Genomic DNA, 57,416 nt, shown 5'->3' on the forward strand with positions numbered 1-57,416 from the left:
CGATATCGCCGCCTCGGCGTCGGTACTCTATGTGCTGCTGCCGCAGACGGCCATCGGCTGGCCGGTCTTCCTCGCCGTCTATGCGATCGCCGTCGGTCTCGGCGTGCTCAGCCATGTTCCCGCCGGGCTCGGCGTGTTCGAGACCGTGATCATCGCCTCGCTCGGCAGCGCAGTGAACATCGATGCCGTGCTCGGATCACTGGTGCTCTACCGGCTGGTCTACCATGTGCTGCCGCTGCTGATCGCGGTGCTCGCGGTCTCGGCGGCGGAGCTGCGTCGTTTCGTCGACCATCCGGCCGCCTCCAGCATGCGGCGCATCGGCGGAAGGCTGATGCCGCAGCTGCTGTCGGCTCTCGCACTGCTGCTCGGCGTCATGCTGGTGTTTTCGAGCGTCACGCCGACGCCGGACCAGAACCTCGAATTCCTCTCCAACTATCTGCCGCTGCCGATGGTCGAAGGGGCGCATTTCCTCTCCAGCCTGCTGGGGCTGGCACTCGTCGTCGCCGCCCGCGGCCTCGGCCAGCGGCTCGACGGCGCCTGGTGGGTGGCCGTGTTCTCGGCGCTTGCCGCCTTGACTTTATCACTGTTGAAGGCGATCGCGCTCGTCGAAGCCGCGTTTCTTGCCTTCCTCATCTTCGGGCTCTTCGTCAGTCGTCGGCTCTTTACCCGCCAGGCCTCGCTGCTTAACCAGGCGCTGACGGCATCCTGGCTGATGGCGATCGCCGTGATCGTCGTCGGTGCCGTCGTCATCCTGCTCTTCGTCTATCGCGACGTTGAATATAGCAACCAGCTCTGGTGGCAGTTCGAATTCACGGCCGAGGCGCCGCGGGGCTTACGCGCCGTTCTCGGCATCACCATCATCTCCTCGGCGATCGCCGTCTTCAGCCTGCTCCGGCCGGCAAGCTTCCGGCCTGAGCAGGCGACGGACGAGGCGCTGGCGCGTGCCGTCGAGATCGTCATGAAGCAGGGCAATGCCGACGCCAATCTGGTGCGCATGGGCGACAAGAGCATCATGTTCTCGGAAAACGGCGACGCTTTCATCATGTATGGCCGGCAGGGCCGCTCCTGGATCGCGCTGTTTGATCCGGTCGGCGACCATCGCGCCGTGCAGGAACTCGTCTGGCGTTTCGTCGAAGCGGCGCGCGCCGCCGGCTGCCGGGCCGTGTTCTACCAGATATCGCCGGCGCTGCTGTCGCATTGCGCCGATGCTGGCCTGCGCGCCTTCAAGCTCGGCGAACTGGCGGTGGCCGATCTCAGGACCTTCGAGATGAAGGGCGGCAAATGGGCGAACCTTCGCCAGACGGCAAGCCGCGCCCAGCGCGACGGGTTGGAATTTTCCGTCGTCGAACCGCAGGACGTGTCTTCGGTCATTGATGACCTTGCCGCCGTTTCGACGGCTTGGCTCGAGCATCACAATGCCAAGGAAAAGGGCTTCTCGCTCGGCGCCTTCGATTCCGATTATGTCTCCTCGCAGCCTGTCGGCATCCTGAAAAAGGACGGCAGGATCGTCGCCTTCGCCAATATCCTCGTGACCGAATCCAGACAGGAGGGCACGATCGATCTCATGCGCTTCTCGCCGGATGCGCCGAAAGGCTCGATGGACTTTCTCTTCGTGCAGATCATGGAATATCTGCGCGGCCAGGGTTTCACCCACTTCAATCTCGGCATGGCTCCCCTCTCCGGCATGTCGAAACGCGAGGCGGCGCCCGTCTGGGACCGCATCGGCAGCACCGTCTTCGAACACGGCGAGCGCTTCTATAACTTCAAAGGCCTTCGGGCATTCAAATCCAAGTTTCATCCGCACTGGCAACCGCGCTATCTTGCGGTCTCCGGAGGGGGCAATCCGATGATCGCGTTGATGGACGCGACATTTCTGATCGGGGGCGGGTTGAAAGGGGTAGTGAGAAAATGATCAGGACAATCCTTCTTGCCACGGCATGCGCCTGCATGCTCGCGGCCGCACCGGCTGATGCCGCCGAAGAGACCACACAGAGCTTCGAAGCCGGGCTCATCCCGTCGCCGCACATCTTCCTGCCGGAAGGGGAGGTGAAGGGTACGGTGATGCTGATATCCGATGCCGCTGGCTGGGGCGACTATGAGAAGGCCGAAGCCGACAGGCTGGTTGCCGAAGGCGCCGTCGTCATCGGAGTCGACTTCCCCTCCTATATCCAGGCGCTCAGCCGATACGACGTCAGCCTCAACGACGGTTGCGTCTACATGGTCTCGGACATCGAGTCGCTGAGCCAGCAGGTGCAGCGCGCGACCGGCAACAGCGCCTATCATCTGCCGATCGTCGCCGGCATCGGCGAGGGCGGGGCCTTAGCGCTGGCGATCGCCGCGCAGACGCCGGATGCGACGATTGGCCAGACGCTTGCTGTCGATCCGAAGGCCGGCATTCCGCTTGCCAAGGAGCTTTGCACGCCGGCGTCCAAGCAGGTGGTTGGCGAACGCACCGTCTATGGCCTCAGCGACGGCGTCCTGCCGGACCCGATCATTACTGTCTTCACGCCTGATGCCAACAAGGATGGCCGGGCGCATGCCGAGGCGCTGAAGAAGGCCCATGACGAGATCGAGATCCGCGATTCCACCGACGATGCGCAGACGGCGTTTGCCGATACGCTCGACGATCTCGTCACCGCCTCCGGCGCCTTCGGCAACCCGCTTGGCCTGCCGCTGGCGGTGCTCGAGGCGACGCCCGCCCTCGACACGATGGCGGTAATCTATTCCGGCGACGGCGGCTGGCGCGACATCGACAAGGAGGTCGGCGGCACGCTGCAGAAGGAAGGTATTCCGGTCGTCGGCGTCGATTCGCTCCACTATTTCTGGTCGGAGCGCAAGCCGGAGGAGACTGCCGCCGATCTTTCGAAGATCATCGATTTCTACCGCAAACAGTGGAAGGTGAAGCACGTGCTGCTCGTCGGTTATTCCTTCGGCGCCGATGTCGTGCCCGCCACCTACCAGCTCCTCAAGCCAGCCGAAAAGTCGGCGGTGGCGCAATTGTCGCTGCTGTCGCTTTCGCACCAAGTCGACTACGTCATCTCTGTTCTCGGCTGGCTCGGCCAGAAGACGGAAGGGGCGGGAGGCGATCCTGTCGGCGATCTGAAGAACATCGATCCGAAGCTCGTGCAATGCATCTACGGCAAGGACGACGATGACGATGTCGCCTGTCCGGCGCTGAAGGATAGCGGCGCCGAGGTCATCGAACTGCCCGGCGACCATCATTTCGACGAGAATTACGACCTTCTGACCAAGACGATCATCGACGGGCTGAAGAGACGGCTGCAGAATTAATGCATTAGCGTTTCTTCACTCCAGCCGAGCGCGGTGAGTTCTGTACCACGAAACCGCGCATCGTCGGCAACGATGAATTCGTCGAGTTGCGGCGGAGCGACGCTGGTGCTGGAGAGCATCGCATGCACCTGTCCGCGATGATGGGTCTGATGCTGGAAGAGGTGGCCGAGCACGTCCTCCATCCGCTCCTCTTGTATGCGGTCGCCGCGATGGAGGCTGATGGTCGAGGTGAGCCTCTCCGGCGTCAGGGCGTCGCAAAGTGCCACCAAGCGCTGGTCGACCTTCGCCTGCGCTTCTGCCAGCGAGGAAACGTCATCGAATGGTTCGTCGACCTCGAAGGCCTTGAGCCCGAGCGTGCCGCTTTCCAGGCCGTCGACATAGAACCAGTCGACCGTGATGATGTGGTTCAAGGTTTCCTTGATCGAGGGGAAGAAGCTCGTGCGCGGCGCTTCGAATTCGCCGGGCTCCAATGTCGCGCAGGCCTGAAGCAGGCGGCGGTTGGCAAGGGCGTTGTTATAGGCAAGTTTGCGGAATGGCCTGATAGGATCGAAGGTCGGCATCGGCGCATCTCCTCTTTAAGCGCTTTTGGCGACAGCACCGGGCGCCTTTTGAGGCGCGCAAGGGGCGCTGTAACACCTTGAATTGCTTGCGTCAGTCTTTCCCGTCGAGATCGCCGTCCCGCCAGACGAGATGACGTGGCGCAACGGGCAGGCTCTCGATTTCATCGGCGATGAAATAGGGCGGGATGTCGAGTGCGGTCAGGGCACTACGCGTTGCCGGCACCCATTTGAATTCGAGATGGTTGTCGCCGTCCTCGACCCGATGGATGATCTCGCCCGGCCGGAAGGGGAATTCCGGCGGGATCTCCATCAGATAATAGAGGCCGAGTTCATGCCAGTCGCGCTGTTCGTAGCGGAAAAAGTTCTCGACGATCCACAGCAGGCGATGGACGGTCACCTCAACGCCCAGTTCCTCCACCATCTCCCGTTTCAGCGTTTCCTCCGACGTCTCGCCGATTTCCGCCCTGCCGCCTGGAAAGGTCCAGAAGGGCTCATGCACGGCGCGATGGACGAGCACGTGGCCGTCGCGAAAGCCGAGGCCGGCGATGCGATAGTTGAAACGCTCAGCGCCCGCATTCAGGCGGATAAGAGTGCGCTTGGCCATGCCATTCTTATCCAAGATCGATGACGACAATTTCCGGCGGCACGCCGAAGCGCACCGGTGCGATGGAGCAGCCGAGGCCACCGGAAACGATGATATTACGCCCCTCCTCGATCATATGGCCATAGGCGTAGCGGTTGCCGTAGCGCGAGGGAACGATCGGCGAACGGCCGAGGAGGCGGATCTGTCCGCCATGCGTGTGGCCCGATAGCGTCAGCGAGACACGCTCGGGCACGCGCGGAAAGACATCGGGCTCATGGGGAAGCAGGATGACCGGCGCATCGTCCGTAACCTGAGCCATCGTTCCCTCGAGATCGTCGAGGCCGAGCATCTGCGTGCGGCCCCATTTCCTGCCGGGCAGCAGCGCCAGCTGATCTTCGAGGCCTGCGAGCCAAAAGCCGCGGCCATCCTTTTCGAGCCGAACAGCGCGGTTGCCATAGACCGGGATGCCGACGTCGGCGAGGGCTCGGTGTCCGAATGTTTCCATCCCGCCGTTCTTCTGGGCGGTCCTGTCCTCCCACCAATCATGGTTGCCCATGACCGCATGGACGCCGAGAGGGGCCTGCAAGGTAGAGAGCGCCTTCGACCATTGGCTCGAATGCACGTACTGCGTCACCATGTTCATGCCGGCGGCGTAATCGCCGAGCAGGACGGTGACGTCGCCTTCGAGTTCATTCGCTCTGTGGCAGATCGCGGCAATGCGGCTTGTCGACATCCAAGGTTCGCAGGCATGGAGATCGGCGAGCGCAATGACGCGGAGCTTGAGCCCCGGGGTCCATCCCGGCGGCGTCAGCCGATAGCGGGTGATGGCGAGCCGCGCGAGCGGTTCATAGGCGAAGGCGTAACCACCGAGCGACATGACGCCTGCGACACTGCCGCCGAGAACCTTGAAAAATCCGCGGCGGGTGATCACTCAGTTGTCCTCCTGGAACAGCCGGAACTGCGCAGCCTCCATATCCTTGGGCGGTTGCATTCCCAGATGTTTCCACGCGATTGCGGTCAGAACACGGCCGCGTGGCGTGCGCTGAATGAAACCCTGCTGGATCATATAGGGCTCGATGATGTCCTCGATCGCGTCGCGCGGCTCGGAAAGTCCGGCGGCGATGGTTTCGATCCCGACCGGGCCGCCGCCGAAATTGACCGCGATCATGTTGAGGTAACGTTTGTCGAGCTGGTCGAAGCCGACATTATCGACCAGCAGGCGGGTCAGCGCCTCGTCGGCGATCTCGCGAGTGACGGATTCCGCCCTTGCCACCTCGGCAAAGTCGCGCACGCGCCGCAGCAGCCGGCCGGCGATGCGCGGGGTGCCGCGGGCGCGTCTTGCGATCTCGCGGGCGCCCTCTTCGGTGATCGGCAGGTTCATCAGCCGCGCGCCGCGGCGCACGATCAGTTCCAGCTCCTCGACGGTGTAGAAGCTCAGGCGCACCGGAATGCCAAAGCGGTCGCGCAGCGGCGTCGTCAACAGGCCGAGGCGGGTGGTGGCCGCCACCAGCGTGAATTTTGACAGGTCGATCTTCACCGAGCGAGCGGCAGGGCCTTCCCCGATGATGAGGTCGAGCTGGAAATCTTCCATGGCCGGATAGAGGATTTCCTCGACGGCGGGGTTAAGGCGATGGATTTCGTCGATGAAGAGCACGTCGCGCTCCTCGAGATTGGTGAGCAGGGCAGCGAGATCGCCGGCCTTGGCGATCACCGGGCCCGACGTCGAGCGAAAGTTGACGCCGAGCTCTTTGGCCATGATCTGTGCCAGCGTCGTCTTGCCGAGGCCGGGCGGACCGACGAAGAGCACATGGTCCAGCGCTTCGCCGCGGTTTTTCGCCGCCTCGATGAAGACCTTGAGATTGGCGCGCGCTTCCGCCTGGCCGGTGAACTCGTCCAGCGATTGCGGGCGCAACGTGATATCAAGGTCTTCGCCCCGCTTTTCCGGCGATATCAGGCGGGCGGATTCGCTCATGTCAAAAGTTCCATTCCAGGTATGGTTTTTGCGGCTTGGGCATCGAATGTCCTGGTTGTCACGCAGCCCGCATCACGATTACGAAGGGCGATGAAGACATCTGCAAATTCTGCATTGGTCCGCACCATGATTGCGAGCGTTTCCTCGACTACTCTTTCATCTTCAAGGATCAGGTCGGCCGAGTCCAACAAGTCCGAAATCGCCTCCATGATCTGTTCTCTCTTCAGCTTGATCCGTTGTCTCAAGAACCACGCGCATTCCATCAGCGTGATGCAACTGATATAGCCGGGCGCCGTATCGGACAGGCTCGAGAAGAGCGTTGTGACCTTCTCCGTCTGGACGACATCGTCCTTCAGGAGGAAGCGCAGCATAATATTGGTGTCGAGGCCAATCATCTTGCACTAGTCACGTGATCGGCGATGGCTTCCCCAATCACCTCGTCCATTTCCGTCAAAGTGATCGTCGGTCGGTTCGGATCGTGAAACTTGCCTGCAAGGTCGATGGCGCGTTTGTTCTTGGCTTTCATGATGATTTCGCCATCGCGGTTGATGTAGCGGATCCTGTCGCCGGACTTCAGATTCAGCAATTCACGAACTTCCGCCGGAATTGTTGTCTGGCCCTTCGATGTCATCGTACCGTAGTAGATATTCATGCGGATCTCCTTACCAATCAAGTTTAGTAAGGAATTGCGATATATTCAAGGAGGTCACCGCGCCCCCAGTTCCTTCAATCCCAGCCTGATCAGTTTGGCGCTGTCGGCGCCATCGCCCGCCGTCTTCATTGCCGCGGCGATTGCGTTCGCCGCCTGGTCGCGGGAATAGCCGAGGTTGGTCAGCGCGGATACCGCATCGGCGACGGGTGCTGCCGCAACACCTTCGCCGAGTTCCTGCTTGAGGGCGATATTGATCGCTTCGCCGGCAAAGGCCGGCGCCCGGTTCTTGAGTTCGGTGACGAGGCGCATGGCCACCTTGGGACCGACGCCCGGCGCACGGGAGACGGCGGTGCGATCCTGCAGGGCGATCGCATTGGCAAGTTCGCCTGGGGTCAGCGTCGAGAGCACGGCGAGCGCCACCTTGGCGCCGACGCCCTGAACGCTCTGGAGCAGGTTGAACCATTCCCGCTCCAGAGCGGTCATGAAACCGAAGAGCTTCAGCTGATCCTCGCGCACATAGGTTTCGATAAACAGCACGCAGGCCTCACCAGTCGAGCCAAGCTTCGACAGGGTACGGGCCGAGCAATGGGCGACGTAGCAGACGCCGTGTACATCGACGAGCACATAGTCTTCGCCGATCTCGTCTATGGTGCCTTTCAGCTTGCCGATCATGGGTCGTGGTCTCTCAGCAGATGGAAACAAGTCAAGTATGGATTAACCGGCCAGCGCCTGTCGCATCCGGTTGCTGCCGCGATTATGCGCATGGCAGATGGCGATCGCTAAGGCGTCGGCGGCGTCGTTGCCCTTGAATTCGACCTTCGGCATCAGGATCTTCAACATCATGTGGATCTGCTGCTTTTCGCCATGGCCGACGCCGATGACGGCCTTCTTCACGGCGTTCGGGGCATATTCGGAGACCGGCAGGCCGGCGCGCGCCGGCACCAGCATGGCAATGCCGCGGGCCTGGCCAAGCTTCAGGGTCGCCACCGCATCCCTGTTGACGAAGGTCTGTTCGACGGCGGCTTCATTCGGCTTATAGCTGTGGACGATCTCCGCCAGGCCGTCGTGCAATTGGCAAAGGCGGGAGGCAAGGTCCATGTCGCCATCGGAAGTCACTGTTCCAGAGGCGACAAACCGCAAGGAATTGCCTGATGTCTCGATGATTCCCCAGCCGGTGCGGCGAAGTCCGGGATCAATACCGACGATGCGAATCGTATTTTGCATGGTTCAACCTATAGCGATCGCGAAATAAGTGCCATCGATATGTGAACAAAACAAAAACACTCCCGGATTTAGGCCCCGCCATTTACCGCGAATTAAAACAGATGCCTGAATTCTAGTCGTCAATACGAGAGGGGCTTCTTTTCGCGAAGATTAAGCCTCCGATGTTCTGTTTACAGGTCGGTCGATCAGGCATGCGCTGCATGCCCGGCTGGCAAGCGCGTTCAGAAGGGGTTCGTCGTACATGGCACAGAGATTTCAATCCCTGTCCTTCAAGGTCATCGTCACATTCATTCTGCTGACCGTGCTGTCGATCGCGGTCATCGACGTGCTGGCCTATTTCACCAGCAGCCGCATCTCCGACGAGCAGGCGCTGAAGGCCAAGGAAAGCGTGCTGATCTTCCGCGGCGACATGCTGCAGGACCAGCTGACGCAGCTTGAAAACCAGGCCAACTCGATTGCGCGCATCGAGGCGCTGCAAATGTCGATCACCAGCCTGAAGAGCGGCTGGAAAACCATCGAGAAAACCTCGGGCGACGCTCGTGCCGAGCTGAAGAAGGTTTTCATATCGAACAATCCCAACCCGGCCGACCAGCGCGAGAAGCTTATGAAGCCGGAAGGGCCGAGCGGCTTTTATTATTCGAACCATGAGAAGACGCAGGGCGAAGTCGCCCGCGACCTCGAGGATACCGCCTTCAGCGACCTGCTGATCGTCGATCTCGAGGGTACCGCGCTCTACTCCTATAAGAAGGAAGATGATTTCGCCGAAAATCTGAAGTCGGACGCCTGGAAGACAACCGGCGCCGGCATCGCTTTCGCCAAGGCGATCGAGAATACCGCCAAGGCGACCGATGACGCCGCGCCGACTGGCTTCTCCGGCCTTCGCGTCGATGCCGGCACCGGCAAATCGGCGATCTTCTATGCCGTGCCGATTATCAAGCTTGGAGCGGCCAAGGGCATCATCCTCTTCAAGGTGCGTGACGACATCGTCACCGGCATCCTCTCCAAGGGAATCGTTCAGGGCAGCACGGCGCGGGCGGCGATCGTCTCCGGCGATGGCTCCGCCGTCGGCCTCGACGGAAGCGGCAAGCTTGCGACGCTCGATGCGACGCCCTTCACCTTTATCCAGAGCGCGCTTGCCAGTTCGGCGATGACGGTTGCCGATTTCGACCGGGCGGACGGTACGGCTCGTGCCTATGTCCGCGGCATCGACTATCGCGGCGACCGCTTCCTCGTTGTCGAGAGTGTGCTCTTGAGCGAGCTCAATGCCGGCTCGATCGAGATCGCCACCTTGCTGACGATGATCGGCATCGGCGTGCTCGTCGTCATGGCGGTCGCGACCGGGCTCGTCACCAATTTGCTGTTTTCGCCGCTTGCGCGGCTTGCCGGCGTCACCCGCGATGTCGCCGATGGCAAGCTCGACAGCGAGATCGGCAGCCTGAACCGCAAGGACGAGATCGGCACGATGGCCAATGCGCTCGACCGCTTCCGCCACTCGCTGATCGAGAGCCGCGAGCTCGAAGCCGCCAGCGAGGAGACGCGCCTGCGGGCCGAGCAGGACCGCCAGCAGAATCTGGCCGAGCGTGAGGCCGAGGCGAAAACGCTGCAGCAGGTGGTCGAGGCGATTGACGAGGGCCTGCATCATCTGGCGAGCGGCGATCTCGCCTATCAGATCGATACCCGTTTCCCGAACGAACTCGAAAGCCTGCGCGTCAATTTCAACGAGGCGCTGGCGACGCTCAGCGAAACCATGACGGCCATCGGCGGCAACTCGATGGCGGTGCGCGCCGGCTCCGAAGAGATGCGCACCGGCGCCGACGAACTTGCCGGGCGCACCGAGCGCCAGGCCGGCTCGATCACCGAGACGGCGAATGCGATCAGCGCCATCACACAGTCGGTCCGCCGGCAGATCGAGCGAGCCGAGCAGGCCGAGCGCATCGCCCGCGACGCCAAGAAGGAGACGACCGGCTCAGGCCAGATCATGCGCGAGACGATCGCGGCGATGGAGGCAATCCAGGTCTCCTCGCGCCAGATCAACACGATCATCTCCGTCATCGACGACATCGCCTTCCAAACCAACCTCCTGGCGCTCAATGCCGGTGTTGAGGCAGCGCGTGCGGGTGAATCCGGCAAGGGCTTTGCCGTCGTCGCCATGGAAGTGCGCGAGCTTGCCCAGCGCTCATCGAGTGCGGCCAAGGAGATTTCCAGCCTGTTGCAGAAATCGACGCATGAGGTGGAAAGCGGCGTTACGCTTGTGGAAAAAGCGGGCGTTGCACTGACGGGCATCGGCGCCCATGTCGAGGCGATCAACGGGCAGATCAACGAGATCATGAGTGCGACCCGCGAGGAGGCCAATACGCTGCGCGAGATCAATAGCGCCGTTGCCGAACTCGACGCGATGACGCAGCAGAACGCCTCGATGGTCGAGGAGACGACGGCGGCTATCCACCGGCTGGCGACGGAAGCCCTGGAAATGGACCGCCAGCTCGGCAATTTCACGCTGCCGCATGGCCATCACCAGCCGAGCGCCGAGGTGCATGTGCTGCGCCGTCAGCGGTAAGCTACACCTTTCCACATTGCATAAGGGCCGCGCTGGCGCGGCCTTTTTTGTTTGCGCGCATGGTTTGGAATGGCGCGGGTGCGAACCTACATAGACGGCATCGTTCAACTGCCCGGCAGGTTTCCCATGGTTCCCTTCTCCATACTCGACCTTTCCCCCGTTGCCGAAGGCAGCACCGTGCGCCAGTCCCTCGAGGCCTCGGCGCGGATGGCTGTGAAGGCCGAGGAATTCGGTTACAAGCGCTTCTGGCTTGCCGAACATCACGGCATGCCGGGGATTGCCAGTGCTGCCACCGCCATCGTCATCGGCCATGTCGGGGCTGCGACAAAGCGCATCCGCATCGGCTCCGGCGGCATCATGCTGCCCAATCATTCGCCGCTCGTCATCGCCGAGCAGTTCGGCACGCTGGAGGCGCTCTTCCCCGGCCGCATCGATCTCGGCCTCGGGCGTGCACCGGGAACGGATATGCGCACGGCACAGGCGCTGCGGCGCAACCTCGAGGCCGGCGCAAACAGCTTCCCCAACGACGTGGTGGAACTGCAGCAACTTCTCGATACGCCGGTCGAGAACCAGGCGATCCTCGCGGTTCCCGGCAATGGTTCACATATCCCGATCTGGCTGCTCGGCTCCAGCCTCTACAGCGCCCAGCTCGCAGGCATGTTGGGCCTTCCCTATGCCTTCGCCTCGCATTTCGCGCCCGACATGCTGCTCGATGCGATCGCGATCTATCGCGACCGCTTCCAGCCCTCGGCGACGCTCGACAAGCCGCATGTGATGGTCGGCGTGATGGGCGCGGTGGCGGCGACGGATGAGGAGGCTCGCTATCATTTCACTTCCGCAGAGCAGCAGTTCGTCAATCTGCGCCGCAATGTCCGCGGCCCGTTCCCGCGTCCGGTGGCCGATATGGCGGACTTCTGGTCGCCGATGGAAAAGATGAATGTCGAACACACGCTGCGTTATGCCGTGGTCGGCTCGCCGAAGACGGCCGAGGCGAAACTGACGGAGTTTCTACAGGAAACGCAGGCCGACGAGGTGATCATCTCGATGCCGATCCACGACATCGAGGCGCGGCTGACATCGGTGGAACTTTTCGCGGGGCTGGGAAATTTCATGCGAGCCGCCGCGTAGGGCAGGGCGCGCGCGAGGCGGCACTCTGACCGCGCCCCCTTTTCGGCAAGAAAAAACCCGGCGTTGCAGCCGGGTTTTTATATTTGACATCTGCCGGAGGAGATCAGGCCGAGAGCTTCGCCAGCACTTCTTCCGAGACTTCGAAATTGGAATAGACGTTCTGAACGTCGTCATCGTCTTCCAGGCTGTCGATGAGCTTCAGCAGCGACTGGGCTTTTTCCTCGTCCACCGGCACGTTGTTCTGGGCGCGCCAGACGGCCTTGACGGTTTCGGCTTCGCCGAGGCTCGATTCCAGCGCTTTTGCCACTTCGCCGAGGGCTTCGAAGGCGCAGGTGATGTAGTGGCCGTCTTCGTCGGACTCGACGTCGTCGGCGCCGGCTTCGATCGCGGCTTCCATCACCTTGTCGCCATCGCCGACGGAAAGCTTGTAGGTGATTTCGCCGACATGGTCGAAGGAGAAGGAAACGGAACCGGTTTCACCGAGAGCGCCGCCGGCCTTGGTGAAGCTCGAGCGGACGTTGGAGGCGGTGCGGTTGCGGTTGTCGGTCAGCGCCTCGACGATGATCGCCGTGCCGCCGGGGCCATAACCTTCATAGCGGACTTCGTCATAATTTTCGCCGTCCGCACCGGCTGCCTTCTTGATGGCGCGGTCGATATTGTCCTTCGGCATGGACTGAGCCTTGGCGTTCTGGATCGCCAGGCGAAGGCGGGCGTTCATCGTCGGGTCGGGCAGGCCGGCCTTGGCGGCAACGGTGATTTCGCGCGCAAGCTTGGAGAACATTTTCGACCGCACGGCATCCTGACGGCCTTTGCGGTGCATGATGTTTTTAAACTGTGAATGGCCAGCCATGGCACCCCTGTTCACGTCTCATTGTTCGGAATGGGCCGCCTTATAAGAGCGAAACGGCACCCGTTCAAGGAAAAAGCAGTTCGGAACAAAGGCGAGGGGATGACGTTTCAACCGAACTCCATCCAACGGAAAGGAACGGTCATGGCAAGTCTCAGTGAGGCGCAGGAACATCCAGCACGTCAGCTCTGGGATCAGGTCAACGGCGTTCATGCCGGCATGCTCGGAATTTCCGGACTGGACATGCACATGCAGCCGATGGCGCCGCATGCCGATCCCACCACCAACACCATCTGGTTCTACACCAAGACCGACGCCGACATCGTGCGCGCCATCAAGCCCGGCAGCCGCGCGCATTTCTGCGTCATCGGCAAGGATCACGACTATCACGCCTGCCTTGCCGGTGTGATCGAGGTGCATCCTGACCCTTCCAAGATCGAGGAATATTGGAGCTCGATCGTCGCGGCCTGGTATGACGGCGGCAAGAAGGACCCCAAGCTCACCATGCTGTCCCTCCATGTCGACGATGCCGAGATCTGGGTTTCCACAGGCAACAAGCTGAAATTCGGCTGGGAGATCGCCAAGGCCAATCTCGACGACGACAAAATGCCGGATGTCGGCATCAAGCGCCATCTGCAGTTCGCCTGATGCAGCAATTCAAAGTGCTACAGCGTCCTTTGCGCGTCTGAAAAGACGCGCGGCGCTGTAGAAGGAAAACCGCCGGGCCTTTTACTGCACGCCCTTCAACACATAGATCAGCGGCTTTTTCGGCAGCGTGCGCATCGAGACGGTAATGCTGTCATCGGGTGCATTGGCGACGTCGAAATCCTTGCCGAACATCGAGACGAAGGCTTCGACCGGCGGGCCGCGCCGGTGCATCGGCAGGATCAACGACGAGCGTAGCCGCTTGATGACGCGGCTCATGCTGTCGGCGCCCATGGTCAGGCCGCCATCGACGGGGACCATGACGATGTCGAGCCGGCCGATCTCGGTATAATGGGCATCCGTCAGCTCGTAATGCAGGTGGCCGAGATGGCCGATGCAGAGGCCGGCGATCTCGAAGATGAAGATGGAATTGCCGTTCTCATGCGCGCCGCCGAGGCCGTAGCTGAAGCGGATATCCGTGGGGACGTTGCGGATATAAGCATCGCCGACGACGAGATTGACGTTGGCCTTCTCGCCCGGAATGTCGCTCCACCCATGCAGCACATGTTTGATGCCGGGATCGGGGGTCAGGGTATAGTGGGTCGTGTGCGCCTTGTTCATGGTCACGACATCGGGCGGCGTTGCCGGCCTGTACCAGCCATTATAGTCGGTTGCGATAACGATACCGCCGGGCGTATCGATCTCGAAGGTCGAATGGCCGAGGAAGGTCAGTTTGACGTCCTCGCCCTCGGAGACGGCAGGCACCAGCGGCGGGGCGCCGGAAAAGCTTGCGAAGGTCACCTTGGGGATGGTTTGCGCGATCGCCTGGCACTGGCTGACCGGCGGCCGCTGCTCTTGTGCCCCGGCAAGATTCGGCACGGCGAAGGCCGCAAGGCATGCGATAGCGAGGACAAGATATCGCGGCTTCATGCCACCCCTCCGGCGCTCTATCACCCTTCGATCGGCGCATAATCCGTTCCGAAAATCGATTCCGATTTTCGGGGTTATGCGCGAATGGCGGGGAGGATGCGGCATGAGGCCGCAGGGGTCCAGACGGCAGGTTCTCACAATTGCGTGTTGAACGGCGCCTGTCGCCTGTTACCGCCAGAACTCCGGCACCGTCTCGGCCAGCCGCGGCCCGAGCCGGAGTGGCGCGATCTTTTCGGCAAGTCCTGTCGTATCCGAGATTTCCACGCCGACGCCGCAGATCGTCGCGGGGCCGTTCGCGGCTTCCATGCGGCCCTTTGGCATCTTGGAGATGAAGCGGTTGAGCGGCTCCTCCTTGTCCATGCCGAGGGAGGAGTCGTAGTCGCCGCACATGCCGGCATCCGACATATAGGCGGTGCCGCCGTTCAGGATCTGTGCGTCGGCGGTCGGTACATGCGTGTGGGTGCCGACGACGAAGCTGGCGCGGCCGTCGACGAAATGGCCGAAGCACTGCTTCTCGCTGGTCGCCTCGGCATGGAAATCGAAGATGATCGCGTCGGCCTGTTCCTTCAGCGGGCAGGCGTCGAGGATGACCTCCGCCGATTTGAAGGGGTCGTCGAGCTCGGGATGCATGAAGACCCGGCCCATGACGTTGGCGACGAGCACGCGCGCGCCGTTCCTGGCATAGAAAAGGCCGGAGCCGCGGCCGGGCGTGCCTTGCGGATAGTTGGCCGGCCGCAGGAATTGATCGTGGCGGCCGGCAAAAGCGACGGCTTCCTTCTGGTCCCAGACGTGATTGCCCGTCGTCACCACGTCGGCGCCGGCATTGATCGTTTCCAGAAAGATGTCCTCGGTGATGCCGAAGCCGCCGGCGGCATTCTCGCCGTTGACGACGACGAAATCGAGCTTGAGGTCGGAAACCAGGCCGGGGAGGCGGTCCCACACCGCCGTGCGTCCCGTCTTGCCGACCATGTCACCCAGAAAAAGCAGCCGCATTCCCTATCCAATCCAAGAGGCAAAAAAGCGAAGGCCGCTTTCTGTCAGGATGGCATCCAGGCTTATGTCGTGCGGCTCGTCGGGCACATGTGCCACTTCCTGGCAGTCGAATGCAATGCCGATCAGCTTCGGATGCAGGCCTTTTTGCCTTAGCCGGCTGATGGCGCGGTCGTAGTGGCCGGCGCCGTAGCCGATGCGGTGGCCGCGGGCATCGAAGGCCGAAAGCGGCACCAGCATGATCTCGGGATCAAGAATGGCGGCATCCGCACTGGGGCCGACCGTGCCGAAACCAGTATCGATGAGGGGCGCACCTTCCGCCAGCTCGCGAAAGACGATCGTCTGCCGATCGAGGATCGCCGGCACGCAAAGCCGCGCCCCGCGCACGGCAAAGCGCGCCATCAGCGGCCTGAGATCGGCTTCCGAACGGATCGGCAGGAAGCCGGAGACGATCGTATCCAGCGCAAAACCGACGGCCTCGCCGGCATGGTCGGCCATTGCGAGGCTTTTGGAGGCGCGTTTCTCGGCGGGGATAGCGTCGCGGGCCGACAGCCGTTCGTTGCGCAGCTGCGCTTTCAATTCTTTCGCGGTCATTGGATCTGCCGGTTCTGAGAGATTTACCCGAGCATAGACGGCGGGATGTCCGATGCAAATGCCGGATGCGACGATATCACGCTCGTTTCACGCCTCGGCCGCCGGCAGCAGCGGTCGTCAGGCGACGATGCTTGTCGGTATTGTCGCCGTGGCGATGGAGAAGCCTGCTATATTGGCCCCAGCCTGCCGGTCCTGCTGCCGCAACTCGCGCATCGCCTTTTCGAGCACTTGCTTGAGTTCGCGCACAACCGCCTTGAACTCTTCCATCGTTTCGCGATCATCGGCCGAAATGCCTGAAAATTTCGGGGCATCCTCGGCGACGCTCGCATAGGCGTTGCGGGCGTTGGCGGCGGCGTCCGGTTCCTGCGAGCCGGTCTCGCCGGCCGCAGTTTCTCTTGAAGTATCCGTCAGCGCAGCAGCGGCCGCGCTCGTTGCAACTGCTGTCGCACCCGTGGTTGCATCCACCGGAACAGCCGTTGCGGGGCTGCCGGTCGCGACTGATGATGCGAATTCGGAGGCGGCGGTGCCGACCTTGCGCGCCAGTTCGGCGGCCAGCCGGGCGACCACCTCAGGAGCCATGTTGGAGCTGCGCAGCATCTCCAACTCCTGTTTTGCCTCTTCGAGCTTGCGTTGCGCCTTCGCCTTGGCCTCGTCTCCCGAGTTCGCCAAGGTCTGGCGCATCTGCTGCAGCGCCTGGGTGGCGCGCTGCAGCTTCAGCACGCCTTGATCGGTCTCGCTTCCGGCGGCCGTAATGGCTGCCGTCGAAGACGCGCCGCGCAAGATGATGGAGGCAGACGTGGTTGCAACCTGCATGAACAATTCCCCGATTTTAAATTCGGGCCCCGATTGCGATTCGGGCGCATTCTGCAACGTCAGACTTGCGTGGACCTGTGTCTCTGGGATTCGGGAAGCGCAGCGGCCAGCCGCTGCATCGTCTCGTCGAACAGAGGGGCTCCGCCGGGTGCCCAGCCGAGTGCTCGGATTTTCGCAGTGTTCATGGGATTGAGCGCGACGCTATCGACAGGGGCCGGCAGCGCGTGCCGACAGCCCGTCTCGCGGCGGATGGCTGAAAGGATATCGCGCGTGTCGACTGGCATGTCCGAGACGTTGAAGACTTCGCCGGAGATGCGGGTGCTTTCCGTTTCCAGCATCAGTCTCACCGCCCGACCGAGGTCGCGGCCGTGAACTTCCGTTCCCAGACGGGCGGCAACCGGCTGGCCGGCGAGGTAATCGGCGATAATGCCGTCCCATTTGTTCGGCGAGAGATCGCCATAGACGCCGGTCGCCCTCAGGCTTACGCCGGCAAAGCCCGGTGTGGAGAGATGGGCAAGCGCGCGTTCGGTATCGAGCTTGACCTGGCCGTAGAGTGTTTCGGGCTTGGCCAGCATCGTCTCCGTCAGTTCGGTTGCCTCGGGATGTTCGCCGTAGGCGGCGCGGCTGGACAGGAAGACGCAGCGGCGCGTGCCGGCGCGTTTGGCGGCTTCGAAAAGCCGGACAGTGCCGTCGAGGTTCAACCTGTGGAAGGTCTTCGGATCGTCGCCCTCGCCGCCGCGATATTTGCCCGGAGCATGGCTGAAGGCGGCGTGGACGAAGAAATAGGCGTCGTCGAAGACGTCGATCTGATCCTTGTCGGGTTCGAGCGAAAGCGCTGCGAACTCGACCGGGCGGGAGAACAGGCGGGGCAACGGCGCGTGGCGCCCGCCGACGATCACCTGATATCCGGCGGCCAGCAGTTCCTCGACGACATACCGGCCGACGAGACCCGTTCCACCCGATACAAGTACCTTCATGCTGCCCCTTCCGGATTGTCCAGCGCCGTGATCTCAGGCACGTCGCCGCCATCATGGAAACGGTGCCACAGATCGATCAAAGGTTGTAGTCGCGCTGCCTTGGGATGATCCTTTTCCCACGGTTTTTCATACTGGTAATGCAGGATCGAAATGCTCTTCCAGTCCCAAAGGTCCGGCATGGTGAACCATACATATTGCAGCATGTTGAAATAAACCGGCAGGCCGTGCCAATCCGGGAAGAATGTCTCGAGAAAGGTCTGATCGGTGCGCCGCCAGAAGGCGTCCGGCCTGTCGAGCCTTTCGAGCATGTGCCGGAACGTGTCATGCGAGGGCGTCGCGACGAAGACGCCGGAATTCATGCGGCGGAAGTCGGCGAGGTTTTCGTAGACATTCGGGGCGGCGGAAAATTCCGGATAGAGGAAGAGCCTGTCGACGTTTTTCAGCACGAGGGCGTCGGCGTCGATGAAGACGCAGCGCTGGTATTCGACGAGCTGCCAGAGCCTGAGCTTGCAGAAATTGTCGAGCGGCGAATGGAAATCCGGCTTGCGGCCCTTGGTGAAAGGGGCTGTCGAATGGAGCTCCCCACGCGCATGGCGTTCGTTGAAGGCCGCAGACAGCGGCAGGTGCTCGACCTCGATCAGGCGGCAGTCGAGCGCTTCGAGTGGTGAGAGGGCGGCTTTGTCGACGCCACCGGTGTGGAGGACGACGATGTCGGCGTCGGTTCCGGTTCGGCGCAGGGAATGGGCGAGAGCGGTCGCTCCCATGGCGTAGTCGGCATTGGTGACGAGGGTGACATAAGCGAAGCGATGAGATGGTCGCGTGGTCACGTGCGCCATTGCCGCATTTCCTCGTTCCTGTCCTTGGTCAGGCCCAAGAACAGGGTGTGCCGTGGCCACCCCCCTCTGCCCTGCCGGGCATCTCCCCCACAAGTGGGGAGATTAGCTAGGCGCGACGGCTTCCCCAGGCAACCGGCGTCCAGCACAGCAAAACGGTAAATGGGTAGGAAGCGCGAGCCGCTTGTGATCTCCCCACCTGTGGGGGAGATGCCCGGCAGGGCAGAGGGGGGCTCACACGGTATGCCCTCTCCTTCCCACATAAACTGACTTGGTAAGGGAGTCTCCATGGGGCCTTCCAATATGAACACGCCCTCGCTCACGACACCGACTTCAGCCGCTTGCCTTCCGGATCGTGATTGATCGTCGCGGCGATATCCTTGGTCCAGGCGGAGACGGCCGGCACGCGCGAGCGGTCGACGCGATAGGCGAACTTCTTCGCGACATCGACGATCTCGCCGAGCAGGCCCGCTTCCAGCGTGATCGGTTCGAGGCCGAGATCGCGGAATTTTTCGTTCCGGACGATCAGCTCGTTCTCGGCGGCTTCCTTGCGCGGGTTGGGCAGCCAGGCAATCTTGGCGCCGCTCATCCTGGCGATCATCTCGGCAAGGTCGCGCACCCGGTGGGTTTCTGTCATCTGGTTGAAGATCTCGACGCGGGCGCCGCGAGCCGGCGGGTTTTTCAGCGCCAGCTCGATGCAGCGGACCGAATCCTGGATATGGATGAAGGCGCGGGTCTGGCCGCCGGTGCCGTGCACCGTCAGCGGATAGCCGATCGCCGCCTGGATGAGGAAGCGGTTCAGCACCGTGCCATAATCGCCGTCATAGTCGAAACGGTTGATCAGCTGCGCGTGGCGGCGCGTCTGCTCGGTATGCGTGCCCCAGACGATGCCCTGGTGCAGATCGGTGATCCTCAGACCATCATTCCTGGCGTAGAACTGGAAGAGAAGCTGATCCAGGCACTTGGTCATGTGATAGATCGAGCCGGGATTGGAGGGATAGAGGATCTCCTGGCTGACCGTCTCGCCGCCTGCGGTTTCGATGCCGACCGGCAGGTAACCCTCGGGGATCGCCGCCCCGACCGTCGAATAGCCGTAGACCCCCATGGTGCCGAGATGGATGAGATGGGCATCGAGATTGAGTTCCGTCAGCCCGTTCAGCAGATTGTGCGTGGCGCTGACATTGTTGTTGACGGTGTAGTTCTTGTGGCGGTCGCTCTTCATCGAATAGGGCGCGGCCCGCTGCTCGGCGAAATGGATGACGGCATCCGGGCGGTGTTCGGAAAGCCAGTTCTTCAGGAGTTCGTAATCCTTGGCGAGATCGATCAGATTGAAGTGGATGCGCCGTCCGGTTTCGGCATGCCAGATGCGGGTGCGCTCCTGGATCGAATCCATCGGGGTCAGCGACTGAACGCCAAGTTCGGTGTCGATCCAGCGGCGCGAGAGATTGTCGAGAATATGGATGTCGTGCCCGGCATCGGAGAGATGCAGCGACGTTGGCCAACCAATGAAACCGTCTCCGCCCATAACCGCAATCTTCATCGCATCGTCTCCTGATTGGTCGTTCATTATCGGGAATAGTTAGGAATTGTGACAATCATTCAATGCCTGCCGGCCGGGCATTCAATGCTTGCCTGCCGGGAAGCGTTGCGCCAAACAGGGCACCTGAGTTTGGAGAAAATTATGACGGAACGCCCTTTTTCCATTTCGGGAGAGCTGACGGAGGCCGGACACCGCCTCGTCCAGCGGGTCTATTATGAAGATACGGACTTCTCCGGCCTGGTCTATCACGCCCGCTACCTGCATTTCCTGGAGCGCGGCCGCACCGATTATCTGCGCTGCCTCGGCGTCGAGCAACGCGAACTCGTCAGTGCCGACGAGGAGGGGTTGGTTTTCGTCGTCCATCGCATGGAGATCGACTTCAAGAGCCCGGCGCGCATGGACGATGTGCTGACGATCCTGACGCATACGGAAAAAGCCGGCGGCGCCAAGATGGTGCTCAATCAGCAGATCCGTTCGGGCGAGACGCTGCTGATCGCCGCCAAGGTGATCATCGCCGTCATCAACGCCCGGGGGCGGCCGAGGCGGCTGCCGGAAACACTGGCGATGAAATTCCTGGAGGGCAGCACGCCATTGTAGTCAGAATCGCTTGAAATTCAGCTCTTGTCAGAACTTGAGTTTTATGTGAAGGAATTCCCGCGCCGCAGGATGAGCGCTCTTTCGGCAGCCGGACCTTGCCCCGGTCAAGTAATCCATGGAACGAAATCTTCCAAACACAGGCTTACTGTCACAGTCCGGCACTAACGATCTATTAACCATAATAGTGTCTTACTGGGAAAGTCGGAGTTTGTGCGGTGCACGCCTTCCTTTGACCAAATTTGACGGCAAGAAGGCGGAAGATGAGCTTGGAAGTTTGACCAGGGCTTTGGGCGGCGGCCGCCGGACACTTCTTGCGAGATCAGTTTGTGCCGCCCGGTCTAGCGCCGGGCGTTTGGATTCGGGGATTTTGGACCAATGGAACAAGTAGGATTGGCAGCAGCAACGACGGACGTCAGCCTCTGGTCGCTTTTCATGCAGGCCGGCATCGTCGTCAAGCTCGTCATGCTCGGGCTCATCGCAGCCTCGGTGTGGACGTGGGCGATCGTCATCGACAAATATCTGGCCTATGGCCGCGCACGGCGCCAGTTCGACAAGTTCGAGCAGGTGTTCTGGTCGGGCCAGTCGCTGGAAGAACTCTACCGCTCGCTGTCGGAACGCAGCAATACGGGGCTGGCGGCGATCTTCGTGGCCGCCATGCGCGAGTGGAAGAAATCTTTCGAACGCGGCGCCCGTTCGCCGATCGGCCTGCAGATGCGTATCGACCGCGCGATGGACGTGACGCTCGCCCGTGAGACTGAATTTCTCGGCGCTCGCCTTGGATCGCTCGCGACCATCGGCTCGGCCGGCCCGTTCATCGGTCTGTTCGGCACGGTCGTCGGCATCATGACCTCGTTCCAGGCAATCGCCGGTTCGAAGTCGACCAACCTTGCGGTCGTCGCGCCCGGTATCGCCGAAGCGCTGCTTGCCACCGCGATCGGCCTCGTCGCCGCTATCCCGGCGGTTATCGCCTACAACAAGTTCTCTGCCGATGCCGGCAAGCTTTCGGGCCGCATGGAAGGTTTCGCGGATGAATTCTCCGCCATACTTTCGCGCCAGATCGACGAGAAACTGCAGCCGCGCGCTGCCGCTCAGTAACCAACGGAGTATTCTCACATGGGTATGGCTGTTGGAGGTAATGGCGGTGGGGGCGGCGGACGCCGCCGTCGCGGCGGTCGGAACAGGGCCGTGATTTCCGAAATCAACGTGACGCCGCTCGTCGACGTCATGCTGGTGCTTTTGATCATCTTCATGGTCGCGGCACCAATGATGACTGTCGGCGTGCCGATCGATCTGCCGGAAACGCAGGCCAAGGCGCTGAATTCCGAGACGCAGCCGATTACCATCTCAGTCAAGAATGACGGCGAGGTGTTCCTGCAGGAAACGCCGATCCCGGCGGCGGAGATCGCCGCCAAGCTCGAGGCGATCGCCACCACCGGCTATAACGAACGTATCTTCGTGCGCGGCGATGCGACCGCGCCTTATGGCGTCATCGCCGATGTCATGGCCCGTATTCAGGGCGCAGGCTTCAAGAATATCGGCCTCGTGACGCAGCAGAAGAAGGACCAATAGCGCGCAAAATGAAGGCCAGTGTCATCACATCTGCTGTTTTGCACGGCCTGGTGCTCACCTGGGCGATGGTGTCGCTCGGCGCCCCGGAATCCTTCAAGGTGGAGGATTTCGAGGCGATGCCGGTCGATCTCGTGCCGGTGGAATCCATTACCCAGATGCAGCAAGGCGACAAGAAGGCTCCGAAGAAGGAGACTTCTGCGCCCGTGCCGACGACGCGGCCACCGATTGCGCAACCGGCCGAGAATGCCGGTGACAACAATGTCGACATGAAGACGCCGCCGGTGCCGAACGCCAAACCCAGCAATACGGAGGCTGCCGCGGCGAATTCGAGCGACAAGCCGATGCCGAAGATCGACCCTAAGCCGAATGACGTCAAGGAGATCGTCAAGGAGGAAACGGAAGTCGAACAGCCGAAGGAGGTCGCTTCCATTCCGCCGCCGAAGCCGGTCGAAGTAACGCCGCCGAAGCCCGAGGAAAAGCCGCCGGAAGAGCAGGCCAAGCCGGAGGAACCGCCGAAGCCGGACGCCGAGGCGCTGCCGGACAATGTACCGACGCCTGTCGCCAAGCCGCAGGTGAAACCGCCGGAACCACAGAAGCCCGTCGAAAAGCCGCCGGAAAAGACTGCGGATCAAGCGAAGACCGCCGACACACCGACCGACAAGAAGAAGGCGGACAAGAAGCAGGAAACGGCGAAATCCGCCTCATCGATGAAGAGCGACTTCAATGCCGACGAGGTTGCTGCGCTGCTGAATAAGACCGATCCTTCCGCTGGGGGTGCGAAGCGCTCGACGCAGGAAGCATCGCTTGGTGCGAAGAAGAGCAATGGTGGCGCTTCCCTTAGCCAGAGCGAGATTGATGCCGTACGCGGCCAGATCTCTGGCAACTGGACGGTTGTTTCCGGATTGGCCGGCGCCAACGAGGTTCATCTTAAGGTTCGTGTTCAACTTGATCAGGCCGGTAATGTCGTTGGCGATCCCGAGGTCATTGCTTCAGGCGGGCCGGATTCAACACGCCAAGCGCTCAAGAGCAGTGTCTACCGCGCTGTTATGAAATCATCTCCTCTCAAAAATCTGCCTGCAGACAAATATGAGGGAGAAAACGGCTGGAACGAGATGGATCTCAACTTCGATGCCAGCGATCTGGGAATCTAAATGTTGAGTAGCTTATCCCATTTCGCGAAGTCCATCGGGGCGCTGACGATGTTAATGGCTGCTTTCTCACTGCCGCCTGATGGACATGCGGAGGCGATGGGTCGGGAAAAAACTGACTCAAAAGCAGAGATTTTAAGTATGCCCGTTATCGATGCGATGCGAAATGCCATCGCAAATCGTTTTGTCCTTCCTGCGGACCTGAAGGATGCCGCCAGCGTTCATTTAAGGTTCCGTGTGCGCCTCGATAGGGACGGTCGCATTATCGGAACTCCCGACGCGGAGGTTAGTGGTGGCAGCGAACGGACACGTAAAATCATTGCCGACGCAGCTCTTCGCGCAATTGTCCGTGCAGCTCCTTACGCGATGCTTCCAAAAGACAAATACGATGCCTGGAAGGAAGTCGTTTTGTACTTCGACGCCAGCCAACTGAACCTATAAAGTGCTGAAAGGCTTGTTTTGATATGGTCAAGTGTTCCCTCATCCGCGCCCTCATGGTCGTCGCCGGTCTAGTCGGGGCCGCAGTCTTTACGACCCCGGCGAACGCGCTTGTCGAGATCAATATCAACAAGGGTAATATCCAGCCGCTTCCGATCGCGGTGACTGATTTCCAGGGCGACATGGGCGCGCAGGTCTCGCAAGTCATCGCCGCCGACTTGCAGCGGTCCGGTCTCTTCGCACCCATCAACAAAACCGCCTTCATCGAGAAGATTTCTAATCCCGACGCTTCGCCGCGCTTCGAGGACTGGAAGGTCATCAATGCCCAGGCGTTGGTCACCGGCCGGGTTACCAAGGAAGCGGATGGCCGCCTTCGCGCCGAATTCCGCCTGTGGGATACTTTTGCCGGACAGCAGATGGCCGGTCAGCAGTTCTACACGCAGCCGGAGAACTGGCGCCGTGTGGCTCACATCATCGCCGATGCGATCTACAAGCAGATCACCGGCGAAGAGGGTTATTTCGACACCCGCGTCGTCTTCGTCTCCGAATCCGGCACCAAGCAGCAGCGCAAGCGCCAGCTGGCGATCATGGATCAGGATGGCTTCAACGTGCGGATGCTGACGGATGGCAGCGATCTCGTGCTGACGCCGCGCTTCTCGCCGAGCCGGCAGGAAGTGACCTACATGTCCTTTGCCAACCAGCAGCCGCGGGTCTATCTGCTGCAGCTGGAAACCGGGCAGCGCGAGGTCGTCGGTAACTTCCCCGGCATGACCTTCTCGCCGCGCTTCTCGCCGGATGGGCAGAAGGTGATCATGAGCCTGCAGCAGGATGCCAATTCCAACATCTATACGATGGACCTGCGCTCGCGCACGACGACGCGGTTGACCTCGACGGCGGCGATCGACACGTCGCCCTCCTATTCGCCTGACGGCGCACGCGTCAGCTTCGAAAGCGACCGCGGCGGAAAGCCGCAGATCTACGTGATGAACGCCGATGGTTCCGGCCAGACCCGTATTTCCTTCGGCGACGGCTCCTATTCGACGCCGGTCTGGTCGCCGCGCGGCGATCTCATCGCCTTCACCAAACAGGCCGGCGGCAAGTTCTCGATCGGCGTGATGAAGCCGGATGGTTCCGGCGAGCGCATCCTGACGACCGGCTTCCACAATGAGGGCCCGACCTGGGCGCCGAACGGCCGTGTGCTGATGTTCTTCCGCCAGGCGGCGGGGTCGGGCGGTCCGCAGCTCTATTCGATCGATCTGACCGGTTACAACGAGCAGCTCGTGAAGACGCCGACCTACGGCTCCGACCCCGCCTGGTCGCCGCTTATGGAGTAGGCGATGCGCTGCTGCCTTCTTGTCGCCCCAAAGTCATGGAACCGAACGGCCAAGGGACAAAGTAGCAAATTGTTAACCATAAACTTTGAGGGGCGGTTAACCGAGTGCGGTTACTGTCCGGAAACCCTGATGAAATCGCAAGGAGACCGGCCATGAGCCGAATTCATACCCCGGCAATGAGCCGCATGCAGAATTTCGCCCGCAACCCCGTCATGATCGCGCTTATCGCCGGCCTTGCGCTCTCAAGCTGCGCCAAGAAGCCGCCGAACAGCGCCGGCGACCTCGGCCTCGGCACCGGTGCTGGCGGCGCTGCAACGCCGGGCTCGGCCCAGGACTTCACGGTCAATGTCGGCGACCGCATCTTCTTCGATACCGACTCCTCGTCGATCCGCGCCGATGCTTCGCAGACGCTCGACCGTCAGGCGCAGTGGCTCGGCCGCTACCCGAACTACCAGATCACCGTCGAAGGCCATGCCGACGAACGCGGCACGCGCGAATATAACCTCGCGCTCGGCGCCCGCCGTGCGGCTGCCGCCAAGGACTATCTCGCTTCGCGCGGCGTACCGGCGCAGCGCCTGAAGACGATCTCCTACGGCAAGGAACGTCCGGTCGCCGTCTGCGACGATATTTCCTGCTGGTCGCAGAATCGTCGCGCGGTTACCGTGCTTGGCGGCGCCGGCATGTAATTGCCGAGCAACAATTCGCTTTTTCGACAGGCGGTCCCATCAGGGACCGCCTTTTCTTTTTGACCACACTTTGGCCAGACTCCGTTGCTTTTTGAAAGCAATTGGAAAAGTCTCCTGTTCGTGCCATCGAGGTGCGAAGAATCACTGGGACAGGACGATACATATGAAGAAACTTGTCGTGGCAGGCATGCTGTGCCTCGCGGCTGTGACCGGAAGCGAACGGGCGGCCTATTCCGCCTCGTTCTTCGGGCTACATCTCGGCGGCCGATCCGCGGAAAACCAGGCGGCGCCGCCCGTCGTCAAGGTGCAGAGCGGCGACGCGGAGGTCCGCGTGCAGCAGCTCGAAGAGCAGCTGCGGCAGCTGAACGGCCGGATCGAGGAGATGAGCTTTCAGCTTCTGCAGATGCAGGAGACCATCCGCAAGCAGCAGGAAGACAATGAATTCCGCTTCCAGCAGCTCGAAAAGACCGGCGCAGGCGGTGCCGTCAAGGCCCCTGTCAAGAAGAGCGAGACCGATGCCGCTCCGGCAGCCTCCGGCGGGGACGACATTGCCAAGGTGATCCAAGCACCGCAGGGAGCCGAAACGGCTCCCTCCACCAGCGTGCCGGAGAATAGCGGCCTCGGCCAACCGCCGAAGGAGCTCGGCTCAATCGATTTCGATCAGAACGGCAATCCGATCGGCGGAAGCGTCGACGAAAATGCCACGATCGGTTCCGGGCCGATTCCCGATGCCAATACCAAAACGCCGCAGCAGACCGCCTCGCTTGGGAGCGAGGCCGACCAGTACAAGGCCGCCTATGGCCACGTGCTATCCGGCGATTACAGCACGGCCGAACAGGAATTCACGCAGTATATCACCCGCTACCCGAGCAGCGCGCGGGCGGCGGACGCCAATTTCTGGCTCGGCGAAGCGCTCTATTCGCAGGGCAAGTACAATGAGGCGGCCAAGACCTTCCTCAATGCGCATCAGAAATACGGCACATCGGAAAAGGCGCCGGAAATGCTGCTGAAGCTCGGCATGTCGCTTGCGGCCCTCGACAATAACGAGACGGCCTGTGCGACGCTGCGCGAAGTGTCGAAGCGTTATCCAAAGGCTTCGCGTGCCGTCATAAGCAAGGTTGCGAGCGAACAGAAGCGCCTCTCCTGCTAAGGTCTTCCGGAATGTCTCCGGAAGCCGCATTGCCTCAACTGGCGATCCTCCAGTTTCTCACGTCGCTTCAAAGCCCCGCACGCATTCTCGTCGCGATATCAGGCGGCAGCGATTCCACCGGCCTGCTTCTTCTGCTCGATGAAGCCGTGAAGGCCGCGCCCCATCTCAAGATTTCCCTTTGCGCTGCAACCGTTGATCATGCGTTGCGCGCCGGCTCCGCAGACGAGGCGCGTAAAGTCGCAGTCCTTTGCGCATCGCTCGGCATTCCCCACATCATCATGATCTGGCAGGGCGACAAGCCGAAAACCGGCATCATGGCTGCGGCCCGAGAGGCACGCTACGGCCTGCTTGCGACCGCCGCCAATGACTTCAAAGCCGATCTCATTGTTACGGGGCATACGTTCGACGACCAGCGCGAAACGCTTGCCATGCGTGGGATGCGAACGGAGCAGGTTTCGACCGGTATTGCAGATGCGGTGCTCTTCGACCGGCGGTTCTGGATTTTACGGCCGCTTCTTTTTTCCACGCGGGCAGATATTCGCGCGTTCCTGAAGGAGCGGGGCGTGCCGTGGATCGACGATCCCAGCAACGAGGATATGAAGTACGAGCGCGTGCGGACGCGCCGGCAGCTTTCGGCCGATGCCGGTGCTGAGAGGAATATCCGCGCAGCCTGGGAAGAGCGACTGGCTCTTTCAACCAAGGGGGCAGAGTGGCTGGATCGTCACCTCACGCTTCACGGCGGTCTGCTCGGGCAGGTGATGCCTGATGGGTTGCGGCAGGACCGCGCAGTCCTCGACTATGTGCTCGCCCGTCTGGCAGCCATTTTCGGTGGGCGGCCATTCGTGCCGGGGAGGGGGCAGATGGAGCGGGTTCTCACATTTGCCACCGGCAGCGGGCTTGGACGAATGACCGCCGGCAGGGTGGTGTTCGATCTCAGGCGCGACGGGCTTTATCTGGCGCGCGAGAGCCGGGGGATATCGCCGCTGGTATTGCGGCGCGGCGAGGCCGGGGTTTGGGATGGCAGGTTCGGGGCCGTAAATAGGTCTGGAACGACTATAGGGGTGGAAGCCCAGGCCGGACACTCCCTCATTCCTGTGTTCGTCACAGGAATCCAGCCACCGCGCGTCGGCGCGGTGAATGACTCAACAATGCGTGAAGAGTCTCCCGCGCCCAAGGACTTGGGCGCGCTGGATTCCTGTGACGAGCACAGGAATGAGGGAGGGTTGGGCAGGGCCCTTCCCAAGGGGGCATGGAGGCGCGCCATCGCTTCGGCGCCAGTTATATTTGCCAAAGGGGATCTTTTATCTCCAGAATCCGCCGGAGCAATCGAACTGACACCCTATTTCGCACCCTTCGACCGCTTTTTGACACGATTTGACTTCATCTTTGCGAATAGGCTTTCGGCGGTTTTCGCGACGGCGCCCTATGCGAGGCTGCCTTTAAGAAGTATTGACGGAAAAACCATCTGACTTAGGGGATCGCCTTGGCAATCGCACGGCGCAACCCTATGTTAGAAACGAATAAGACGGTCGCCATGAGGCGGCTGTTCCATGCTGGGGAGTTCAATGAACCCTAACTTACGTAATTTCGCCTTGTGGGCGATCATAGCGCTTCTGCTGATCGCCCTTTTCAGTATGTTTCAGACGGCGCCGGCGCAAACGGGCTCCCGTGAAATCCCTTATTCGCAGTTTCTGCGTGAGGTCGATGCGGGCCGTGTGAAGGACGTCGTGGTCACGGGCAACCGTCTCTCCGGAAGCTATGTTGAAAATGGCACCACCTTCCAGACCTATTCGCCTGTGATTGACGACAGTCTGCTCGATCGCCTGCAGTCGAAGAATGTCTTGGTTTCCGCCCGTCCTGAAACGGACGGCTCTTCGGGTTTCCTCAGCTATCTCGGCACGCTTTTGCCGATGCTTCTGATTCTCGGCGTCTGGCTGTTCTTCATGCGGCAGATGCAGGGCGGCTCGCGCGGCGCGATGGGCTTCGGCAAATCCAAGGCCAAGCTGCTCACCGAAGCGCATGGCCGCGTGACTTTCGAAGACGTTGCCGGTGTCGACGAGGCCAAGCAGGATCTCGAAGAAATCGTCGAATTCCTGCGTGATCCGCAGAAGTTCCAGCGTCTCGGCGGCAAGATCCCGCGCGGCGTGCTGCTCGTCGGCCCTCCGGGTACCGGCAAGACGCTGCTTGCCCGCTCGGTCGCCGGCGAAGCCAATGTGCCCTTCTTCACAATTTCGGGCTCCGACTTCGTCGAAATGTTCGTCGGCGTCGGTGCAAGCCGTGTGCGCGATATGTTCGAGCAGGCGAAGAAGAATGCGCCCTGCATCATCTTCATCGACGAAATCGATGCCGTCGGCCGTCATCGCGGCGCCGGTCTCGGCGGCGGTAATGACGAACGCGAGCAGACGCTGAACCAGTTGCTGGTCGAAATGGACGGCTTCGAGGCGAATGAAGGCGTGATCCTGATTGCCGCTACCAACCGTCCCGACGTTCTTGACCCGGCGCTGCTGCGTCCCGGCCGTTTCGACCGTCAGGTCGTGGTGCCGAATCCCGACATCGTCGGCCGCGAGCGCATCCTCAAGGTGCATGCCCGCAACGTTCCGCTGGCGCCGAATGTCGATCTCAAGATCCTCGCCCGCGGTACGCCCGGTTTTTCCGGCGCCGACCTGATGAACCTCGTCAACGAAGCCGCCCTCATGGCCGCCCGCCGCAACAAGCGCGTCGTCACCATGCAGGAATTCGAGGACGCCAAGGACAAGATCATGATGGGCGCCGAGCGCCGTTCCTCGGCGATGACCGAGGCGGAAAAGAAGCTCACCGCTTACCATGAGGCCGGACACGCCATGACCGCGCTCAATGTCGCCGTCGCCGATCCGCTGCACAAGGCGACGATCATTCCGCGCGGCCGTGCGCTCGGCATGGTCATGCAGCTTCCCGAGGGCGACCGCTACTCGATGAGCTACAAGTGGATGGTCTCACGCCTCTGCATCATGATGGGCGGCCGCGTTGCCGAAGAGCTCACCTTCGGCAAGGAGAACATCACTTCGGGTGCCTCCTCCGACATCGAGCAGGCCACGAAGCTTGCCCGCGCTATGGTCACGCAGTGGGGCTTCTCCGATCAACTCGGTCAGGTCGCCTATGGCGAGAACCAGCAGGAAGTCTTCCTCGGCCACTCGGTTTCGCAGTCGAAGAATGTTTCGGAAGCAACCGCGCAGAAGATCGACAATGAAGTGCGCCGCCTGATCGATGAAGCCTATACGCAGGCCCGCAAGATCCTGACGGAAAAGCACGACGAATTCGTCGTGCTTGCCGAAGGTCTGCTCGAATACGAGACACTGACCGGCGAAGAGATCAAGGCGCTGATCCGCGGCGAAAAGCCTTCCCGCGATCTCGGCGATGATTCGCCGCCGAGCCGCGGCTCGGCTGTTCCGAAGGCCGGCGCACGGCCTGCCACCAAGGGTGACGAGCCCGAAGGCGGCCTCGAACCGCAGCCGCATTGAACAGCGGCACTACCTTGAACAAGGCCGGATTTCCGAAGTGGGAGATCCGGCCTTTTCTATTGGTAACGGGATATAATCATTTTTCTTGCTAATTTACGTGCTGATCGCCGCATTTTGTGGCATTCCGCTGAATTGAGGCGAGCATGAATCACGCTCCTGGATTGACGACATTCCACTGAAGCCGGATTCGCTTGGAACGATGCGCTGCCTTGAATGGCGCGCGGAAAGCACAGGAGTGCAGATGAAGAGACGCTATTTCGGTACGGACGGCATTCGCGGCCAATCCAACGTCTTCCCGATGACGCCGGATCTCGCCATGCGGGTCGGCATTGCCGCCGGTACGATCTTCCGCCGCGGCAATCACCGCCACCGCGTCGTCATCGGCAAGGATACGCGCCTTTCCGGCTATATGCTGGAGAACGCCATGGTCGCGGGCTTCACGGCCGCGGGTCTCGACGCCTTTATTCTCGGCCCGATCCCGACACCAGCTGTTGCCATGCTGACACGCTCGCTGCGTGCCGACCTCGGCGTGATGATCTCCGCTTCGCACAATCCTTACGAGGATAACGGCATCAAGCTCTTCGGCCCTGATGGCTACAAGCTGTCCGACGACATCGAGGCCGAGATCGAGGATCTGCTCGAAAAGGACCTGAATGCGCAGCTTGCCAAATCCGACGACATCGGCCGCGCCAAGCGTGTCGACGGCGTGCATGACCGCTATATCGAACATGCCAAGCGTACGCTGCCGCGCGACGTGACACTGCAAGGCCTGAGGATCGCGATCGATTGCGCCAATGGGGCTGCCTACAAGGTGGCGCCGGCAGTGCTCTGGGAGCTCGGCGCCGAGGTCGTCACCATCGGCAACGAGCCGAACGGCACCAACATCAATCTCAATTGCGGCTCCACCAGCCCCGTCGCGTTGCAGAAGAAGGTCGATGAGGTGCGCGCCGATATTGGCATCGCCCTCGATGGCGATGCGGACCGCGTCATCATCGTCGACGAGAACGGCTCGATCGTCGACGGCGACCAGCTGATGGCAGTCATCGCCGAGAGCTGGGCCGAAAGCCAGCAGCTGCGCGGCAATGGTATCGTTGCGACCGTCATGTCCAATCTCGGCCTCGAGCGTTTCCTCGAGGATAAGGGCCTCGGCCTTGCCCGAACGAAGGTCGGGGACCGTTATGTCGTCGAGCATATGCGCCAGCACAATTACAATGTCGGCGGCGAGCAGTCCGGCCACATCGTGCTTTCGGACTACGGCACCACCGGCGACGGTCTCGTTGCCGCCCTGCAGATCCTGGCCGCGGTCAAGCGCACCGGCCGGACCGTCAGCGAGGTCTGCCGCCGCTTCGTGCCGGTGCCGCAGCTCCTGCGCAATGTCCGCATCAGCGGCGGCAAGCCGCTGGAGGATATCCAGGTGCAGAAGGCGATCGCCGATGCCGAAGCCGAGCTTGCCAGGAACGGCCGCCTCGTCATCCGCCCCTCGGGCACCGAGCCGCTGATCCGCGTCATGGCCGAAGGTGACGACCGCGCCCAGATCGAACGCATCGTCAACGAGTTGATCGGCACGATCTCGAACGTCCGGACCGCCGCCTGATTTTTCGGGACGAAATGTCAAAAGCCGGTACGCAAGTGCCGGCTTTTTCGCTATTGGCGCCTGCGGTTCGAAGATCCACTCCGCATTCAAAGGAAATATCATGAAAAAATTGGTGCGCCTGCTGCTGACGATCGCTCTCGCATTCGTCGTCTTTACCGGTTTCCGCTGGTACCGCTACATCACCAACACCGACAGCCCTTACGATGAAATCGGCATCACGCTCAACAACGCCGTGCCAGGCCCGATCAATGCCTGGGGCTGTGCCAAGCTCAAAACGACCTTTGGCAGCTCCTTGCCCCCGTATGGCTGCGCCGCCGAAAACGCGACGCAATGGAAGTGACAGCAGGATTTGTCGATTGGAGCAGCCGATCGACCTGACGGCGAAGGAGCCGACCCAGCGATTTGACGAGGCGGGGTTCATGGCGTTGCAGCTGGCGGTCTTTAGGGAGTCCGGCGGCTGCCAGCCTCAGCCTAGCTTCACGATATCGAGGAATTTGCCGCCAATCTCTCTCTTAACGTTTCTTCCCATTTATAGTTAAGCAGCTTTTAACGTTTCCAATTCATTATCCATACGAAGCGTACCAGATTGGCGGCGATTGAGCCTGCCGACGCAAACGGGATTTTGGAGTGGGATCCATGAAAACAAGCTTGTCCGGCATCTTCGCCGCATTGTTGATCGCGACAAACGCCTATTCCGCGGACTTCGCCCCTGCCGAGCCTATCCCGGAGCAGCCGCCTGAGGTGACCGTCACCGAAGCGACCGGCTGGTACCTGCGCGGCGATGTCGGCTATGCCTTCACCGATCTGCGCGGCGCCCGCTATTTCCAGGGCAGCAACGCCACGGAGGTCGATTTCGACCGTGCCGACCTGGACGACGCATGGACGGTCGGCGGCGGTGTCGGTTATCAGATCAACAGCTATCTGCGCACCGATCTGACCTTCGACTATCTCACCCAGGCAGATTTCAAGGGCTCGACGGTTGGGCAGTGCGGCTTTCCGCTGGTGGACTGCACCTCGAGCGACCGCTCTTCGCTGACAGCCTATACGCTGCTCGCCAATGCCTATGTCGATCTCGGCACCTACGGCTACGTCACGCCTTATGTCGGCGCCGGTATCGGTGGTTCTTACGTGAAGTGGAAGAACCTGCGCAACGTCGCCTGCGCCGATGACGGCAGCTTCTGCGACGACCAGGTCACCCATGGCGGCAAGGGCAACTGGCGCTTTACCTACGCCCTCATGGCCGGCGCTTCGATCGACGTGACCTGCAACGTCAAGGCCGATGTCGGCTATCGCTACCTGCATATCGACGGCGGCAACATGTTCGGCTATGCCGACAATGGCGGCCCGGGCCGCGACAAGGGTCTCAGCGTTCACGAAGCCCGCGTCGGTGCCCGCTATCTCTTCGGCGGCTGCGCCCAGGCGAGCTACGAACCGCCGCCGGAAATCCCGCTGCAGCAGCCTGTCTACAAGTAAGTCCAATTCCCAGACATTTGAAAGCCGCCCCCAACCGGGCGGCTTTTCGTATTGCGGCCCTACCGCCCTGCGTCAAAATATGTTCCGCCCGCGACACTTCGATCTTGACTATGACGCGCCGGATCCATACACACGGCGGCGGGACACCCTTCCCCAACGAAGGGCTTTCTATCTGAGAGGATAGCATCATGGCGAAGACCGCAAAGCCGGACATCCGTCCGCACAATACCCATTTTTCTTCTGGCCCCTGCTCGAAGCGCCCCGGTTGGTCGCTCGAAGCCCTTTCCGACGCGGCCCTTGGCCGTTCGCACCGCGCGAAGGTCGGCAAGGCCAAGCTCAAGCAGGCCATCGACCTTACCCGTGAAATTCTCGAAGTGCCGGCGGATTACCGCATCGGCATCGTTCCGGCGTCCGACACCGGCGCCGTCGAAATGGCGCTCTGGTCGCTGCTTGGCGAACGTGGCGTCGATATGCTCGCCTGGGAAAGCTTCGGCGCCGGCTGGGTCACCGATGTCGTCAAGCAGCTGAAGCTCAAGGATGTGCGCAAGCTCGAAGCCGGCTACGGCGAGCTTCCCGATCTCTCCGCCGTCGATTTCGACCGTGATGTCGTCTTCACCTGGAACGGCACCACCTCGGGCGTGCGCGTGCCGAACGCCGCTTTCATCCCTGATAACCGCAAGGGCCTGACGATCTGCGACGCCACCTCGGCCGCTTTCGCGCAGGAACTCGATTTCGCGAAGCTCGACGTCGTCACCTTCTCCTGGCAGAAGGTTCTGGGCGGCGAGGGCGCACACGGGGTCATCATTCTTTCGCCGCGCGCCGTCGAGCGTCTGGTCACCTATACGCCGGCCTGGCCGCTGCCGAAGATCTTCCGCATGACCTCGGGTGGCAAGCTGACGGAAGGTATCTTTGAGGGCGAGACGATCAACACGCCGTCGATGCTCTGCGTTGAGGACTATATCGATGCGCTTGTCTGGGCCAAGGGGCTCGGCGGCCTCAAGGGGCTGATCGCGCGTGCCGACGCCAATGCCAAGGTCATCCACGATTTCGTCGCGGCGAACGACTGGATCGCCAATCTCGCCGTCAAGGCGGAAACGGCCTCCAACACCTCCGTCTGCCTGAAGATCGTCGACAAGGACATCGCAGCGCTTGACGACGACGGCCAGGCGAATTTCGCCAAGGGCCTGGTCGGCCTCCTGGAAAAGGAAGGTGTCGCTTATGACGTCGGCCACTACCGCGACGCGCCGTCCGGCCTGCGCATCTGGGCCGGCGCCACGATCGAGGCATCCGACATGCAGAAGCTGATGCCCTGGCTTTCCTGGGCCTTCGAAACGCAGAAGGCGCAGCTTAATCAGGCCGCCGCCTGAGGTGATCGCATTCGGCTCCGCCATAGGGCGGAGCAGCATTCCTGATTCATTCATCGCTGAACACTTTTGAAGGAGGCCCTCATGGCACCTCGCGTTCTCGTATCCGACGAATTGTCGGAAACCGCCGTCCAGATCTTCCGCGACCGCGGCGTCGAAGTCGATTTCGAACCGCAGCTCGGCAAGGACAAAGACCGTCTGCTCGAAGTCATCGGCAAGTATGATGGCCTGGCCATCCGCTCCGCCACCAAGGTGACGGAAAAGATTATCGAGGGGGCGACGAACCTCAAGGTCGTCGGCCGTGCCGGCATCGGCGTCGACAATGTCGATATCCCGGCCGCCTCGCGCCGCGGCATCATCGTGATGAACACGCCCTTCGGTAACTCGATCACGACGGCCGAACACGCGATCGCACTGATGTTCGCCGTCGCCCGCCAGCTTCCGGCAGCCGATACCTCGACGCAGGCCGGCAAGTGGGAGAAGTCGAAATTCATGGGCGTCGAGATCACCGGCAAGACGCTCGGCGTCATCGGCGCCGGCAATATCGGTTCGATCGTCTGCGCCCGGGCCATCGGCCTGAAGATGCACGTCGTCGCCTACGATCCGTTCCTCTCCAAGGAGCGCGCCGAAGAGATGGGCGTCACCAAGGTCGAGCTGGAAGAGCTTTTCGCTCGCGCCGACTTCATCACGCTGCATGTGCCGATGACCGACAAGACGCGCGGCATCCTCAACAAGGAAGCGCTGGCAAAGACCAAGCCCGGCGTGCGCATTATCAACTGCGCCCGCGGCGGCCTGGTCGATGAGGCAGCGCTTGCCGAGGCCATCAAGTCGGGCCATGTCGCGGGTGCAGCCTTCGACGTGTTCGAGGTCGAGCCCGCCAAGGAAAGCCCGCTCTTCGGCCTGCCGAACGTCGTCTGCACGCCGCATCTCGGCGCCTCGACGACCGAGGCTCAGGAAAACGTCGCTTTGCAGGTGGCCGAACAGATGGCGGATTACCTTGTCAATGGTGCGGTCTCCAACGCCATCAACATGCCGTCGATCACGGCTGAGGAAGCGCCGATCCTGAAGCCCTTCATCCGTCTAGCCGACGTTCTCGGCGCCTTCGTCGGCCAGGTCACCGAAGAGCCGATCAAGGAAATCGAAATCCTCTATGACGGCATCACCGCCAACATGAATACGCGGGCGCTGACGAGCGCTGTGCTCGCCGGCCTCATCCGCCCGCAGGTTGCCGACGTCAACATGGTTTCGGCGCCGATCATGATCAAGGAAAAGGGCATCGTGCTTTCCGAGGTCAAGCGCGACAAAACCGGTGTCTTCGACGGCTATATCAAGCTGACGGTGACCACCGAAAGCATGACACGCTCGGTCGCCGGCACGGTGTTTTCGGACGGCAAGCCGCGCTTCATCCAGATCAAGGGCATCAACCTCGATGCCGATGTCGGCTCGCACATGATCTATATCACCAATACCGACGTCCCCGGCATGATCGGCTTCATCGGCACGACGCTTGGTGCTGCCGGCGTCAACATTGCCAACTTCCAGCTCGGCCGTGACAAGCAGGGCGGCGACGCCATCGCACTGCTCTATGTCGACGGCAAGGTTGATGACGCCGTGCTTGCTGAGTTGACCGCCCACCAGGCGGTTCGCCAGGCAAAGCCGCTGACCTTCAATATCGACTGAGTTTTTCCTCCCGAGGAAATGAAAAACCCGGCGCTGGCAACGGCGCCGGGTTTTTGCTGTGTCGGGAACCAATGAATTTAGTGGTGCCGGCGTTTCCGGCGAAGGATTTTGCCGAAATGGGCGACATCGTCTTCAGCCTTCGTGCGGTGAAGGAAGGCGAGCCTGCTGCCGTCGAGACCCTGGAAGAATTCGTCCCAGGAAATCTCTTCCTGCGTTTCAGAGGAAAAATCGACGCGCACGGTTTCGCTGTCCGGTGCGTTCTTGATCCGGGCAGGATGGCCGCCGCGCTCCTCGATCCAGTGTCTGATCCTGCTGTAATCCGTCGTCGTGCCGAACCTGCCCATGAAACCCTCCTCAGCAATTCGATTGCGACTTCGATGCCCAAGAACGCACGATCGAGGGAATTGTTCCGTGGTGCCTCAAATATTTTATCGAGGACCGAGATCGCGATGGCAAACCGCCGCTTTTGCACATTCTGAAGGCGAAAGCCTAAAGTTTAACCCCGAGTATGATTCTGATTTTATTTAACTTTTCTCAGTATATCCCTGTCATCGGCATCAACCGCACGCGAATTTCGATGGCCCCCTTGCAGAAGACCGAGCAGACCGAAGCATTAAACGACGACTTCCGGTCATTGTTTGCAACGCATCCGTCGCCGATGTGGGTCTATGATCCGATATCGCTGCGCTTTCTCATCGTCAACGAGGCGGCGGCAGCACTTTACGGCTATGGCGCGGACGAGTACCGGCGCATGACGGTTCTGGATATCCGCCCTGAGCATGAGCGGGAACGGATGAGCGACGCCGTCAGCGGCCGTACCGACATGGAAAAGGCGGAACGCTGGGTTCACCTCAAGGCGAGCGGCGAGACCTTCGAAGTGCTGACCTATGGCCGAGAAGTGCGTTTCGAGGGCCGGGCCGCAATCCTGGCGATCGTGCAGGATCGCAGCGAGGTCAACGCCGCCAGACGCCAGATGAGCGATACGCGCTCGCTTCTCGACAGCATCGTCGACAACCTGCCGGTCGGCGTCTTCGTCAAGGACATGGAAGCGGACGGGCTTTACGTTCTCTTCAACGAGGCCTGCGGCGACATCGTCGGCATGAGGGCGGAGCAGGTGGTCGGCCGAACCGACCGGGCGCTGTTTTCCCCCAGTCAGACAGACGCCTTCCGCGAGCAGGATCGCCGGGCCTTCGAAGCCAATGCGACGATCAGCTTCGAGGAGACCATGCTGCGCGCCGATGGCGTGCCGCGCATCCTGCGCACCGTCAAGCGCGCCCTGCCGACGCCCGAGGGTCATGCGCCGCGTTATCTGCTCGGCATCTCGCAGGACGTGACGGAGGAGCGGACCGTCGAGGCGAAGCTTGCCCATCTCGCCATGCATGATTCGCTCACCGGCCTGCCGAACCGGGCGGCATTTTCCAATCATATCAACCAGCGGGCGGTCGAAGCGACTGCCGACAGCCCGATCGCGCTGCTTTATATTGACGTCGATCATTTCAAGCATATCAACGACAGCAAGGGGCATGCCGCCGGCGACGCGCTGCTTTGCCAAGTGTCGGAGCGGCTGCTGCAGCTGGCGGAGGAGGGCGATCTGGTTGCCCGTCTCGGCGGCGACGAATTCGCCGTCGTGCTGGAGCTCGACGAACCGGAGCGGGCGGGGCGTTTTGCGCAGCGGCTGCTCAAGGCGCTGAGCCGTGCCTTCGATCTCGATGGCGCCCGGGAGCATGTCACCTGCAGTATCGGCATCGCCTTGGCGCCCGATCATGCCGGCGACGCGGATGTGTTGATGCGGCACGCGGATCTGGCACTCTATGCCGCCAAGGAGAGCGGACGCTCGACCTATCGTTTCTACGAGATGGAGATGCGGCTTGCCGCTGAACGCCGGCACGTGATGACCGCCGAGCTGTGGGAAGCGCTGGAGAAGCGCCAGTTCGAGCTGCATTACCAGCCGATCGTGCAGCTCGACAATGACGGCATCGCTGGCTTCGAAGCGCTGATCCGCTGGCGCCATCCTAAGCGCGGTCTGGTGGCGCCGATGGAATTCATTCCGCTCGCCGAGGAAACCGGCCTTATCGTGCCGATCGGCGACTGGGTGATCCGGGAAGCTTGCCGCGCGGCCGCCGGCTGGCCCGCCCATCTGAGGATCGCCGTCAATCTCTCCGTCAGCCAGTTTCGGCATGCGAGCCTGCTTTCGACCGTGGTCGCGGCGCTCGACGAGACGGGCCTCAATGCCGACCGGCTTGAAATCGAAATCACCGAATCCGTATTCCTGACCGACGCCGACCAAAGCTTGCCGCGGCTGCGCGCATTGAAGGAGCTCGGCCTCCGCATCGCCATCGACGATTTCGGCACCGGTTATTCGTCGCTGAGCTATCTCCGATCCTTCCCCTTCGACAAGATCAAGCTCGACCGCAGCTTCGTTTCGGGCATCGAGACGGATGCGGGCAATCTCGCCATCGTGCGTGCCGTCGTTGGCATCGGCTCCGGCTTCAACGCGACGACGCTGGCCGAAGGGATCGAGACGGAAGAGCAGTTGCAGAAGCTGCGTGCCGAAGGTTTCAGTGAGGTGCAGGGCTATCTGATCGGCCGGCCGATGCCGCAGCACGAGGCAGAGGCGTTGATCCACGGCCGCGCGCTGAAGGCCGCTTCGTCACGCAGATAGAGTCGCTTAAGCGACAGCTGGCAGTGGCGTCCAGGGAAAGGTATTCGCCGGATGCCATCAAGCATTCGTCATTTTGAGAAAGCCGGCAGAAGCGGCATAATTGTCGTGGGCTGGAAAGGAGGATGTCTATGAAACGCTATTCATTATCGATGATCGGACTGGCGCTCGTAACCGCCATTATCGCCAATCCGGGCATCGCATTCGCCTGCAACAAGCTGATCGGCACTTGAGCCGCACCCCCCGCTCCAAGGCGCGGCTTCGGCTGCGCCTTCTCTTCAGGCGGGAATGCGAAATATCGGCGCCCGAAGGCTGCCCCTTGCGCCCAAGGACAATCCTTTCTATATCGGTGCCTCATCGAGAGACGGCGGCCGATCCCGCCGGAGATCAGCAATCCGCCGCAATTGCAGCGCAAGGGCGGATCGTGACCGCGCAGAATTGGCACCATCGTTGAACACACTGGATTTTGACAAGAAGCCGGAAGAGACCCGCGTCGTCGTCGCCATGTCGGGCGGCGTCGATTCATCCGTCGTCGCCGGCCTTCTCAAACAGCAGGGTTATGATGTGCTCGGCATCACGCTGCAGCTTTACGATCATGGCGCCGCCGTTCACCGCGCGGGCTCCTGTTGCGCCGGCCAGGATATCGACGACGCGCGCCGCGTCTGCGAAACGCTCGGCATTCCGCATTACGTGCTCGATTACGAAAAGCGCTTTCGTGAGACGGTGATCAACCCATTCGCCGAAAGCTATGTGGCGGGCGAAACGCCGATCCCTTGCGTTTCCTGCAACCAGACCGTCAAATTCGCCGATCTTCTGGCGACCGCCAAGGAGCTTGGCGCCGATGCGCTGGCGACCGGCCATTATATCCGCTCGGGACGGAATCCTTCGCCGGACAATCCCGGCCGCCGCGCGCTTTTCCGCCCGGCCGATGCCGACCGCGACCAAAGCTATTTCCTCTTCGCCACGACGCAGGAACAGATCGATTATCTCCGCTTTCCCCTGGGCGGCCTGCCGAAGGCCGAGACCCGCAGGCTCGCCGAAGAGATGGGCCTCGTCGTTGCCAAGAAGGCCGACAGCCAAGACATCTGCTTCGTGCCGCAGGGCAAATATTCCGACGTCATCACCAAGCTGAAGCCGAATGCGGCGCTCGCCGGCGAGATCGTCCATCTTGATGGGCGCGTGCTCGGCACCCATGAGGGCATCCTGCATTTCACGATCGGCCAGCGCCGCGGCATCGGCATCGCCACCGGCGAGCCGCTCTACGTCGTCTTTCTCGATGCTCGCTCGCGCCGGGTCATCGTCGGGCCAAAAGAGGCGCTGGAAACGCACCGCGTCTACCTGCGTGACGTCAACTGGCTGGGTGACGAGACGCTTGCGGAAGCCGCCGCCGGCAAGGGCTTTGCCTGTTACGCCAAGGTCCGCTCGACAAGGGCGCCGGCGCCCGCCGTCCTGCATATCGATGCAACAGGCACCTATGTCGACCTGACGGTCGGCGAGGCGGGTATCGCGCCCGGCCAGGCCTGCGCGCTTTATTCCGCGCCCGGCGACAACGCCCGCGTCTTCGGCGGCGGTTTCATCGAACGCTCCGAGCGTGAACCTTCGGCGGAAGCCTGCCTGAAGGCCCTTTTGGCCAGCCCCGTCGCCGCCTGAAACCGATCGGAAACAGGAGGCGGTAAAGCCCACCCTTTTTCTCGATCATGCGCTTGACACAAAGCCGAAGCGCACCTTATAAGCCGCTCATCCCACGAACCGGCATCGCTTCGCGAGCGGGTGTCGTTGACCAGTGGCGGAGTAGCTCAGTAGGTCAGAGCAGAGGAATCATAATCCTTGTGTCGGGGGTTCAAATCCCTCCTCCGCTACCATCTGTTTTCATTACATAAAATGCGAATTTTGGAGGCCGAAAAGACGGCCTCTTTTTTTGGCGTGATGGCACACTGGTGGCAACCACCAAACGTGGCGGTGAGGGACAAAACCAGTCCGGCCCTGATCTGCAGGATTCCCGCCAACGCTGAGGACAGGCCTATCTGTAGAGCGTCAGAAGCAACAGAGGCATCTTCGTCGCCCAAAGGTGGGATGCGACAGCGATAATAATAGCCCATACGGCGAGCGAGAACATGACCGCCGCTAACCTGATCCCGACTGGCTGCATCATTTCCTCCATCCCAGCATAATCGTGCCCCCTCGAGCGATCCAATGCTAGCAAGATGCAGGCCCGTCAGCTATCGCAAGAAATTGGTACCCAGATAGGCGCCGCAGAGCGCAGTCGGTGAAGGTGCACAGATTTCGGTGATGCGGCGCCCTTTCCCCATCAATCAGACGATGAAATGAAAGTTGTCGTATTGCGCGCCGTAATAATCCGGGCCGCTCGTTTCGTTGATGACGGGTTCGGTGTCGAGCACGAGAGAGTCGATTTCGCCGTAGGCGCTGAGATCGATCACTTGCGGGTCATGAATGCTGTCGGCGGTGACGTTGACTGTGACCAAGAATACGGTATCGCCGTCCAGCTTACCTTCGATCGTCAGAACGTTGTCATAGTCCGATGTGCCGTTTGCGACACTGAATTGCTCGATCTGAAAGTTGCCGCCATCGGCGGCTTGGATGGGTGTCCAGAACACGCCTCCTCCCAGATAGTGGTTGCCATCCGCTTCCTCCCGCACAGTCGCGTCGTCACCATCGTACCAGGCGCCCCAATCGAAGCCTTTGTAGCCCGTCGGGAAGTCGTGGTTGCCGACATCCTCGAAATTGACGAAGACGTCGCCGCGTTCCGGCAGGTCGACCGCGATGTTGAGCAAGCCGAAATCGGTGGCGCCTTTGCCATCCGAGATCTTGAAATTGAACTGGTCGACGAGTTGGTCTCCCGGGCCGAGCGCTGATACCACCGGGTTGGTGTGATCGAGCTCATATGTGTAGTTACCGTTGGAATAGACGGTCAGAGTGCCGTATTTTCCCTCGACTGTGGTGGTCGTGGCAGGCCCGTTCGGATCGGCCGGTTGCGGAATTCGCTGTCCATTGACGAAGTTGAGACGCACCTGATCTCCGTCGGCATCCACCGAACTTGTATTGTCCAGGATGTTGCCGTCGATCGGGTTGTCGATGTTGAAAATAGGCTGGTATACATCACCTGCGACCGGCTTGTGGTTTGCCATTTCTACCTCCCGTGTGATTTTCTGCTCGACTATGCAACCCTATCGGGTATCTGGCAACCGAAATTGAGGGAGCGTCAGAGCAATTCCGCCCGTCAACGCCACACATTCCGGTCGATTACAGCTCAACTGTTCAAGTAAAGGGAGCGGCATAAACGTCGATCCCGTTTATGAACCAGGATTTACGTCTTGTCTTACGTTGCAGCCGCTTCATCGATCATGGTGTTTCTCGCCCTTTCAGGCGATCCATCAATTCGGCCAGCGGAAAACTTTCAGGCAAGCTAAGAATCGCAGGTCAATGATGACGCGATCATGACGATATACTGCATGAATTGCTCGGCGTGCCAAGAGCAACCTGGAAGGCGGAATGGCACCTATCGGCAGAGCCCAACCTTCAGCCGACCATCAATCAATGCAGGCCGCCGACCCCGAGCAGCCTCTCGACAGCCTCGTGATCCCTGGTGAGGTTCTCCGGCGTTCCGGTCCAGGCCAGTCTGCCGCGTTCGAGAATGACGACCTGATCGGCGAAATCGAGCGCGCTCTGGATGCGCTGCTCGACCAGCAGGATGGTCATGTCTCCGGTCTTGGCGAGGTCGGCGAAGGCGGCCATCAGTTCCTCGCAGATAACGGGCGCGAGGCCCTCCAGCGGTTCGTCGAGCAGCAGGACGGAGGGGCGGCCGAGAATGGTGCGGGCGGTGGAGAGCATCTGCTGCTCGCCGCCGGAAAGCTGGCTGCCGAGGTTGCGGCGGCGCTCCTTCAGGCGCGGGAACATCGCATAGGCTTCCTCCAGCGCCGTTTTCGGTCGCGCCTTCAAGCCGACGAAAAGGTTTTCTTCGACTGTCAGCGTCGGGAAGATGCAGCGTGCCTGCGGCACATATCCGAGGCCCTTGTGCGCGCGTGCAGCACTCGGTGCCGTCGTGACATCCGAATCGCCGAGGCGGATGCTGCCCTCATATCGCCTGGTCTGCCCGGCAAGCGTTGCCAGCAGCGTGGTCTTGCCCATGCCATTGCGGCCGAGCACGGCAAGCCGAGCGCCTGCCGGCACCGAGAAGGAAATGCCTTCGAGCACCCTCGTCGGCCCATATCCGGCCGACAGATTCTCGACCTCAAGCGATATGGCTGGCATTGGCATAGCTCCCGAGATAGGCCTCGCGCACGCGCGCATCCTTGGTGACGTCTTCCGGCAGGCCATCGAAGATGATCGCGCCTGATGCAAGCACGATGACGCGTCTGGCAAAACGGAAGACGAGGTCCATGTCGTGTTCGATCATCAGCACTGCGAGATCGGCAGGCAGATCGGCCAGCGCCTGTTCGATGCGGCCGGTATCGCTCTGCGGCACGCCGGCTGCCGGCTCGTCGAGCAGCAGCACCTTCGGCTTCAATGCCAGCGCCACGGCGATCTCGAGAAGCCGCTGCTGGCCATAGGCGATTTCGCTGACCTTGCGATGCATCAGGAAAGCCAGTCCGAGCTTGCCGAGGAGATCATCGACCTCGGCCATGACATCGGGCATACGCAGGAAATTGCCGAACATGTGCCCGGTCTTTCCGTCGCGCTGAAGGACGGCAAGTCCCACATGTTCGGCCGGCGTCATGTCCTGGAAGAGCCGCGTCACCTGAAAGGAGCGGACAAGGCCGCGTCTGACCCTGCCGATCGCATCGACCTTCGTTACCAGCTCGCCGCCGAGGCGAACCTCACCGGAATCGGGAGAGAGATTACCGGTCACGAGGTTGACGAAGGTGGTCTTGCCGGCGCCGTTCGGGCCGATCAGCGCGATGCGATCGCCAGGCGACATCGTGAGCGAGACATTATTGGTGACGGCAAGGCCGCCGAAGGCTTTCTTGAGATTGGCGACTTCGAAGACCGGGCTCATCAGCGCTGCTCCCTGCGGCGGCTAACGAAGGCTGCGGCCGTGCCGAAGAGACCTTTCGGCGCAAAGAGCACGACGGCAATCAGCATCGCGCCGACCATGGTCAGCCAATGGAAGGGATTGGCGGCGGAGACATAGTCCTCAAAGAGCATGAAGATGACAGTGCCGGAAAGTGCCCCGAAGAGAGAACCGGTGCCGCCGAGGACCAGCATCACAAGCGCTTCGGCCGATTGGGTGAAAGACAGGCTGTCGAGGCCGACGACCTGTGTCGAAATCGCGTTCAAGGCACCGCCGACACCGGCAACGGCGCCGGAGATCGCGTACATCCTGATCAGAGCTGCCTTCGGCGAAGCACCCATGGCGCGGATGCGCAGCGGGTCCTGCTTGATGGCGCGGCAAAGCATGCCGAAGGGCGAGCGAACCAGGAACCTCAGCAGTACGAAGACGATCAGCAGCAGCGCCATTCCGAAAAAGAAGGCGGTGTGACCGTAGAGATCGAATTCGAAGAGGCCGAAGACCGGGTCCGGCGCAATGCCGGAAAGTCCGTCGCTGCCGCCTGTCCATGACGAGGCCTTGTTGGCGAATTCATGGAAGAGGTTGATCAGCGCAATCGACAGCACCAGCTGCGGCAGTCCATGCGCACGCAGGATGACGGCGCCGCTGAGCAGCCCGGCAACCGCGCCGCCGACAATGCCGGCCAGCATCATCAGCAGCGGATCATTGATGCCGTAATGCGCCGACAGGATCCCGGCGGCATAGGCGCCGGAGCCGAAAAGTGCGGCATGGCCGAGCGTTGCGACGCCGCAATAACCGGTCACCAGATCGAGCGACAGGACGAGCAGGGCGATCGTGATCATCCGGGTCAAAAGCGCGAGATTATCGGGGAAGGCGAAATAGCCGACCGCGCCAATGACTATGATGACCGCTATTCCGATAAGATCGCGGCCGATAGATCCGCGGCGATGCTGTAGACCTTCGTTTTCGTTGTTCATCACAAGCGCCATCTTATTTCGCCCTTCCGGCAAGGCCGCGCGGGAAGACGCAGATGATTGCGATCACGGCGAGATAGAAGAAGAATTCGCCGAATTCCGGCATCAGATACCGTCCTGTCGTATCGATCGCGCCCAGCAGCAGACAGGCGATCAGCGCGCCTGGAATGGAGCCCGCGCCGCCGACGGAGACGACGACCAGGAAGGTCACCATGTAGCGCAGCGCGTAATAGGGTTCGACGGGCAGGAGTTCGGCGCCGACCACGCCGCCAAAGGCGGCGAGCCCGACGGCAACGGCAAAACTCACCGCATAGATGATCTCGGTGCGCACACCGAGTGCGGCAGCCATCGCCGCATCATCGACGGAGGCACGCAGCTTGACGCCGAAGCTCGTCCTGTCGATCGCAAACCAGAGGGCGAGCGCCACGGCGAGGCCGCAGAGGATGACGAAAAGCCGGTGAACGGGAATGGTGCGGAAGCCGAGATCGGCCGATCCTTGCAGCGCACCGGCAAGCGGGATGGTCTTCAGCGTCGGCCCCATGACATAATTGGCGATGCCGATGACGCAGAAGGTGATGCCGATGGTCATCAGCACCTGCGTCAGTTCCGGCGCGCCATAGATCCGGCGGTAGAGAAAACGCTCGATCGGAATAGCGATGATGATGGTGATGACAACGGCGGCGATGACCGCCGCGGCATAACCGAGGCCAAGATCGCGTGCGACATAGGAAGCGATATAGCCGCCGATCATTGCGAAGGCGCCATGGGCGAGGTTGACGACGCGCATCAGCCCCATGGTCACCGAAAGGCCGATCGAGATCACGAACAGCACCATGCCGTAGGCAAGGGCGTCGACGGCTATGCTGAAAACTGTCTGCATGGAAATACCTTGCTTCCAAGCGGCGGGCTCGGCCTGATCGCAGGCCAAGTCCGTCACCTGTCTTGACGCTCGATGTTACTTGACGGCCGCCAGGCCCGGATCGCCCTGCTTCTCGAAGGTCTGGACCTCCTTGTTAATGTAGGTCCCGTCATCTGCCTTGGTGACTTCGCGCAGATAGATGTTCTGCGTGATGTGACGGCTTTCCGGATCGATCGAAACCGGGCCGCGCGGGCTGGTCCAGGCAAGGCCCTTGACCGCATCGACGGCCTTTTCAGCATCCTGCTTGCCGCCCGTCGCCTCGATCATCTTGTAGATGACATACATACCGTCATAGGCGCTGACCGCGGGGAAGGAGAGTTCGGCCTTGTTGCCGATCGCCTTGGTCGCCGCCTCGACGAAAGCCTTGTTCTCCGGAGAATCGTGCGACACGGCATAGTGGAAGGTCGTCTGGATGCCGAGTGCGGCATCGCCGAGCGCCGGCAGATCGGATTCCTGCGTCAGGTCACCCGGCGCGAAGAACTTGATGCCGGCAGCCCTCAGGCCATTGTCGTTGTAAGCCTTGACGAAGCCGAGCGTCGTCGGGCCGGAGGGCAGGAAGGCGAACACGCCCTCAGCGCCAGAATCCCTGATGCGCTGCATGATCGGGCTGAAGTCGTTGGTCGCAAGCGGCATGCGGATCGCCTCGACCACCTGGCCGCCGGCCTTTTCGAAGCCGGCCTTGAAAGCGTTCTCGGCATCGATGCCGGGGCCGTAATCGCTGACGACGGAAATCACCTTCTTGACGCCGGCGTCGAAGGCGACCTTGGCGATCGGCGTCGAGGTCTGCCAGGTGGTAAACGAGGTGCGGACGACGAGCGGGCTCTTGGTGACGATCGCCGAGGTGGCAGCGTTCATGATGACCATCGGCACATTGCCCTGCTTCAGGATCGGCGTCACAGCCATGGCATCGGGGGTGAAATAGAAGCCGGCCAGATACTGGACCTTCTCCTTGACAATGAGTTCCTGCGCAAGCGCCTTGGATTGGGCGGGATCTGCCTGCGGCACATCGCGATAGACGATCTCGACCGTATCGTTGCCGACCTTGTTGCCGTTGACCGCCATATAGGCATCGATGCCGGCCTTGAAGTTCTTGCCTTGGAGCGCGAACGGACCGGAGAACGGCCCGATGACCCCGACTTTGATGGTGTCGGCATAGGCGCTCGTGCCCATGGCGACTGCCGCAATGGCGGCCAGAAATAGTTTCTTCATTCTCTCTCTCCCTTTTGGGCGCACTCCAGCGCCGTATTCGCTAGCCGCTAGAAATTTAGCGCTAACCTGTCATGCGAAATGGTGATGTAAAGTGAAATAAGTACTGCAATCCATAACTGTACAATTATGATTGTGTTTCGAAGAGCGGAACTATCGACGGCCGGTTCTACGGTCGAATTCTGGTCCATGGCCCACCTCAGACAACCCTATCAGAATGGCAGTCCCACATAGTTCTCCGCAAGCGCCGTCGAGGCGGCGCGGGAGTGGGTGAGATAGTCGAGCTCCGCCTCCTGGATCTTCTGGTCAAAATCCCCGGTATCCGGAAAACGATGCATCATCGTCGTCATCCACCAGGAAAACCGCACGGCTTTCCACACGCGGGCGAGCGCCTTTTGCGAGTAGGCGTCGATGCCGCCATCCGATCCCTCGCGGTAATGCTCGATCAGCCCTGAGAAAAGATAATGAACGTCGCTGGCGGCAAGGTTCAGTCCCTTGGCGCCGGTCGGCGGGACGATATGGGCGGCGTCGCCGACCAGGAAAAGCCGGCCGAAACGCATCGGTTCGGCGACGAAGGAGCGCAGCGGCGCGATCGATTTCTCGAAGGACGGCGCGGTCGCCAAGGCTTGGGCGTGATGCACCGGCAGGCGCCGTCTCAACTCGTCCCAGAAGCGGCCGTCGCTCCAGTCCTCGATCTTCTCGTCGAGCGCACATTGGATGTAGTAGCGGCTGCGGGTGGCCGAGCGCATCGAACAGAGCGCAAAGCCCCTTGGATGGTTGGCGTAGATCAGTTCATGGCTGACAGGCGCCACGTCGGCAAGGACCCCCAGCCAGCCGAAGGGGTAGACCTTCTCGAAACTCCTGATCGCTCGTTCCGGAACGGCCTTGCGGCTGGCGCCGTGAAAGCCGTCGCAGCCGGCGATGAAGTCGCAATCGATGCGCTTGGCAACACCGTCTTTCACATAGGTGACGAAGGGAGAATGGCCGTCGAAGTCATGCGGCACGACATCGACGGCATCGTAGATCGACAGGGAGCCGCTCGCTTCACGCCGCTCCATGAGATCGCGCGTCACCTCTGTCTGTCCATAAACCGTAACACGCCTGCCGTCGGTCAATTCGTGGAGGTCGATGCGATGGTCGCGTCCGTCGAAGGCCAGCGAGAAACCGTCATGCGGCAGGCCCTCGGCATGCAGCCTCGCGCCTGACTTTGCCTGATCCAGCAGCCCGACGGTGCCTTCCTCCAGAACGCCGGCGCGAACCCGGCCGAGGATATAATCCTTGTTCACACGATCGAGAATGACATTGTCGATGCCGGCTTCGGTCAGAAGTTGGCCGAGCAGCAGGCCGGATGGCCCCGAACCGATGATGGCGACCTGAGTTCGCAAATGCTGCCTCCCTGCATTTTTGCGTTTTGTCAGATTCTGCCGCGCCGCGCTTGCCGCAGCAATGGACATCCCAACCTAAAAATTGCACTAATCGAACATTGGTGCCGGAGAAGCCCCACGGAGCCCCATGAGCAGACAGGTCCCTACCTATGAACTCTACGGCGAAAAGACCGGGCGAGAACCGGATTTTTGGGTGCATTGCGAAACAATTCGCTCTCGCAGCAGCTTGCATCAATGGGAGATTCGCCCGCACCGCCACGAGAGTTTCTTTCAGATATTGTACATCGAAAGCGGTTCGGGCGATGCGATCTTCGGCGAAAAGAGCCATGCCATCCGTCCGCCGGCCATCATCACCGTGCCGCCCGTGCTCGATCATGGCTTTCGTTTTTCACGCGATATCGACGGCCTGGTGATCACCCTGTTGAGATCCCATCTCAGCCATCCGCTCGGTGATCGAAGCCAGCTCGGCGAATGGCTGGCGGCGCCGCATCTGACGCCGCTCGATCCCGATAATGCCGAGGCAGCCTATGTCATGCAGACGTTGAAGCGGCTGGGCGACGAATTCGAAAACCGCCGCAGCGGCCGCAACGAGGCGTTGGCCGCCTATGTCGCCCTGGCACTGCGGCTGACGGCGAGGATTTCTCATGAAGGGAATACGCGCGAGCTTCCGCCCAACGAGAACGAGCGGCGAATGGAAATGCTGAGCGAGCTCATTCAGCAACATTTTCGATCACACAAGCCCGCGTCCTTCTACGCCAGAGAGCTTGGGCTTTCCCCGACTCATCTCACCCGCATCGTCCGGTCGATGACCGGCAACACTCCCCACGAACTGATCGCCGGTAAACTCGTCGAAGAGGCGAAACGCCAGCTGGTTTTTACGCTGGGCAGCGTTCAGGAGATCGGATTTCGGCTCGGCTTTGCCGACCCCGCCTATTTCTCGCGCTTCTTCGTTAAATACACCGGAGAAACGCCGCGGGTCTGGCGCATGAAGGAGAAGGTTCGGCTTGAAGGTGTATAGGCCACCCGCAAGGGTTGTGGGCGCGCAACTGCCCTACCAGGCTTCGACGCCCTCTTCCGTGTTGCGGGTGCGTTCGCCTGCGCGGGTCTCGTATGCGTCTCGTTGCTCAGCTGATTTGACGGCATCGTCTGAGCCATCGCGCTGGGCTTCGGGCGTCATGTAGAAGGCGAGCGCCTTTTCCAGCCGGGCGGCGGTAAGCGTGGCAGCGAAACTTTTCATGTCGTTTCCTCGGTCGACGGCCTTGAAGCTTGCTTGAGACACATAGCCTACGATGCGGCCTTCCAGGAACAGCGCGCCGATGGTTTTCACCAACTTTAGACTTTGCTTGACGATCGCTTCTACCGGATGATCTCCGCCGACCAGTTCCGTGCGATTCCGTTTGGTTTTCGCCTCACGCCGCCGGCCACGTCCAGTTTCGGACCTCCGGGATGTCCTCGCCATATTCACGGACATAGTCGTGATGCTCGGCAAGCTTGCCGCGGAAGGCGGCGAGCGCTTTGCCTGCTTTTTCCTTCAGGCCGGGTACACGCTCGATCGCTTCGATGGCGAGGTGGAAACGGTCGAGTTCGTTGAGGACGGTCATGTCGAAGGGTGTGGTCGTCGTGCCTTCCTCAATGAAGCCGCGGACGTGGATGTTGCGGTGGTTGGTGCGTTTATAGGTCAGGCGGTGAATGAGATAGGGATAGCCGTGATAGGCGAAAATGACAGGCTTGTCGGCGGTGAAGATCGCGTCGAAGGCCTGGTCGGTCAGGCCGTGCGGATGCTGATCCCTGGATTGCAGTGCCAGGAGATCGACGACGTTGACGGTGCGGATCTTCAGCTCGGGAATGGCCTTACGCAGAAGATCGACCGCTGCAAGCGTTTCCATGGTCGGCACGTCGCCGGCGCAGGCCATGACGAGATCAGGCAGGATGGTGTCGTCCTCGTTACTCGCCCAGTGCCAGATGCCGATGCCGGCCTCGCAATGTTTCACGGCCTCATCCATCGATAGCCATTGCGGCTCCGGTTGCTTGCCGGCGACGATGACATTGATGCGGTCATAGGTGCGCAGGCAATGGTCGCCGACCCAGAGCAGGGTGTTGGCATCCGGCGGCAGGTAGATGCGGACGATATCGGCCTTCTTATTGGCGACGAGATCGACGAAGCCGGGATCCTGATGGCTGAAGCCATTGTGGTCCTGACGCCAGACGTGAGAGGTCAGCAGGTAATTCAGCGACGAGATCGGCTTTCTCCACTCGAGTTCCCGCGTCACCTTCAGCCATTTGGCGTGCTGGTTGAACATGGAATCGATGATGTGGATGAAGGCCTCGTAGCAGGAGAACAGGCCGTGGCGGCCAGTCAGCAGGTAGCCTTCCAGCCAGCCCTGGCAGAGATGTTCGCTCAGCACCTCCATGACACGTCCATCCCGAGACAAGTGGACGTCGTAGGGTTCGATACCCTCCATCCAGACACGGTCGGTGACTTCGAAGACGCTGCCGAGACGGTTCGATTCTGTCTCGTCAGGGCCGAAGATACGGAAGTTGGCAGCCTTCGCGTTGCGCTTCATCGTGTCGCGCAGATAATGGCCGAGGATTTCCGTCGATTGCACCATGGCGCTGCCGCGCTTGCCGATATCGACCGCATAGTCGCGAATATCGGGAACATCGAGTTCCATGCGCAGCAAACCGCCATTGGCATGCGGATTGGCGCCCATGCGGCGCTCGCCGACAGGGGCTAGCGCCCGCAGCTCGGGTTTCAGCCGGCCGTCGCTGCCGAACAGGTCTTTCGGGTCATAGCCGCGCATCCAGTCCTCGAGGATCTTGCGATGCCCTTCATTCTCGCGGCAATTGGAGACCGGCACCTGGTGGGCGCGCCAGAAGCCTTCGACTTTCTTGCCGTCGACTTCCTTCGGTCCTGTCCAGCCCTTCGGGCTGCGCAGCACGATCATCGGCCAGCGCGGGCAGGTATCGGGCGCCTTGCCATTACGAGCTTCCTCCTGGATTTCGCGAATGCGATCGAAGACCCTGTCGAAGGTTGCGGCCATCTGCCGGTGCATGTCGCGCGGCTCGTGGCCCTCGACGAAGAAAGGTTCGTAGCCGTAGCCTTCGAAGAGGCTCTGCAAATCCTCGCGACTGGCGCGGCCAAGAATGGTCGGATTGGCGATCTTGTAGCCGTTCAGATGCAGGATCGGCAGCACGGCGCCGTCGCGGGTGGGATTGAGGAATTTGTTGGAATGCCAGCTCGCAGCCAGTGGCCCGGTTTCGGCTTCGCCGTCGCCGATGACGCAGGCGACGATCAGATCGGGATTGTCGAAGGCGGCGCCATAGGCATGGACGAGGGCGTAACCGAGTTCGCCGCCCTCGTGGATCGAGCCCGGCGTTTCGGGTGCCGCGTGGCTCGGAATGCCGCCGGGGAAGGAGAATTGTCGGAAAAGCTTGCGCATGCCTTCGGCATCCTCGGAGATATCGGGATAGATCTCGCTGTAGATGCCTTCGAGATAGGTGTTGGCGACCATGCCCGGCCCGCCATGGCCGGGGCCGCACATGTAGATGATATCGAGGTCGCGAGCGCGGATGAGACGGTTCAGATGCGCATAGATGAAGTTGAGGCCGGGTGTCGTGCCCCAATGGCCGAGCAGGCGGGGTTTGATGTGCTCTGGTTTCAGCGGCTCGCGCAGCAGCGGATTGGCCAGCAGATAGATCTGGCCGATGGAGAGATAATTGGCGGCGCGCCAATAGCGGTCGATCAGGGTGAGTTCGGCATCGTTAAGGGCGGCGGTCGAGACATGCTTTTCCATGGGTTTCTCCCGTTCGAAAACGTCTTCAACGTCAATTCTACCGGCTGCTGCCGGCAAGCTGTTGATCTGGATCAGCCACTGCCAAGAACGGACAGCGCCTCCTCGGCGATGATCTGCTCCTCATCGGTGGCGATGACATGGGCGGCGATGCGGCTTTCCCTGGTGCTGATCGTAAAGTCATTGGCAGCATTGACCTTTTCGTCGATTGCAAAGCCAAGCCAGCATAGCCGTTTAGCCACGCCTGCGCGGATCTCCGGCTGATGCTCGCCGATGCCGGCGGTGAAGACGATGGCGTCAAGGCCACCAAGCGTCGCCGCCATGCGGCCGATTTCGCCGGCAACGCGCAGGGTGAAGAGGTCGATCGCCTGGCGCGCCTCCGGCCGTCCGTCCTTCAGCAGGTCGCGCGTATCGGCGCTGATGCCGGAGACGCCGAGCAGGCCGCAACGGTGATAGAGCAAGTCCTCGATCTCCTCGAAGGATTGTTTCCTCTGACGGGCCAGATGCAGGATGATGCCGGGATCGAGCCAGCCCGGGCGCGTCGCCATCGGGATGCCGTCGAGCGTCGAAAAGCCCATGCTGCAATCGCGGCTGATGCCGTCATCCAGCGCACAGAGGCTGGCGCCGCTGCCGAGATGGGCGACAACCACCTTTGCCGTGCGCGGCGCCTTGCGGCGAAGCTCTCCGGCGATGAATTTATAGGACAGGCCGTGGAAGCCGTAGCGCTTGATGCCCTCGTCATGCAGCGCGCGGGGAATGGCGAAGCGGCGAACGAGATCGTCCTGCGTGGCGTGAAAAGCCGTGTCGAAGGAGGCCGTCTGGGCAAGATGCGGTTTCAGATGCCGGAGGGCGCGGATGAAACGCAGCGCCTGCGGCTGGTGCAGGGGCGCAAGCGGGGTCAGCGCATCGACGGCATCGATTGCGGCGGCGTCGAGGGCGATCGGCCTGGTGAAGCGGTCGCCGCCATGGACGACACGGTGGCCGGCAGCACGCGTCGCTGTCATGTCGAAGTGATCGGCGAGACGCGCGAAGGTCTCATCGATGACGCCGTGCAGGTCTTCCGTCACCTCGGCCTTCAACGGCATCTCGACTATCTGCAGCCCTTTCGTCAGGCCGAGCGACAGCGGTTCGGCGCGGAAATCGATCACGCCCTTGCCGATGCGTCGTGCCTCGGCGCCATCTATCGCGAAGATGCCGATCTTAACGGTCGAAGAACCGGTGTTGAAGGTCAGCAGCAGGTCGGTCGATGACATGTCGTCTAAGACTCCGCGCGGGTGTGAGATGACCGAACTTAGCGTCGGAGTCCCAGGCGGGAAGGATTTATTCGCTCGGGGCGCGATTTTGTCACTGCGCAGCCAGTCATCTTGTGCGGCTGGGATTGTGACGCGTCATCCTTCGTGAAGGCGACGGTACCAAGCGCTTCACCGTCAATATCGTCCGACATCAGTGGCTTACGGGGCGGGCCGGGTGGGGCGTCATGAGAGCTTCACGCTGCGGAATTATTAACAAAAGGCAAATTGCAAAACGGAACAAGGAACTATGCCATGGCCGATATTGCCCCCAGCCAGGTTCATAGCGACGCTTCCCACCCGCTCCACAGTTCGAATTCGGCCAGCAAGTGGTTCTTGCCGCTGTTTGCGCTCGTTCTGGTTTGTGGCCTTGGATATGTCGCCTATGCACTCGCCCGCGACCTGACAACCGCAGTCGCCGTTCCCTGGATTCTCCTAGGCCTTGCGCTGCTCATCGCGCTCGGCTTCGAGTTCGTCAACGGTTTTCATGATACGGCCAATGCCGTCGCCACCGTCATCTACACCCGTTCCATGCCGGCGGAATTCGCCGTCATCTGGTCCGGCTTCTTCAACTTCCTCGGCGTGCTGACCTCAAGCGGCGCCGTCGCCTTTGGCATTCTGGCGCTGCTGCCGGTGGAACTGATCCTGCAGGTCGGATCCGGCTCCGGCCTTGCCATGGTCTTCGCGCTGCTGATTGCCGCGATCGTCTGGAACCTCGGCACCTGGTCTCTCGGCTTGCCGTCGTCGAGCTCGCACACGCTGGTCGGCTCGATCATCGGCGTCGGCCTCGCCAACCAGTTCCTGGCACCGGCAGGCACCGCGACCAGCGGCGTCGACTGGTCGCAGGCAACCAATATCGGCCTGTCGCTTTTGATCTCGCCGCTGATCGGCTTCGGCCTTTCCGCTGTTCTTCTGCTGGTCATGAAACTTCTGGTGCGCAACAAGGCGCTCTATGCAGAGCCGAAAGGCAACCAGCCGCCGCCGCTCTGGATCCGCGCCATCCTGATCTTCACCTGCACCGGCGTCAGCTTCGCCCACGGCTCCAACGACGGCCAGAAGGGCATGGGCCTCATCATGCTCATTCTGATCGGCCTGGTGCCGACGGCTTTCGCGCTGAACCGCACGCCCGATGTCAACTATCTCGAAGCCTACAAGTCGGCATCGGCCCAAGTGGAAACCGCGCTCGGCAAATATGTGAAGCCTGGCGTGACGGTCGTGGACTACAAGGCCGAGGTCAGCAACGCCGTCAAGAACAAGACCTGGACGGATGCGACGACGCCGGCCCTGCAGCAATATATCCACCAGACAAGTGCCGAAGTCGCCGGCTTCCCGACGCTCGAAGCGGTGCCGACCAATCTCGTCAGCAACGTCCGCAACGACATCTACCTGATCGGCGAGGCGCTGAAGTTGATCGACAAGCAGAAGCTGCTGCCAATGGATGCCGGCGACCTCAGCGCGGTGACGAACTACCACAAGGCGGTCGACAACGCGACGAAGTTCATCCCGCTCTGGGTGAAAGTGGCGGTCGCGATCGCGCTCGGCCTCGGCACGATGGTGGGCTGGAAGCGCATCGTCGTCACCGTCGGCGAAAAGATCGGCAAGACGCATCTGACCTATGGTCAGGGCGCGGCAGCTGAAGTCGTGGCGATGGTCACCATCGCTTCGGCCGACCATCTCGGCCTGCCGGTCTCGACCACGCATGTGCTGTCGTCAGGCGTTGCCGGCACCATGGCGGCGAACGGTTCCGGCCTGCAATGGTCGACCGTGCGCAACATGCTGATGGCTTGGGTGCTGACGCTGCCGGCCTCGATCGCGATCGCCTTCGTGCTGTTCGTGATCATGCGCCAGGTTTTTTAAAGCAAATTCCCCGGCAAAGCGCGAAGCGGTTTTGCCGGGAATTGCGTCAAAACAAAAGGTAGAGCGTTCCGTCAGCCCGTCGAGGCCAATTTGGCATTGCGATCGCTGATGAAGATGCCCGCCTCGGCGGCGGGCATCGCCTTGCCGAAGAGATAGCCCTGGCCGATGTCGCAGCCAAGCTGCAGCAGGAAGGCGAGCTGGCCGTGCTCCTCGATGCCTTCGGCCGTCGTCTTGATGTTGAGGCTCCTGCCGAGGCCGAGCATGGCGCGGACGATCTTCTCCTGGCGCTCGTCGTCGCGATAGGTGGCGATGAAGCTTTTGTCGATCTTGATCTTGTCGAAACGATAGCGGGCGAGCTGGGCGAGGCTCGAATAGCCCGTGCCGAAATCGTCGAGCGCGATCTGGATGCCGGCAGCGTGCAGCTCGTCGAGAATGAGGGCGGCGATGGCGGGATCCTGGATCAGCGCGTTTTCGGTGATCTCCACTTCCAGGCGCTGCGGCGGCAGCCGGCTTGCCGAAAGGACCTTGAGAATGCGCGACGTCAACAATTTGTCTTCCATTTGCACCGGCGAGACGTTGAAGGACAACGTCACATGCTCCGGCCAGGTGAGGGCGTCGCTGCAGGCCTGGGTGAGAAGGTCCTCGAACAATGCGGTGATCATGCCGGTTTCCTCGGCAATATCGATGAAGACCGGCGGCGGAATGTTGACGCCGTCGTCGCCGATCCAACGCGCTAAGGCCTCGAAGCCGCAGAGTTGGCCGGTCTTCAGGTCGATCAGCGGCTGATAGAAGGGCTTGATCGCCTTGTTGGAGATTGCGGCGCGAAGCCTGGTTTCCAGCGCGGCGCGTTCCGTTACCTTGTCCTGCATCGAAGGTTCGAAGACGAGGTAGTGGTTGGGCCCGCGTGATTTCGCCTCGTACATGGCGAGGTCGGCACGGTGGGCGGCATCTTCGAGCGGCTCGGCTCCTTCGGCCCAGCGGTCATAGCCGACGCTGGCGCCGACTTCGACGGCAAAGCCATCGATATGGATCGGTCGGGTGACGGCCTGGATCAGCAGCTTGGCAAAACGCTCCTCGCGCTGCGCCGTCAGGGCAAAGGCGACGATGATGAATTCGTCGCCGCCGAAGCGATAGACGCAATCGGCATTGCCGAGCGCGCAGATGCGTCTGGCAACCTCGATCAACAGGACGTCGCCGCCCTTGTGGCCGACCAGATCGTTGACCTTCTTGAAGCCGTCGAGGTCGACGGAGAAGATGGTGACGTTGTGGTCCCACTCCTCGATCTCGGCCTCGTCGTCCTTGATCGGCCGGGAGAGGATCTTGCGCTCGAAGGCGTATCGGTTCGGCAGCTTGGTCAGATGGTCGTGGGTTGCGGTCCAATCGGCCTTTGCCTGGGCGGCGGCGCGCAGTTCCATTTCCTTGCGCAGGTCGGCGATGCGCAGCACCGAATAGATGAAGCTCATGGCGCCGGCGATGCCGAGCGCAAGAACGAGCTTGTCGGCGCCGTACTCGCCGAAACCGGTCATGAAGGCGACCAGGCTGTCGTCGAGCTGTAGCAGCGTGCCGAGAAGCCAGAGGGTCACTCCAGACACCACGATCGACACGCATTGCCTTCCGGCCCTGCTTTGGAAAAACACCGGCATT

At 61.3% G+C, this 57,416-nt stretch carries 52 protein-coding genes and 1 tRNA gene (1 of these 53 cut by a window edge); 25 read left to right on the plus strand and 28 right to left on the minus strand.

The window, feature by feature from the left end:
- On the plus strand, positions 1-1,912 hold the 3' portion of the coding sequence (gene mprF / locus FFM53_RS17240; RefSeq protein ID WP_138390929.1) for a bifunctional lysylphosphatidylglycerol flippase/synthetase MprF. Its footprint begins 692 nt before the window's first position; 1,912 of the gene's 2,604 nt are visible here — the last part of the coding sequence; the start codon falls outside the window, past its left edge; the stop codon is at positions 1,910-1,912.
- Entirely contained in the window at positions 1,909-3,291 is a 1,383-nt protein-coding gene (locus FFM53_RS17245; RefSeq protein WP_138390928.1) for a virulence factor family protein, read from the plus strand. Before mprF ends, FFM53_RS17245 begins: the two co-directional genes overlap by 4 nt.
- On the opposite strand, the gene FFM53_RS17250 is transcribed toward FFM53_RS17245, so the two are convergent.
- The 8 genes from FFM53_RS17250 to ruvC form a co-directional block, all read right to left on the minus strand.
- The gene (locus FFM53_RS17250) at positions 3,288-3,851 is read right to left on the minus strand and encodes a DinB family protein (protein ID WP_138390927.1); all 564 of its coding nucleotides are present in this window, start codon (positions 3,849-3,851) and stop codon (positions 3,288-3,290) included. The genes FFM53_RS17245 and FFM53_RS17250 overlap by 4 nt on opposite strands.
- Positions 3,852-3,942: 91 nt before the next feature.
- Positions 3,943-4,455 (minus strand): NUDIX hydrolase, encoded by a 513-nt coding sequence (locus tag FFM53_RS17255; RefSeq protein ID WP_138390926.1) that lies wholly within the window; start codon positions 4,453-4,455, stop codon positions 3,943-3,945.
- Between the two features lie 7 nt (positions 4,456-4,462).
- Positions 4,463-5,365 (minus strand): metallophosphoesterase, encoded by a 903-nt coding sequence (locus tag FFM53_RS17260; RefSeq protein WP_138390925.1) that lies wholly within the window; start codon positions 5,363-5,365, stop codon positions 4,463-4,465.
- The gene (gene ruvB, locus FFM53_RS17265; RefSeq protein WP_138390924.1) at positions 5,366-6,406 is read right to left on the minus strand and encodes a Holliday junction branch migration DNA helicase RuvB; all 1,041 of its coding nucleotides are present in this window, start codon (positions 6,404-6,406) and stop codon (positions 5,366-5,368) included.
- A complete protein-coding gene (locus FFM53_RS17270) occupies positions 6,403-6,801 on the minus strand; it encodes a type II toxin-antitoxin system VapC family toxin (RefSeq protein WP_138390923.1) in 399 nt (132 codons plus the stop codon). The genes ruvB and FFM53_RS17270 overlap by 4 nt, the downstream gene beginning before the upstream one ends.
- Positions 6,798-7,058: an AbrB/MazE/SpoVT family DNA-binding domain-containing protein gene (locus FFM53_RS17275; protein ID WP_138390922.1), complete on the minus strand. Its 261-nt coding sequence runs from the start codon at positions 7,056-7,058 to the stop codon at positions 6,798-6,800. Before FFM53_RS17275 ends, FFM53_RS17270 begins: the two co-directional genes overlap by 4 nt.
- A 54-nt stretch (positions 7,059-7,112) precedes the next feature.
- Positions 7,113-7,730: a Holliday junction branch migration protein RuvA gene (gene ruvA / locus FFM53_RS17280; protein WP_138333457.1), complete on the minus strand. Its 618-nt coding sequence runs from the start codon at positions 7,728-7,730 to the stop codon at positions 7,113-7,115.
- A 42-nt stretch (positions 7,731-7,772) separates the two neighbouring features.
- The gene (gene ruvC / locus FFM53_RS17285; protein WP_138390921.1) at positions 7,773-8,282 is read right to left on the minus strand and encodes a crossover junction endodeoxyribonuclease RuvC; all 510 of its coding nucleotides are present in this window, start codon (positions 8,280-8,282) and stop codon (positions 7,773-7,775) included.
- Between the two features lie 241 nt (positions 8,283-8,523).
- Between ruvC and FFM53_RS17290 the strand changes: the two genes are divergently transcribed.
- Both FFM53_RS17290 and FFM53_RS17295 read left to right on the plus strand, forming a co-directional pair.
- Positions 8,524-10,839 carry a methyl-accepting chemotaxis protein gene (locus FFM53_RS17290; protein WP_138390920.1) on the plus strand — a complete coding sequence of 772 codons (2,316 nt, stop codon included), beginning with the start codon at positions 8,524-8,526 and terminating at the stop codon, positions 10,837-10,839.
- Between the two features lie 126 nt (positions 10,840-10,965).
- Positions 10,966-11,967 (plus strand): LLM class flavin-dependent oxidoreductase, encoded by a 1,002-nt coding sequence (locus FFM53_RS17295; RefSeq protein WP_138333548.1) that lies wholly within the window; start codon positions 10,966-10,968, stop codon positions 11,965-11,967.
- 103 nt (positions 11,968-12,070) lie between these two features.
- Here the strand turns inward: FFM53_RS17295 and FFM53_RS17300 are convergent, their stop codons facing one another.
- Positions 12,071-12,817 (minus strand): YebC/PmpR family DNA-binding transcriptional regulator, encoded by a 747-nt coding sequence (locus FFM53_RS17300; protein WP_011653412.1) that lies wholly within the window; start codon positions 12,815-12,817, stop codon positions 12,071-12,073.
- Positions 12,818-12,958: 141 nt separating this feature from the next.
- Here FFM53_RS17300 and FFM53_RS17305 point away from each other — a divergent pair, with 141 nt between their 5' ends.
- Positions 12,959-13,462 carry a pyridoxamine 5'-phosphate oxidase family protein gene (locus FFM53_RS17305; protein WP_029871965.1) on the plus strand — a complete coding sequence of 168 codons (504 nt, stop codon included), beginning with the start codon at positions 12,959-12,961 and terminating at the stop codon, positions 13,460-13,462.
- Between the two features lie 81 nt (positions 13,463-13,543).
- On the opposite strand, the gene FFM53_RS17310 is transcribed toward FFM53_RS17305, so the two are convergent.
- From FFM53_RS17310 to FFM53_RS17340, 7 genes are all read right to left on the minus strand, one after another.
- A complete protein-coding gene (locus tag FFM53_RS17310; protein WP_138390919.1) occupies positions 13,544-14,389 on the minus strand; it encodes an MBL fold metallo-hydrolase in 846 nt (281 codons plus the stop codon).
- A gap of 168 nt (positions 14,390-14,557) precedes the next feature.
- Positions 14,558-15,382 carry a TIGR00282 family metallophosphoesterase gene (locus FFM53_RS17315; protein WP_025395924.1) on the minus strand — a complete coding sequence of 275 codons (825 nt, stop codon included), beginning with the start codon at positions 15,380-15,382 and terminating at the stop codon, positions 14,558-14,560.
- 3 nt (positions 15,383-15,385) lie between these two features.
- Positions 15,386-15,973, minus strand: a complete 588-nt coding sequence (locus FFM53_RS17320) for a 5-formyltetrahydrofolate cyclo-ligase (RefSeq protein WP_138390918.1) — start codon at positions 15,971-15,973, stop codon at positions 15,386-15,388.
- 117 nt (positions 15,974-16,090) lie between these two features.
- Entirely contained in the window at positions 16,091-16,786 is a 696-nt protein-coding gene (locus FFM53_RS17325) for a hypothetical protein (RefSeq protein ID WP_138390917.1), read from the minus strand.
- A 59-nt stretch (positions 16,787-16,845) separates the two neighbouring features.
- Positions 16,846-17,763, minus strand: coding sequence for an NAD-dependent epimerase/dehydratase family protein (locus FFM53_RS17330; RefSeq protein ID WP_138390916.1), 918 nt, complete (start codon positions 17,761-17,763; stop codon positions 16,846-16,848).
- Positions 17,760-18,599 (minus strand): glycosyltransferase, encoded by an 840-nt coding sequence (locus FFM53_RS17335; RefSeq protein ID WP_138390915.1) that lies wholly within the window; start codon positions 18,597-18,599, stop codon positions 17,760-17,762. The genes FFM53_RS17330 and FFM53_RS17335 overlap by 4 nt, the downstream gene beginning before the upstream one ends.
- A 316-nt stretch (positions 18,600-18,915) precedes the next feature.
- On the minus strand, positions 18,916-20,136 hold the full coding sequence (locus tag FFM53_RS17340; protein WP_138390914.1) for an NAD-dependent epimerase/dehydratase family protein: 1,221 nt from the start codon (positions 20,134-20,136) through the stop codon (positions 18,916-18,918).
- 141 nt (positions 20,137-20,277) lie between these two features.
- Here FFM53_RS17340 and ybgC point away from each other — a divergent pair, with 141 nt between their 5' ends.
- The 15 genes from ybgC (at position 20,278) to serA (ending at position 36,666) form a co-directional block, all read left to right on the plus strand.
- Positions 20,278-20,733 (plus strand): tol-pal system-associated acyl-CoA thioesterase, encoded by a 456-nt coding sequence (gene ybgC, locus FFM53_RS17345; protein ID WP_064651280.1) that lies wholly within the window; start codon positions 20,278-20,280, stop codon positions 20,731-20,733.
- Positions 20,734-21,108: 375 nt separating this feature from the next.
- On the plus strand, positions 21,109-21,828 hold the full coding sequence (gene tolQ / locus FFM53_RS17350) for a protein TolQ (RefSeq protein WP_003552507.1): 720 nt from the start codon (positions 21,109-21,111) through the stop codon (positions 21,826-21,828).
- Between the two features lie 18 nt (positions 21,829-21,846).
- A complete protein-coding gene (tolR, locus tag FFM53_RS17355; RefSeq protein ID WP_003542730.1) occupies positions 21,847-22,302 on the plus strand; it encodes a protein TolR in 456 nt (151 codons plus the stop codon).
- 8 nt (positions 22,303-22,310) lie between these two features.
- On the plus strand, positions 22,311-23,453 hold the full coding sequence (locus FFM53_RS17360; protein ID WP_138390913.1) for a hypothetical protein: 1,143 nt from the start codon (positions 22,311-22,313) through the stop codon (positions 23,451-23,453).
- Complete coding sequence (locus tag FFM53_RS17365; protein ID WP_138390912.1) at positions 23,454-23,891, plus strand: cell envelope integrity TolA family protein; 438 nt, start codon at positions 23,454-23,456, stop codon at positions 23,889-23,891.
- A 23-nt stretch (positions 23,892-23,914) separates the two neighbouring features.
- A complete protein-coding gene (tolB, locus tag FFM53_RS17370; RefSeq protein ID WP_138390911.1) occupies positions 23,915-25,222 on the plus strand; it encodes a Tol-Pal system beta propeller repeat protein TolB in 1,308 nt (435 codons plus the stop codon).
- Positions 25,223-25,374: 152 nt separating this feature from the next.
- On the plus strand, positions 25,375-25,908 hold the full coding sequence (pal, locus tag FFM53_RS17375; protein ID WP_138390910.1) for a peptidoglycan-associated lipoprotein Pal: 534 nt from the start codon (positions 25,375-25,377) through the stop codon (positions 25,906-25,908).
- Positions 25,909-26,071: 163 nt separating this feature from the next.
- On the plus strand, positions 26,072-27,058 hold the full coding sequence (gene ybgF / locus FFM53_RS17380) for a tol-pal system protein YbgF (RefSeq protein WP_138390909.1): 987 nt from the start codon (positions 26,072-26,074) through the stop codon (positions 27,056-27,058).
- A gap of 11 nt (positions 27,059-27,069) precedes the next feature.
- Positions 27,070-28,527: a tRNA lysidine(34) synthetase TilS gene (gene tilS, locus FFM53_RS17385; RefSeq protein ID WP_138390908.1), complete on the plus strand. Its 1,458-nt coding sequence runs from the start codon at positions 27,070-27,072 to the stop codon at positions 28,525-28,527.
- 96 nt (positions 28,528-28,623) lie between these two features.
- The gene (gene ftsH, locus FFM53_RS17390; protein ID WP_011653398.1) at positions 28,624-30,555 is read left to right on the plus strand and encodes an ATP-dependent zinc metalloprotease FtsH; all 1,932 of its coding nucleotides are present in this window, start codon (positions 28,624-28,626) and stop codon (positions 30,553-30,555) included.
- 241 nt (positions 30,556-30,796) lie between these two features.
- A complete protein-coding gene (gene glmM, locus FFM53_RS17395) occupies positions 30,797-32,149 on the plus strand; it encodes a phosphoglucosamine mutase (RefSeq protein WP_138390907.1) in 1,353 nt (450 codons plus the stop codon).
- A 100-nt stretch (positions 32,150-32,249) separates the two neighbouring features.
- Positions 32,250-32,489, plus strand: coding sequence for a hypothetical protein (locus tag FFM53_RS17400; protein WP_138390906.1), 240 nt, complete (start codon positions 32,250-32,252; stop codon positions 32,487-32,489).
- 296 nt (positions 32,490-32,785) lie between these two features.
- Positions 32,786-33,622 carry an outer membrane protein gene (locus tag FFM53_RS17405; protein ID WP_138390905.1) on the plus strand — a complete coding sequence of 279 codons (837 nt, stop codon included), beginning with the start codon at positions 32,786-32,788 and terminating at the stop codon, positions 33,620-33,622.
- Between the two features lie 188 nt (positions 33,623-33,810).
- Entirely contained in the window at positions 33,811-34,989 is a 1,179-nt protein-coding gene (locus FFM53_RS17410; RefSeq protein ID WP_138390904.1) for a phosphoserine transaminase, read from the plus strand.
- 81 nt (positions 34,990-35,070) lie between these two features.
- Positions 35,071-36,666 (plus strand): phosphoglycerate dehydrogenase, encoded by a 1,596-nt coding sequence (serA, locus tag FFM53_RS17415; protein WP_003542699.1) that lies wholly within the window; start codon positions 35,071-35,073, stop codon positions 36,664-36,666.
- A 77-nt stretch (positions 36,667-36,743) separates the two neighbouring features.
- On the opposite strand, the gene FFM53_RS17420 is transcribed toward serA, so the two are convergent.
- On the minus strand, positions 36,744-37,010 hold the full coding sequence (locus FFM53_RS17420) for a hypothetical protein (RefSeq protein WP_138390903.1): 267 nt from the start codon (positions 37,008-37,010) through the stop codon (positions 36,744-36,746).
- A gap of 164 nt (positions 37,011-37,174) precedes the next feature.
- Here FFM53_RS17420 and FFM53_RS17425 point away from each other — a divergent pair, with 164 nt between their 5' ends.
- The 3 genes from FFM53_RS17425 (at position 37,175) to FFM53_RS17435 (ending at position 41,187) form a co-directional block, all read left to right on the plus strand.
- The gene (locus tag FFM53_RS17425; protein ID WP_138390902.1) at positions 37,175-39,328 is read left to right on the plus strand and encodes a putative bifunctional diguanylate cyclase/phosphodiesterase; all 2,154 of its coding nucleotides are present in this window, start codon (positions 37,175-37,177) and stop codon (positions 39,326-39,328) included.
- Positions 39,329-39,775: 447 nt separating this feature from the next.
- The gene (gene mnmA / locus FFM53_RS17430) at positions 39,776-40,975 is read left to right on the plus strand and encodes a tRNA 2-thiouridine(34) synthase MnmA (RefSeq protein ID WP_138390901.1); all 1,200 of its coding nucleotides are present in this window, start codon (positions 39,776-39,778) and stop codon (positions 40,973-40,975) included.
- A gap of 135 nt (positions 40,976-41,110) precedes the next feature.
- Positions 41,111-41,187: transfer RNA gene (locus FFM53_RS17435), tRNA-Met, on the plus strand.
- Between the two features lie 450 nt (positions 41,188-41,637).
- Here FFM53_RS17435 and FFM53_RS17440 read toward each other — a convergent pair.
- From FFM53_RS17440 to pobA, 7 genes are all read right to left on the minus strand, one after another.
- Positions 41,638-42,471 carry a VCBS domain-containing protein gene (locus FFM53_RS17440; RefSeq protein ID WP_138390900.1) on the minus strand — a complete coding sequence of 278 codons (834 nt, stop codon included), beginning with the start codon at positions 42,469-42,471 and terminating at the stop codon, positions 41,638-41,640.
- 406 nt (positions 42,472-42,877) lie between these two features.
- Entirely contained in the window at positions 42,878-43,594 is a 717-nt protein-coding gene (locus tag FFM53_RS17445) for an ABC transporter ATP-binding protein (RefSeq protein ID WP_138390899.1), read from the minus strand.
- Entirely contained in the window at positions 43,575-44,339 is a 765-nt protein-coding gene (locus FFM53_RS17450) for an ABC transporter ATP-binding protein (protein WP_138390898.1), read from the minus strand. Before FFM53_RS17450 ends, FFM53_RS17445 begins: the two co-directional genes overlap by 20 nt.
- On the minus strand, positions 44,339-45,340 hold the full coding sequence (locus tag FFM53_RS17455; protein ID WP_138390897.1) for a branched-chain amino acid ABC transporter permease: 1,002 nt from the start codon (positions 45,338-45,340) through the stop codon (positions 44,339-44,341). Before FFM53_RS17455 ends, FFM53_RS17450 begins: the two co-directional genes overlap by 1 nt.
- Position 45,341: 1 nt before the next feature.
- Positions 45,342-46,205 carry a branched-chain amino acid ABC transporter permease gene (locus FFM53_RS17460; protein ID WP_138390896.1) on the minus strand — a complete coding sequence of 288 codons (864 nt, stop codon included), beginning with the start codon at positions 46,203-46,205 and terminating at the stop codon, positions 45,342-45,344.
- Between the two features lie 75 nt (positions 46,206-46,280).
- Positions 46,281-47,453: an ABC transporter substrate-binding protein gene (locus FFM53_RS17465; protein ID WP_138390895.1), complete on the minus strand. Its 1,173-nt coding sequence runs from the start codon at positions 47,451-47,453 to the stop codon at positions 46,281-46,283.
- A 209-nt stretch (positions 47,454-47,662) separates the two neighbouring features.
- Positions 47,663-48,835, minus strand: a complete 1,173-nt coding sequence (pobA, locus tag FFM53_RS17470; RefSeq protein ID WP_138390894.1) for a 4-hydroxybenzoate 3-monooxygenase — start codon at positions 48,833-48,835, stop codon at positions 47,663-47,665.
- Positions 48,836-48,962: 127 nt separating this feature from the next.
- On the opposite strand from pobA, the gene FFM53_RS17475 reads away from it, so the two are divergent.
- A complete protein-coding gene (locus FFM53_RS17475; RefSeq protein WP_138390893.1) occupies positions 48,963-49,853 on the plus strand; it encodes a helix-turn-helix domain-containing protein in 891 nt (296 codons plus the stop codon).
- Positions 49,854-49,886: 33 nt separating this feature from the next.
- Here FFM53_RS17475 and FFM53_RS17480 read toward each other — a convergent pair whose 3' ends face one another.
- From FFM53_RS17480 to FFM53_RS17490, 3 genes are all read right to left on the minus strand, one after another.
- Positions 49,887-50,165, minus strand: a complete 279-nt coding sequence (locus FFM53_RS17480; protein WP_138390892.1) for a hypothetical protein — start codon at positions 50,163-50,165, stop codon at positions 49,887-49,889.
- A 79-nt stretch (positions 50,166-50,244) separates the two neighbouring features.
- Positions 50,245-52,629 (minus strand): phosphoketolase family protein, encoded by a 2,385-nt coding sequence (locus FFM53_RS17485; RefSeq protein ID WP_138390891.1) that lies wholly within the window; start codon positions 52,627-52,629, stop codon positions 50,245-50,247.
- Between the two features lie 71 nt (positions 52,630-52,700).
- Positions 52,701-53,879, minus strand: coding sequence for an acetate/propionate family kinase (locus FFM53_RS17490; protein WP_138390890.1), 1,179 nt, complete (start codon positions 53,877-53,879; stop codon positions 52,701-52,703).
- 291 nt (positions 53,880-54,170) lie between these two features.
- On the opposite strand from FFM53_RS17490, the gene FFM53_RS17495 reads away from it, so the two are divergent.
- Entirely contained in the window at positions 54,171-55,772 is a 1,602-nt protein-coding gene (locus tag FFM53_RS17495) for an inorganic phosphate transporter (protein WP_138390889.1), read from the plus strand.
- Between the two features lie 71 nt (positions 55,773-55,843).
- Here FFM53_RS17495 and FFM53_RS17500 read toward each other — a convergent pair whose 3' ends face one another.
- Positions 55,844-57,415, minus strand: a complete 1,572-nt coding sequence (locus FFM53_RS17500) for a putative bifunctional diguanylate cyclase/phosphodiesterase (protein WP_138390888.1) — start codon at positions 57,413-57,415, stop codon at positions 55,844-55,846.
- Between the last annotated feature and the right edge of the window lies 1 nt (position 57,416).

The sequence above is a fragment of the Rhizobium indicum genome, from assembly GCF_005862305.2.
GTDB lineage: Bacteria > Pseudomonadota > Alphaproteobacteria > Rhizobiales > Rhizobiaceae > Rhizobium > Rhizobium indicum.

Bases quoted from the DNA above. Each gene is read 5' to 3' on its own strand.
- FFM53_RS17290 (WP_138390920.1), top strand. From the start codon at position 8,524: ATGGCACAGAGATTTCAATCCCTGTCCTTCAAGGTCATCGTCACATTC.
- FFM53_RS17425 (WP_138390902.1), top strand. From the start codon at position 37,175: ATGATTCTGATTTTATTTAACTTTTCTCAGTATATCCCTGTCATCGGC.
- FFM53_RS17405 (WP_138390905.1), top strand. From the start codon at position 32,786: ATGAAAACAAGCTTGTCCGGCATCTTCGCCGCATTGTTGATCGCGACA.
- ybgC (WP_064651280.1), top strand. From the start codon at position 20,278: ATGACGGAACGCCCTTTTTCCATTTCGGGAGAGCTGACGGAGGCCGGA.
- FFM53_RS17440 (WP_138390900.1), bottom strand. From the start codon at position 42,471: ATGGCAAACCACAAGCCGGTCGCAGGTGATGTATACCAGCCTATTTTC.
- FFM53_RS17485 (WP_138390891.1), bottom strand. From the start codon at position 52,629: ATGGAAAAGCATGTCTCGACCGCCGCCCTTAACGATGCCGAACTCACC.
- ruvB (WP_138390924.1), bottom strand. From the start codon at position 6,406: ATGAGCGAATCCGCCCGCCTGATATCGCCGGAAAAGCGGGGCGAAGAC.
- serA (WP_003542699.1), top strand. From the start codon at position 35,071: ATGGCACCTCGCGTTCTCGTATCCGACGAATTGTCGGAAACCGCCGTC.
- pal (WP_138390910.1), top strand. From the start codon at position 25,375: ATGAGCCGAATTCATACCCCGGCAATGAGCCGCATGCAGAATTTCGCC.
- FFM53_RS17475 (WP_138390893.1), top strand. From the start codon at position 48,963: ATGAGCAGACAGGTCCCTACCTATGAACTCTACGGCGAAAAGACCGGG.
- FFM53_RS17310 (WP_138390919.1), bottom strand. From the start codon at position 14,389: ATGAAGCCGCGATATCTTGTCCTCGCTATCGCATGCCTTGCGGCCTTC.
- tilS (WP_138390908.1), top strand. From the start codon at position 27,070: ATGTCTCCGGAAGCCGCATTGCCTCAACTGGCGATCCTCCAGTTTCTC.
- FFM53_RS17360 (WP_138390913.1), top strand. From the start codon at position 22,311: ATGAAGGCCAGTGTCATCACATCTGCTGTTTTGCACGGCCTGGTGCTC.
- FFM53_RS17300 (WP_011653412.1), bottom strand. From the start codon at position 12,817: ATGGCTGGCCATTCACAGTTTAAAAACATCATGCACCGCAAAGGCCGT.
- FFM53_RS17305 (WP_029871965.1), top strand. From the start codon at position 12,959: ATGGCAAGTCTCAGTGAGGCGCAGGAACATCCAGCACGTCAGCTCTGG.
- FFM53_RS17400 (WP_138390906.1), top strand. From the start codon at position 32,250: ATGAAAAAATTGGTGCGCCTGCTGCTGACGATCGCTCTCGCATTCGTC.
- glmM (WP_138390907.1), top strand. From the start codon at position 30,797: ATGAAGAGACGCTATTTCGGTACGGACGGCATTCGCGGCCAATCCAAC.
- FFM53_RS17275 (WP_138390922.1), bottom strand. From the start codon at position 7,058: ATGAATATCTACTACGGTACGATGACATCGAAGGGCCAGACAACAATT.
- tolR (WP_003542730.1), top strand. From the start codon at position 21,847: ATGGGTATGGCTGTTGGAGGTAATGGCGGTGGGGGCGGCGGACGCCGC.
- FFM53_RS17255 (WP_138390926.1), bottom strand. From the start codon at position 4,455: ATGGCCAAGCGCACTCTTATCCGCCTGAATGCGGGCGCTGAGCGTTTC.
- FFM53_RS17420 (WP_138390903.1), bottom strand. From the start codon at position 37,010: ATGGGCAGGTTCGGCACGACGACGGATTACAGCAGGATCAGACACTGG.
- FFM53_RS17455 (WP_138390897.1), bottom strand. From the start codon at position 45,340: ATGGCGCTTGTGATGAACAACGAAAACGAAGGTCTACAGCATCGCCGC.
- FFM53_RS17315 (WP_025395924.1), bottom strand. From the start codon at position 15,382: ATGCGGCTGCTTTTTCTGGGTGACATGGTCGGCAAGACGGGACGCACG.
- FFM53_RS17495 (WP_138390889.1), top strand. From the start codon at position 54,171: ATGGCCGATATTGCCCCCAGCCAGGTTCATAGCGACGCTTCCCACCCG.
- FFM53_RS17490 (WP_138390890.1), bottom strand. From the start codon at position 53,879: ATGTCATCGACCGACCTGCTGCTGACCTTCAACACCGGTTCTTCGACC.
- FFM53_RS17465 (WP_138390895.1), bottom strand. From the start codon at position 47,453: ATGAAGAAACTATTTCTGGCCGCCATTGCGGCAGTCGCCATGGGCACG.
- FFM53_RS17340 (WP_138390914.1), bottom strand. From the start codon at position 20,136: ATGAAGATTGCGGTTATGGGCGGAGACGGTTTCATTGGTTGGCCAACG.
- FFM53_RS17365 (WP_138390912.1), top strand. From the start codon at position 23,454: ATGTTGAGTAGCTTATCCCATTTCGCGAAGTCCATCGGGGCGCTGACG.
- ruvC (WP_138390921.1), bottom strand. From the start codon at position 8,282: ATGCAAAATACGATTCGCATCGTCGGTATTGATCCCGGACTTCGCCGC.
- FFM53_RS17325 (WP_138390917.1), bottom strand. From the start codon at position 16,786: ATGCAGGTTGCAACCACGTCTGCCTCCATCATCTTGCGCGGCGCGTCT.
- FFM53_RS17245 (WP_138390928.1), top strand. From the start codon at position 1,909: ATGATCAGGACAATCCTTCTTGCCACGGCATGCGCCTGCATGCTCGCG.
- ftsH (WP_011653398.1), top strand. From the start codon at position 28,624: ATGAACCCTAACTTACGTAATTTCGCCTTGTGGGCGATCATAGCGCTT.
- ybgF (WP_138390909.1), top strand. From the start codon at position 26,072: ATGAAGAAACTTGTCGTGGCAGGCATGCTGTGCCTCGCGGCTGTGACC.
- FFM53_RS17330 (WP_138390916.1), bottom strand. From the start codon at position 17,763: ATGAAGGTACTTGTATCGGGTGGAACGGGTCTCGTCGGCCGGTATGTC.
- FFM53_RS17445 (WP_138390899.1), bottom strand. From the start codon at position 43,594: ATGCCAGCCATATCGCTTGAGGTCGAGAATCTGTCGGCCGGATATGGG.
- FFM53_RS17320 (WP_138390918.1), bottom strand. From the start codon at position 15,973: ATGACCGCGAAAGAATTGAAAGCGCAGCTGCGCAACGAACGGCTGTCG.
- FFM53_RS17250 (WP_138390927.1), bottom strand. From the start codon at position 3,851: ATGCCGACCTTCGATCCTATCAGGCCATTCCGCAAACTTGCCTATAAC.
- FFM53_RS17295 (WP_138333548.1), top strand. From the start codon at position 10,966: ATGGTTCCCTTCTCCATACTCGACCTTTCCCCCGTTGCCGAAGGCAGC.
- FFM53_RS17270 (WP_138390923.1), bottom strand. From the start codon at position 6,801: ATGATTGGCCTCGACACCAATATTATGCTGCGCTTCCTCCTGAAGGAC.
- tolQ (WP_003552507.1), top strand. From the start codon at position 21,109: ATGGAACAAGTAGGATTGGCAGCAGCAACGACGGACGTCAGCCTCTGG.
- FFM53_RS17335 (WP_138390915.1), bottom strand. From the start codon at position 18,599: ATGGCGCACGTGACCACGCGACCATCTCATCGCTTCGCTTATGTCACC.
- ruvA (WP_138333457.1), bottom strand. From the start codon at position 7,730: ATGATCGGCAAGCTGAAAGGCACCATAGACGAGATCGGCGAAGACTAT.
- FFM53_RS17500 (WP_138390888.1), bottom strand. From the start codon at position 57,415: ATGCCGGTGTTTTTCCAAAGCAGGGCCGGAAGGCAATGCGTGTCGATC.
- FFM53_RS17450 (WP_138390898.1), bottom strand. From the start codon at position 44,339: ATGAGCCCGGTCTTCGAAGTCGCCAATCTCAAGAAAGCCTTCGGCGGC.
- tolB (WP_138390911.1), top strand. From the start codon at position 23,915: ATGGTCAAGTGTTCCCTCATCCGCGCCCTCATGGTCGTCGCCGGTCTA.
- FFM53_RS17460 (WP_138390896.1), bottom strand. From the start codon at position 46,205: ATGCAGACAGTTTTCAGCATAGCCGTCGACGCCCTTGCCTACGGCATG.
- FFM53_RS17410 (WP_138390904.1), top strand. From the start codon at position 33,811: ATGGCGAAGACCGCAAAGCCGGACATCCGTCCGCACAATACCCATTTT.